At 64.7% G+C, this 56,983-nt stretch carries 48 protein-coding genes and 4 tRNA genes (1 of these 52 only partly in view); 17 read left to right on the top strand and 35 right to left on the bottom strand.

The genetic code is table 11. The features are described from left to right. Position 1: 1 nt before the first annotated feature. The 20 genes from ACIPG5_RS05910 to acs all read right to left on the bottom strand — a co-directional run bounded on the left by ACIPG5_RS05910 (position 2) and on the right by acs (position 20,085). Positions 2–75, bottom strand: a tRNA-Arg gene (locus tag ACIPG5_RS05910). 72 nt (positions 76–147) lie between these two features. After that, positions 148–224, bottom strand: a tRNA-Arg gene (locus ACIPG5_RS05915). A gap of 73 nt (positions 225–297) precedes the next feature. Then, a tRNA-Arg gene (locus ACIPG5_RS05920) sits at positions 298–374 on the bottom strand. Positions 375–481: 107 nt separating this feature from the next. Continuing rightward, a tRNA-Ser gene (locus tag ACIPG5_RS05925) sits at positions 482–572 on the bottom strand. A gap of 72 nt (positions 573–644) precedes the next feature. Next, positions 645–833 carry a carbon storage regulator CsrA gene (gene csrA / locus ACIPG5_RS05930; protein WP_003254503.1) on the bottom strand — a complete coding sequence of 63 codons (189 nt, stop codon included), beginning with the start codon at positions 831–833 and terminating at the stop codon, positions 645–647. Between the two features lie 167 nt (positions 834–1,000). Beyond that, positions 1,001–2,236, bottom strand: a complete 1,236-nt coding sequence (locus ACIPG5_RS05935; protein ID WP_176515771.1) for an aspartate kinase — start codon at positions 2,234–2,236, stop codon at positions 1,001–1,003. 83 nt (positions 2,237–2,319) lie between these two features. Then, positions 2,320–4,944 carry an alanine--tRNA ligase gene (alaS, locus tag ACIPG5_RS05940; protein ID WP_314619735.1) on the bottom strand — a complete coding sequence of 875 codons (2,625 nt, stop codon included), beginning with the start codon at positions 4,942–4,944 and terminating at the stop codon, positions 2,320–2,322. A 412-nt stretch (positions 4,945–5,356) separates the two neighbouring features. Beyond that, on the bottom strand, positions 5,357–6,364 hold the full coding sequence (gene astE / locus ACIPG5_RS05945; protein ID WP_176515767.1) for a succinylglutamate desuccinylase: 1,008 nt from the start codon (positions 6,362–6,364) through the stop codon (positions 5,357–5,359). Between the two features lie 10 nt (positions 6,365–6,374). Beyond that, positions 6,375–6,665 carry a topoisomerase II gene (locus ACIPG5_RS05950; protein WP_176515765.1) on the bottom strand — a complete coding sequence of 97 codons (291 nt, stop codon included), beginning with the start codon at positions 6,663–6,665 and terminating at the stop codon, positions 6,375–6,377. Between the two features lie 14 nt (positions 6,666–6,679). After that, positions 6,680–8,029, bottom strand: a complete 1,350-nt coding sequence (gene astB, locus ACIPG5_RS05955) for an N-succinylarginine dihydrolase (RefSeq protein WP_236236393.1) — start codon at positions 8,027–8,029, stop codon at positions 6,680–6,682. 23 nt (positions 8,030–8,052) lie between these two features. Beyond that, positions 8,053–9,516 carry a succinylglutamate-semialdehyde dehydrogenase gene (astD, locus tag ACIPG5_RS05960; RefSeq protein ID WP_401373785.1) on the bottom strand — a complete coding sequence of 488 codons (1,464 nt, stop codon included), beginning with the start codon at positions 9,514–9,516 and terminating at the stop codon, positions 8,053–8,055. Further along, complete coding sequence (astA, locus tag ACIPG5_RS05965) at positions 9,517–10,545, bottom strand: arginine N-succinyltransferase (protein ID WP_176515759.1); 1,029 nt, start codon at positions 10,543–10,545, stop codon at positions 9,517–9,519. Between the two features lie 52 nt (positions 10,546–10,597). Then, positions 10,598–11,617: an arginine/ornithine succinyltransferase subunit alpha gene (aruF, locus tag ACIPG5_RS05970; protein WP_176515758.1), complete on the bottom strand. Its 1,020-nt coding sequence runs from the start codon at positions 11,615–11,617 to the stop codon at positions 10,598–10,600. 133 nt (positions 11,618–11,750) lie between these two features. Then, positions 11,751–12,971 carry an aspartate aminotransferase family protein gene (locus tag ACIPG5_RS05975; protein ID WP_236236396.1) on the bottom strand — a complete coding sequence of 407 codons (1,221 nt, stop codon included), beginning with the start codon at positions 12,969–12,971 and terminating at the stop codon, positions 11,751–11,753. 520 nt (positions 12,972–13,491) lie between these two features. Next, positions 13,492–14,472, bottom strand: a complete 981-nt coding sequence (gene argR, locus ACIPG5_RS05980) for a transcriptional regulator ArgR (RefSeq protein WP_176518122.1) — start codon at positions 14,470–14,472, stop codon at positions 13,492–13,494. Positions 14,473–14,572: 100 nt separating this feature from the next. Further along, positions 14,573–15,337: an ABC transporter ATP-binding protein gene (locus ACIPG5_RS05985; RefSeq protein WP_008096710.1), complete on the bottom strand. Its 765-nt coding sequence runs from the start codon at positions 15,335–15,337 to the stop codon at positions 14,573–14,575. A gap of 22 nt (positions 15,338–15,359) precedes the next feature. Further along, entirely contained in the window at positions 15,360–16,058 is a 699-nt protein-coding gene (locus tag ACIPG5_RS05990; protein ID WP_176518121.1) for an ABC transporter permease, read from the bottom strand. Next, the gene (locus ACIPG5_RS05995) at positions 16,055–16,744 is read right to left on the bottom strand and encodes an ABC transporter permease (RefSeq protein ID WP_176518120.1); all 690 of its coding nucleotides are present in this window, start codon (positions 16,742–16,744) and stop codon (positions 16,055–16,057) included. Before ACIPG5_RS05995 ends, ACIPG5_RS05990 begins: the two co-directional genes overlap by 4 nt. A gap of 88 nt (positions 16,745–16,832) precedes the next feature. Further along, a complete protein-coding gene (locus ACIPG5_RS06000; RefSeq protein ID WP_401373789.1) occupies positions 16,833–17,621 on the bottom strand; it encodes an ABC transporter substrate-binding protein in 789 nt (262 codons plus the stop codon). A gap of 502 nt (positions 17,622–18,123) precedes the next feature. After that, a complete protein-coding gene (gene acs / locus ACIPG5_RS06005) occupies positions 18,124–20,085 on the bottom strand; it encodes an acetate--CoA ligase (protein ID WP_401373791.1) in 1,962 nt (653 codons plus the stop codon). Between the two features lie 420 nt (positions 20,086–20,505). Here acs and ACIPG5_RS06010 point away from each other — a divergent pair, with 420 nt between their 5' ends. Next, positions 20,506–20,760, top strand: coding sequence for a DUF2790 domain-containing protein (locus tag ACIPG5_RS06010; RefSeq protein WP_176511307.1), 255 nt, complete (start codon positions 20,506–20,508; stop codon positions 20,758–20,760). A 42-nt stretch (positions 20,761–20,802) separates the two neighbouring features. Here the strand turns inward: ACIPG5_RS06010 and ACIPG5_RS06015 are convergent, their stop codons facing one another. Further along, positions 20,803–22,362: a sigma-54-dependent transcriptional regulator gene (locus tag ACIPG5_RS06015; RefSeq protein ID WP_176511308.1), complete on the bottom strand. Its 1,560-nt coding sequence runs from the start codon at positions 22,360–22,362 to the stop codon at positions 20,803–20,805. A 254-nt stretch (positions 22,363–22,616) separates the two neighbouring features. On the opposite strand from ACIPG5_RS06015, the gene phhA reads away from it, so the two are divergent. From phhA to ACIPG5_RS06035, 4 genes are all read left to right on the top strand, one after another. Beyond that, positions 22,617–23,405 carry a phenylalanine 4-monooxygenase gene (phhA, locus tag ACIPG5_RS06020; protein WP_176511309.1) on the top strand — a complete coding sequence of 263 codons (789 nt, stop codon included), beginning with the start codon at positions 22,617–22,619 and terminating at the stop codon, positions 23,403–23,405. A 36-nt stretch (positions 23,406–23,441) separates the two neighbouring features. After that, on the top strand, positions 23,442–23,798 hold the full coding sequence (locus ACIPG5_RS06025) for a 4a-hydroxytetrahydrobiopterin dehydratase (protein WP_176511310.1): 357 nt from the start codon (positions 23,442–23,444) through the stop codon (positions 23,796–23,798). A gap of 478 nt (positions 23,799–24,276) precedes the next feature. Then, positions 24,277–28,479, top strand: a complete 4,203-nt coding sequence (locus tag ACIPG5_RS06030; protein ID WP_401373794.1) for a deaminase domain-containing protein — start codon at positions 24,277–24,279, stop codon at positions 28,477–28,479. A 96-nt stretch (positions 28,480–28,575) separates the two neighbouring features. Next, positions 28,576–29,778: an MFS transporter gene (locus ACIPG5_RS06035; protein WP_401373796.1), complete on the top strand. Its 1,203-nt coding sequence runs from the start codon at positions 28,576–28,578 to the stop codon at positions 29,776–29,778. A gap of 122 nt (positions 29,779–29,900) precedes the next feature. Here ACIPG5_RS06035 and ACIPG5_RS06040 read toward each other — a convergent pair whose 3' ends face one another. Beyond that, positions 29,901–32,921 (bottom strand): FAD-binding and (Fe-S)-binding domain-containing protein, encoded by a 3,021-nt coding sequence (locus tag ACIPG5_RS06040; RefSeq protein ID WP_401373798.1) that lies wholly within the window; start codon positions 32,919–32,921, stop codon positions 29,901–29,903. 152 nt (positions 32,922–33,073) lie between these two features. Between ACIPG5_RS06040 and ACIPG5_RS06045 the strand changes: the two genes are divergently transcribed. Then, positions 33,074–33,958, top strand: coding sequence for a LysR substrate-binding domain-containing protein (locus tag ACIPG5_RS06045; RefSeq protein ID WP_176511314.1), 885 nt, complete (start codon positions 33,074–33,076; stop codon positions 33,956–33,958). 92 nt (positions 33,959–34,050) lie between these two features. On the opposite strand, the gene ACIPG5_RS06050 is transcribed toward ACIPG5_RS06045, so the two are convergent. The 7 genes from ACIPG5_RS06050 to ACIPG5_RS06080 form a co-directional block, all read right to left on the bottom strand. Then, entirely contained in the window at positions 34,051–34,422 is a 372-nt protein-coding gene (locus ACIPG5_RS06050) for a hypothetical protein (RefSeq protein WP_401373800.1), read from the bottom strand. A 27-nt stretch (positions 34,423–34,449) separates the two neighbouring features. Then, positions 34,450–35,868 (bottom strand): amino acid permease, encoded by a 1,419-nt coding sequence (locus ACIPG5_RS06055; RefSeq protein WP_176511315.1) that lies wholly within the window; start codon positions 35,866–35,868, stop codon positions 34,450–34,452. Between the two features lie 649 nt (positions 35,869–36,517). After that, positions 36,518–37,585 carry a 23S rRNA pseudouridine(2605) synthase RluB gene (gene rluB / locus ACIPG5_RS06060; RefSeq protein ID WP_236238406.1) on the bottom strand — a complete coding sequence of 356 codons (1,068 nt, stop codon included), beginning with the start codon at positions 37,583–37,585 and terminating at the stop codon, positions 36,518–36,520. Between the two features lie 203 nt (positions 37,586–37,788). Then, a complete protein-coding gene (gene scpB / locus ACIPG5_RS06065) occupies positions 37,789–38,535 on the bottom strand; it encodes an SMC-Scp complex subunit ScpB (RefSeq protein WP_176511317.1) in 747 nt (248 codons plus the stop codon). After that, a complete protein-coding gene (locus ACIPG5_RS06070) occupies positions 38,522–39,247 on the bottom strand; it encodes a ScpA family protein (protein ID WP_176511337.1) in 726 nt (241 codons plus the stop codon). Before ACIPG5_RS06070 ends, scpB begins: the two co-directional genes overlap by 14 nt. Positions 39,248–39,372: 125 nt before the next feature. After that, complete coding sequence (locus ACIPG5_RS06075) at positions 39,373–40,002, bottom strand: L-threonylcarbamoyladenylate synthase (protein WP_236238404.1); 630 nt, start codon at positions 40,000–40,002, stop codon at positions 39,373–39,375. Between the two features lie 13 nt (positions 40,003–40,015). Next, positions 40,016–40,876, bottom strand: a complete 861-nt coding sequence (locus ACIPG5_RS06080; RefSeq protein WP_176511319.1) for a PHP domain-containing protein — start codon at positions 40,874–40,876, stop codon at positions 40,016–40,018. Between the two features lie 67 nt (positions 40,877–40,943). On the opposite strand from ACIPG5_RS06080, the gene ACIPG5_RS06085 reads away from it, so the two are divergent. From ACIPG5_RS06085 to ACIPG5_RS06105, 5 genes are all read left to right on the top strand, one after another. After that, on the top strand, positions 40,944–41,537 hold the full coding sequence (locus ACIPG5_RS06085) for a septation protein A (RefSeq protein ID WP_219824845.1): 594 nt from the start codon (positions 40,944–40,946) through the stop codon (positions 41,535–41,537). 1 nt (position 41,538) lies between these two features. Then, positions 41,539–41,838 carry a YciI family protein gene (locus tag ACIPG5_RS06090; protein WP_008091826.1) on the top strand — a complete coding sequence of 100 codons (300 nt, stop codon included), beginning with the start codon at positions 41,539–41,541 and terminating at the stop codon, positions 41,836–41,838. Positions 41,839–41,917: 79 nt separating this feature from the next. After that, the gene (locus ACIPG5_RS06095; RefSeq protein WP_176511321.1) at positions 41,918–42,595 is read left to right on the top strand and encodes a response regulator transcription factor; all 678 of its coding nucleotides are present in this window, start codon (positions 41,918–41,920) and stop codon (positions 42,593–42,595) included. Positions 42,596–42,710: 115 nt separating this feature from the next. Beyond that, entirely contained in the window at positions 42,711–43,127 is a 417-nt protein-coding gene (locus tag ACIPG5_RS06100; protein ID WP_176511322.1) for a Spy/CpxP family protein refolding chaperone, read from the top strand. Between the two features lie 63 nt (positions 43,128–43,190). Then, positions 43,191–44,528, top strand: a complete 1,338-nt coding sequence (locus ACIPG5_RS06105) for an ATP-binding protein (protein ID WP_401373805.1) — start codon at positions 43,191–43,193, stop codon at positions 44,526–44,528. Between the two features lie 114 nt (positions 44,529–44,642). Here the strand turns inward: ACIPG5_RS06105 and ACIPG5_RS06110 are convergent, their stop codons facing one another. Continuing rightward, complete coding sequence (locus ACIPG5_RS06110; RefSeq protein WP_401373807.1) at positions 44,643–45,200, bottom strand: NAD(P)H nitroreductase; 558 nt, start codon at positions 45,198–45,200, stop codon at positions 44,643–44,645. A 102-nt stretch (positions 45,201–45,302) separates the two neighbouring features. Between ACIPG5_RS06110 and ACIPG5_RS06115 the strand changes: the two genes are divergently transcribed. Next, positions 45,303–46,757, top strand: coding sequence for a TrkH family potassium uptake protein (locus ACIPG5_RS06115; protein WP_176511325.1), 1,455 nt, complete (start codon positions 45,303–45,305; stop codon positions 46,755–46,757). On the opposite strand, the gene ACIPG5_RS06120 is transcribed toward ACIPG5_RS06115, so the two are convergent. Next, on the bottom strand, positions 46,714–47,778 hold the full coding sequence (locus tag ACIPG5_RS06120) for an AraC family transcriptional regulator (protein WP_401373809.1): 1,065 nt from the start codon (positions 47,776–47,778) through the stop codon (positions 46,714–46,716). The genes ACIPG5_RS06115 and ACIPG5_RS06120 overlap by 44 nt on opposite strands. 155 nt (positions 47,779–47,933) lie before the next feature. Between ACIPG5_RS06120 and ACIPG5_RS06125 the strand changes: the two genes are divergently transcribed. Beyond that, positions 47,934–48,245 (top strand): DUF962 domain-containing protein, encoded by a 312-nt coding sequence (locus tag ACIPG5_RS06125; protein WP_176511327.1) that lies wholly within the window; start codon positions 47,934–47,936, stop codon positions 48,243–48,245. Between the two features lie 6 nt (positions 48,246–48,251). Here ACIPG5_RS06125 and ACIPG5_RS06130 read toward each other — a convergent pair whose 3' ends face one another. Further along, entirely contained in the window at positions 48,252–49,064 is an 813-nt protein-coding gene (locus ACIPG5_RS06130) for a UDP-2,3-diacylglucosamine diphosphatase (protein WP_314614534.1), read from the bottom strand. 126 nt (positions 49,065–49,190) lie between these two features. Here ACIPG5_RS06130 and ACIPG5_RS06135 point away from each other — a divergent pair, with 126 nt between their 5' ends. Then, positions 49,191–49,964, top strand: a complete 774-nt coding sequence (locus tag ACIPG5_RS06135; RefSeq protein WP_401373812.1) for a helix-turn-helix domain-containing protein — start codon at positions 49,191–49,193, stop codon at positions 49,962–49,964. Positions 49,965–50,123: 159 nt separating this feature from the next. Beyond that, a complete protein-coding gene (locus ACIPG5_RS06140) occupies positions 50,124–51,014 on the top strand; it encodes a DMT family transporter (RefSeq protein ID WP_176511330.1) in 891 nt (296 codons plus the stop codon). Here the strand turns inward: ACIPG5_RS06140 and ACIPG5_RS06145 are convergent, their stop codons facing one another. Beyond that, complete coding sequence (locus ACIPG5_RS06145) at positions 51,015–51,296, bottom strand: SelT/SelW/SelH family protein (RefSeq protein ID WP_176511331.1); 282 nt, start codon at positions 51,294–51,296, stop codon at positions 51,015–51,017. A 67-nt stretch (positions 51,297–51,363) separates the two neighbouring features. Between ACIPG5_RS06145 and ACIPG5_RS06150 the strand changes: the two genes are divergently transcribed. Continuing rightward, positions 51,364–53,550: a patatin-like phospholipase family protein gene (locus ACIPG5_RS06150; RefSeq protein WP_401373814.1), complete on the top strand. Its 2,187-nt coding sequence runs from the start codon at positions 51,364–51,366 to the stop codon at positions 53,548–53,550. 67 nt (positions 53,551–53,617) lie between these two features. Here ACIPG5_RS06150 and ACIPG5_RS06155 read toward each other — a convergent pair whose 3' ends face one another. Then, positions 53,618–54,055, bottom strand: coding sequence for a MarR family transcriptional regulator (locus ACIPG5_RS06155; protein WP_176511333.1), 438 nt, complete (start codon positions 54,053–54,055; stop codon positions 53,618–53,620). 138 nt (positions 54,056–54,193) lie between these two features. Continuing rightward, entirely contained in the window at positions 54,194–56,338 is a 2,145-nt protein-coding gene (gene recQ / locus ACIPG5_RS06160) for a DNA helicase RecQ (protein WP_236238385.1), read from the bottom strand. A gap of 243 nt (positions 56,339–56,581) precedes the next feature. Here recQ and ACIPG5_RS06165 point away from each other — a divergent pair, with 243 nt between their 5' ends. Next, positions 56,582–56,983, top strand: the 5' portion of a protein-coding gene (locus ACIPG5_RS06165; protein ID WP_176511335.1) for a YecA family protein. It continues 186 nt past the right edge of the window; only the first 402 of its 588 coding nucleotides appear in the window; it begins with the start codon at positions 56,582–56,584; the stop codon falls past the right edge of the window.

Here is a 56,983-nt window from a genome sequence, read left to right on the forward strand (position 1 = left end):
GCGGACTCAGCAGGATTCGAACCTGCGACCGCTCGGTTCGTAGCCGAGTACTCTATCCAGCTGAGCTATGAGTCCGTGGTTGGTAGTTTTAGACCAGGTTACCACTGGTGGGTTGAAATGCCTTTGCAAGCAAAGCCACTTCAAAAGTGGCGGACTCAGCAGGATTCGAACCTGCGACCGCTCGGTTCGTAGCCGAGTACTCTATCCAGCTGAGCTATGAGTCCGTGGTTGGTAGTTTTAGACCAGGTTACCACTGGTTGGTTTGAAGCAGCCTTGCAAGCAAAACCACTTCAAAAATGGCGGACTCAGCAGGATTCGAACCTGCGACCGCTCGGTTCGTAGCCGAGTACTCTATCCAGCTGAGCTATGAGTCCGTGTCTTGCCGCGCATAATAGTTCGCTGAAACATTTTTGCAAGAACTTTTTTCGTTTAACTTCAACGACTTAGCGTTCTTACCGATTACAGCGCCCTAAGCGAATAATGGCGGTGAAGGGGGGATTCGAACCCCCGATACCCTTATGAGGTATACTCCCTTAGCAGGGGAGCGCCTTCGGCCACTCGGCCACCTCACCGCAACACGAGGCGAATATTAAACAGGCTCTTCCTCGTTTGCAACCCTTTTTTTGAAAAAAACTTCAAAAAAATTAAAGGCTTGGCTCTTCATCCTTCTCTTTCTTGATCCGCAGGTAGATTTCCTCGCGGTGAACGGCCACTTCCTTGGGCGCGCTGACGCCGATACGCACCTGGTTGCCTTTGACGCCAAGCACCGTCACGGTGATCTCGCCGTCTCCAATGATCAGGCTCTCGGCGCACCGACGAGTCAGAATCAACATAGCTTTCTCCTTACGCAAAACATTCAGGGATAACAGTCTTGGAATGACGGGCCACGGCTGCGGACGACAGCACCAGGCCCGGTTGGCCACCACGCCGGCAGGACAGGGCCTGCGCGGCAGCCAGAAACGCGAAGGGCGCGGCTTAGCCGCGCCCTTCTGGCAAGGCCTTACTCGCCCTGTCGGGCCGGAGCGTCAAGCTCGAACGCGGTGTGCAGCGCACGAACGGCCAGCTCCAGGTACTTCTCTTCGATCACGACCGAAACCTTGATCTCGGAGGTGGAGATCATCTGGATGTTGATGCTCTCCTTGGCCAGGGCTTCGAACATGCGGCTGGCAACACCCGCGTGGGAGCGCATGCCAACGCCGACGATCGACACCTTGGCGATGTTGATGTCGCCACTCACTTCACGGGCACCGATCTCGCGCGCGGTGTTTTCCAGCACGGCGTGGGCCTTCTCGTACTCGTTGCGGTGCACGGTGAAGGTGAAGTCGGTGGTGTTATCGTGCGAAACGTTCTGCACGATCATGTCCACTTCGATGTTCGACGCGCTGATCGGGCCGAGGATCTTGAAAGCAACGCCCGGGGTGTCCGGCACGCCACGAATGGTCAGCTTGGCTTCATCACGGTTGAAGGCGATACCGGAAATGATCGGCTGTTCCATGGATTCCTCTTCATCAATGGTAATGAGGGTACCCGGACCCTCCTTGAAGCTGTGCAGCACGCGCAGCGGAACGTTGTACTTGCCGGCGAACTCCACCGAACGGATCTGCAGCACCTTGGAGCCGAGGCTGGCCATTTCCAGCATCTCTTCAAAGGTGATCTTCTCCAGGCGGCGCGCCTGGGGCACGACACGCGGGTCGGTGGTGTAGACGCCATCGACGTCGGTGTAGATCTGGCACTCGTCAGCCTTGAGCGCGGCCGCCAGGGCCACGCCGGTGGTGTCGGAGCCACCTCGGCCGAGGGTGGTGATGCTGCCGTGCTCGTCGACGCCCTGGAAACCTGCCACCACCACCACGCGCCCGGCCTTGAGGTCGGCGCGAATCTTCTGGTCGTCGATCTGCAGGATGCGCGCCTTGTTGTGCGAGCTGTCGGTGAGAATGCGCACCTGGTTGCCGGTGTAGGACACCGCCGGCACGCCACGCTTGATCAGGGCCATGGCCAGCAGGGCAATGGTGACCTGCTCGCCGGTGGACACGATCACATCCAGCTCGCGCGGAACCGGCTGGTCGGTAATCTGCTTGGCCAGGTCGATCAGGCGGTTGGTTTCGCCGCTCATGGCCGACAGCACGACCACCAGGTCGTCGCCCGCCTCACGGTGTTTCTTGACCTTGTCGGCAACCTGCTCGATCCGCTCGATGGAACCGACAGAGGTGCCGCCAAATTTCTGTACGATCAACGCCATTTCAATGGTGCCTCAGCCCATACAGGGCCCCAAAAAAACCATCCAACATGACGGGGCGGCGACTAGACCGCCGCCCCGTCATCTCAAAGTCCCTGCTCTGCGAACGGCACGGCCAGCGCCAGGGCCTGGTCCAGCGCAGCGACGTCGACGCCACCACCCTGGGCCATGTCCGGACGGCCACCGCCCTTGCCACCCACTGTTGCTGCGGCTTGTTTCATCAGGTCGCCAGCCTTGAGTTGGCTGGAGAGGTCTTTGGTCACGCCGGCCACCAGCACGACCTTGCCCTCATGCTCGCTGCCCAGCAGGATCACTGCGTGGCCGAGCTTGTTCTTCAGCTGATCGACCAGCGCCAGCAGCGCCTTGCCATCCTGCCCGTCGAGGCGGGCGGCAAGCACCTTGGCACCTTTGACCTCAACGGCCGCGTTGGAGAGATCATCCCCGGCGGCGCTGGCGGCCTTGGCCTGCAGCTGTTCCAGCTGCTTCTCCAACTGACGGTTGCGCTCGAGCACCGCCGACAGCTTGTCGATCAGGTTGTCACGGTTGCCCTTGACCAGTTGCGCCGCTTCCTTGACCTGCTCTTCGGCAGCGTTCAGGTAGGCCAGCGCCGCTTCGCCGGTGACCGCTTCGATACGGCGCACGCCCGAGGCCACGCCGCCTTCGCTGATGATCTTGAACAGGCTGATATCGCCGGTGCGCTTGGCGTGGATACCGCCGCACAGCTCGACGGAGAAATCGCCGCCCATGCTCAGCACGCGCACGGTGTCACCGTACTTCTCGCCGAACAGGGCCATGGCGCCCTTGCGCTTGGCGGTTTCGATATCGGTGATTTCGGTTTCCACCGGGGTGTTCTTGCGCACTTCGCGGTTGACGATGTCTTCCAGCGCCTTGATCTGCTCCGGCTTCACCGCTTCGAAGTGGCTGAAGTCAAAACGCAGGCGCTGGCTGTCGACCAGCGAGCCCTTCTGCTGCACGTGGTCGCCCAATACCTGGCGCAGCGCTTCGTGCAGCAGGTGGGTGGCGGAGTGGTTCAGCGAGGTGGCGTGCTGCACCTGGGCATCGACCTTGGCTTCGACCGGCGAGCCGATGACCAGCGCACCGCTGGCCACCACGCCGTGGTGCAGGAAGGCGCCGCCAGTCTTGGTGGTGTCGCGCACGTCGAAGCGCGCAGCGCCGGCCTGCAGGTAGCCGCTGTCGCCGACCTGGCCACCGGATTCGGCGTAGAACGGCGTGCGGTCGAGCACCACGACGCCCTCTTCGCCTTCACCCAGCTGGTCGACCGACTGGCCATCCTTGTACAGGGCGATGATCTTGCCCTGGCCTTCGGTGGCCTCGTAGCCGAGGAAGTCGGTCGCGGTGTCGACCTTGACCAGGCTGTTGTAGTCCATGCCGAAGGCGCTGGCGGAACGTGCACGCTCACGCTGGGCGTCCATCTCGCGCTCGAAGCCGGCCTCGTCGATGGTCAGCTCGCGCTCGCGGGCGATGTCGGCGGTCAGGTCCATGGGGAAGCCATAGGTGTCGTACAGCTTGAACACCACGTCACCAGGTACCACGTTGCCCTTGAGCTGGGCCAGGTCCTGCTCGAGGATGCGCAGGCCCTGCTCGAGGGTCTTGGCGAACTGCTCTTCTTCAGCCTTGAGCACGCGCTCGATGTGCGCCTGCTGGCTCTTGAGCTCAGGGAAGGCCTCGCCCATCTCGGCCGCCAGGGCGGCGACGATCTGGTAGAAGAAGCTGCCCTTGGCGCCCAGCTTGTTGCCGTGGCGGCAGGCGCGACGAATGATGCGGCGCAGCACGTAGCCGCGGCCTTCGTTGGACGGCAGCACGCCGTCGGCAATCAGGAAGCCGCAGGAACGGATGTGGTCGGCGACCACTTTCAGCGAAGCCTGGCCGTCGTTGCTGCAGCCGATGGCCTTGGCAGCAGCGGACAGCAGGTTCTGGAACAGGTCGATTTCATAGTTCGAGTGCACGTGCTGCATGACCGCACTGATGCGCTCCAGGCCCATGCCGGTGTCCACCGACGGCGCTGGCAGCGGGTGCAGCACGCCATCGGCGGTGCGGTTGAACTGCATGAAGACGTTGTTCCAGATCTCGATGTAACGGTCGCCGTCTTCTTCCGGCGAGCCGGGTGGGCCGCCCCAGATGTCGGCGCCGTGGTCGTAGAAGATCTCGGTGCACGGGCCGCACGGGCCGGTGTCGCCCATGGTCCAGAAGTTGTCGGAGGCGTACGGGGCGCCTTTGTTGTCACCGATGCGCACCATGCGCTCGGCCGGCACGCCGACTTCCTTGGTCCAGATGTCGTAGGCTTCGTCGTCGCTGGCGTAGACGGTGACCCAGAGCTTTTCCTTCGGCAGGTTCAGCCACTTGTCGGAGGTCAGGAAGGTCCAGGCGAAGGTGATCGCGTCGCGCTTGAAATAGTCACCGAAGCTGAAGTTGCCCAGCATCTCGAAGAAGGTGTGATGACGCGCGGTGTAGCCGACGTTTTCCAGGTCGTTGTGCTTGCCGCCGGCACGCACGCACTTCTGGCTGCTCACGGCACGGGTGTAGGCACGCTTCTCCGCGCCGAGGAAGCAGTCCTTGAACTGGTTCATGCCGGCATTGGTGAACAGCAGGGTCGGGTCGTTGTTCGGGATCAGCGAACTGGAGGCGACTCGGGTATGTCCCTGCTCTTCGAAGAAGCGAAGGAAGGCTTCACGGATTTCTGCGCTTTTCATAGGTTCTTCCACGGAAACGGCGGCCCTGTTGGGCAAACACGTCGACGAAACGACGGCAAAGGGCCGCATTATATCGGTCCTGCAATCTCGGTGCAGTGTGTTTATGCGATAGAAAGCGTCGATTGGACGGCTTTTCAGCTCAAGCAAACGAAAAAGACATGACCGGATGCTAAATGCAGGCTTTTGCCGCTGGCAAGCCAATTACCGCCCAAGGGAAGGGAAAATGGAACAGGCGGTGAAGTAAAAGGTTTTCATGGGGAGCATGAAGCGACGACCGGCCGGCTGTAGGAGCGGCCTTGTGTCGCGAAAGGGCTGCGCAGCAGCCCCGGTAAAGTTGCAGCAATGCAGAAATCTGGGGCTGCTGCGCAGCCCTTTCGCGACACAAGGCCGCTCCTACAAAGAGGGCGCAACCTCACCCCAGCCGCTGCCCCGAGTCGGGGACGATGAGAATCCCGGCACGCAGCCCATTCCTGACCTTGGGGTTGGGGAAGATGATCCGCGCGCCCTCCTCCTCGACCACCCAGCGCATCTCCGCCAGGTCCTCGGCCAAGAGGTAGCCCTTGCTCAATTCGGAGAAGTTTTCGATATCCGCCGGCAGGTGCAGGTGGAAGCTGTCACTGTGCTTGATGATCTCGCGGGCGACGCTGAACAGCTTCAACCCGTCCAGCGAGCCATCGTTCTCAGGCTCAGTGCCCTCGATGATGCGAATCAGCCGCTCTTCGAGCCGGTCAAGGTTGACCTGCTCGTTCTGCCCGAACGGCCGCGCCTTGCCCAGCTCCAGGGTGAATGCCTCGGCATCGAGCTGCTCGTAGGTGAAGGCACTGAAGGTGATCGACGACTTGCTCTGCAACAGCACCGCCTCCATGCCGGCCGCCGCCAGGCGGGCCAGCTCGCGGCGCGAATGCTTGCGCCCCTCTTTATAAGGGTACAAGGCGAACTGCTCGATCTTCGAGCCGCGGATGGCGGTATGCAGGTCGTAATGCAGGCGGGTGCGCTCGGGCTTGCTGAAGAACACCCGGGCAAATTGTTCGAGCTCCGCGGCACGCAGTGCCTCGAAGCCACTGGAAAGTTCGTGGCGGCCATTGAACAGGCGGTTGATGTCCTGCTCGATGAAGCGCTCGCCCTTGCGGATCGCCACCGGGTTGCCGAACAGGAACAGCACCCGCGCACGGGGCTTGATCTTGCCGTTGGCCACGCCATGCAGCAGCCGCTCGAGCAGCTCGATCGGCGCCGTCTCGTTGCCGTGGATGCCGGCCGAGAGCAGCAGGTCCAGCCCGCAGTCCTCGGTTTCCGGCGGGCGCACCTCCAGTGCGCCCTCGCCCAGCCAGCGCAACCGCACGCCCTTGGGTGTCACTTGGGTCTTCTCGGCCGGCTCGTGATCGGTCAGGGTCAGCTCAAGCAGTTTGCCAAGGGCGAGCATAGGCGCTTCCTTAGTGGTGGTGGCCGCAGTCGGGGCCATGGACGTGATCGTCGCCTTCGCCGGCATCGGCCGGCTCCATCTCCAGCTGCAGGCTGACCAGGTTGGTGGCCATCGGGCGCAGCAGCAGGTTGGCGTACTCGGTGTCGTTTTCATCGACATCCACGCCGATCAGCAGCTGGCCGCGGCCATCTTGCTGAATCCACACTTCCTTGCCTTGCCAGACCACGGCAAAGCGCGTGCAGGAGGTTTCCAGCTGGGTGCCGTCGGAATCTTCGAGGATCAGGCGCATGGCGTCGGTCATTACAGGTTCTCTCTTCAAGGTTGGCGTTGGAACGGATAGACCGAACCCAACTTCAGGATCTGGGTCAATTCATCCAGCGCGGTACGGCATTCCACCAGCAACTGCGGGTCGGCAAGGTCCGCTTCGCCAAGGCGGTCGCGGTAGTGCTTGTCGACCCACTGCAGCAGCGTGTCGTACAACGGGGCGGTCATGATAACGCCTGGATTGACCGCCGCCAGTTCCGTTTCCTTCAACGCCACGCGCAAGCGCAGGCACGCGGGGCCACCGCCGTTCTGCATGCTCTGCTTGAGGTCGAACACCTTGACCTCGCGCACCGCGCCGCCCTGGGCGGTCAACTGGTTCAGGTACGCCCAGACCCGCTCGTTGTTGCGGCACTCTTCCGGCACCACCAGCAGCATCGAACCATCTTCGCGGCTCAACAGCTGGCTGTTGAACAGGTACGAACGCACTGCGTCCTCTACCGTCACGGCCGCGCGTGGCACCTGGATGGCCTGGAAATGGCCACCCTTGCTGGCCAGTTTAGCCTGTAGTTGGCCAAGCACCGCGTCGGTCTCGAGGAAGGCGTCCTCGTGGTAGAACAGCACCTCGCCGTTGCCCACCGCGATCACATCGTTGTGGAACACGCCCTGGTCGATCACCGCCGGGTTCTGTTGAGCGTAGACCACCCCGTCTTCGCTCAGGCCGTGCAGCCGGGCCACGGCCTGGGAGGCCTCAAGCGTCTGGCGCGCGGGGTATTTCTGCGGTGCCGGGTAGCGGCTGTCGAAGGCGCTGCGGCCGTAGACGAAGAACTCGACGCCCGCCTCGCCATAGCGGCGGCAGAAGCGCGTGTGGTTGGCCGCGCCTTCGTCACCGAACTGCGCAACCGCAGGCAGCGCCGGGTGATGGGCAAAGTGCCTGTCGTCGTTGAACATGGCCGCCAGCACGCGGCTGGTGGTCGGGTGCTCGATGCTGCGGTGGTACTTGCAGTTGAGGTTGGCGGCGGTGAAATGCACGCGGCCATCGGCGGTGTCGGCGCTGGGGCTGACAGTGGCGGCATTGGCCACCCACATGCTCGACGCCGAGCAACTGGCGACCAGCAGCGGCATGGCCTCCTTGGCGGCACGCTGGATCACCTCGGCATCGCTGCCGGCAAAGCCCAGGCGGCGCAGCGCCGCCACGTCCGGGCGCTCCTGCGGCGCCAGCACGCCCTGCTGGAAGCCCATGTCGGCCAGCGCCTTCATCTTCGCCAGGCCCTGGCGCGCCGCTTCACGCGGGTTGGACGCCTGCTGGCTGTTGCTCTGCGAAGCCACGTTGCCGTAGGACAGGCCGCCATAGTTGTGGGTAGGCCCCACCAGGCCATCAAAATTCACTTCATAGGATTTCATCGGCTAGGCTCCGAGACCTGTTGTTATAGGGTGACGCCCGGCGTCAGCGACGCCGGCAAGGCAAGGCTGGCGGTCTCCAGCGAAGCCACCGGGTAGGCGCAGTAATCGGCCGCGTAATAGGCACTGGCGCGGTGGTTGCCGCTGGCCCCTACCCCACCGAACGGCGCACTGCTGGCGGCGCCGGTCAGTTGCTTGTTCCAGTTGACGATGCCGGCGCGGCTGCGCAGCCAGAAGTACTGGTAGCGCGCCCGGGAATCGGACAGCAGGCCGGCGGCCAGGCCGTACTGGGTGTTGTTGGCCTCGTCGATTGCGGCATCGAAGTCGGCGTAGCGGATCACCTGCAACAGCGGGCCGAAGAACTCTTCATCCGGGCGCTCGGCCACTGCGGTCACATCGACGATGCCCGGCGTCAGCAGCGCAGCGTTGGCCTGTGGCTGGGTCAGGGGCAGCAAGGCCACTGCGCCCTTGGCGAGCAGTTCAGCCTGGGCCGCCACCAGGGCCTGCGCCGCCTGCAGCGAGATCACCGCCCCCATGAAGGGTGCTGGCTGCTGGTCGAAGGCACCCACGGTAATGCGCTTGCTCACCTCGACCAGGCGCGCGATCAGCGAATCGCCCCAGGCCCCTGCCGGCACCAGCAGGCGACGGGCGCAGGTGCAGCGCTGGCCGGCGGAGATGAAGGCCGACTGGATGATGGTGTACACCGCGGCGTCGAGGTCTTTGACCTGATCGACCAGCAACGGGTTGTTGCCGCCCATTTCCAGGGCCAGGATCTTGTCCGGGCGCCCGGCAAACTGCTGGTGCAAGAGGTTGCCGGTGCGGCTGGAGCCGGTGAAGAACAGCCCATCGATCCCCGGGTTGGCAGCCAGGGCCACGCCAGTTTCGCGGGCGCCCTGGACCAGGTTCAGCACGCCCGCCGGCAGGCCGGCGGCAATCCAGCAATTGACCGTGAGCTCGGCAACCTTGGGCGTCAGCTCGCTGGGCTTGAACACCACGCAGTTACCCGCCAGCAGCGCCGGCACGATATGCCCGTTGGGCAGGTGGCCGGGGAAGTTGTAGGGGCCGAACACCGCCACCACGCCATGCGGCTTGTGCCGCAGCACCGCCGTGGCATCGGCCAGCGGCCCGCTCTTTTCACCGGTGCGCTCGCGATAGCTCTGCACCGAGATCGCCACCTTGTTGACCATGCTGGTGACTTCGGTGGCCGATTCCCACAACGGCTTGCCGGTTTCCTCGCCAATGCAGTGGGCCAGGGCTTCGGCATGCTGCTTGAGCTGCTCGGCGAATTTTTCCAGCACGTCGATGCGCGCTTCCAGGCTCAACTGGGCCCAGGCCGGGAAGGCCTGGCGAGCGGCTTGCACGGCAGCCTCGACCTGGCCGGCAGCGGCGCCCTGGCCTTGCCAGATGACCACCTGGGTCACCGGGTTGAGCGACTGCAGGGCATCGCCCTGGCCGGCCTGCCAGGTGCCGGCAATGTAATGCGTGGTCATTTACTGGGCCTCCCGGCTTGCCGACAGCGGCACGGCGCGCACGTTGTCGCCTGCACCCATGCGCAGGCGCTTGGCGGTCAAGGGGTCGACCACCAGGGTGCCGGCGGCCAGGCGCGCGGGCGCAGCGGTGATGCGGCAGTCATCGCGCTTGCGGTTGTGGATGATGTATGGCGTGGCGTCGTCGCCTGGGGTGCCGACGGCCAGCACCAGGTTCTGGCTTTCGCGCACCGCGCGGATCTTCGAGGTTTCGCACTCGATGGCGGGGCCGGCGTCGAAGATGTCGACGTAGCCCTGGTAGCTGAAGCCTTCCTGCTTGAGCATGGCCAGCGCAGGCTCGGTGTCGGTGTGCACGCGGCCGATCACATTGCGCGCCGCCTCCGACAGGAAGCAGGTGTACAGCGGGAACTTGGGCATCAGCTCGGCGATGAACGACTTGTTGCCCACGCCGGTGAGGTAGTCGGCCTGGCTGAACTCCATCTTGAAAAAATGCCGGCCCAGGCTTTCCCAGAACGGCGAGCGCCCCTGCTCATCGGACATGCCGCGCATTTCGGCGATGATCTTGTTGCCGAACAGCTCGGGGAACTCGGCGATGAACAGCATGCGTGCGCGCGACAGCAAGCGGCCATTGAGCCCGGAACGGTAGTCACTGCGCAGGAACAACGAGCACAGCTCGGAATTGCCGGTCAGGTCGTTGGCCAGGAACAGGGTCGGGATTTCGCGGTAGATGTTCAGCTCCTGCGAGGCGCTGACGGTCAGGCCGACCCGGTAGTTGTACCAGGGCTCGCGCAGGCCGACGGCACCGGCGATGGCGCTGATGCCCACCACCATGCCTTCATCGTTTTCCAGCACGAACAGGTAGTCGGTGTCGCCACGCTCCGCTTCGCCACGGAAGCTCTTCTCGGCCCAGCCGACGCGGTGGCCGAGGCGCTCTTCGTTGGCCGGCAAGGTGGTCAGGCCGGTGGTACCGGTGCTGCGAGCCAATTCGATCAGCGCGGGTAAATCGCTGCTGCGTACAGGACGAACGATCATGCTATCTCCTTGTGCGGCAGCGAGCGCCACCGCAAAACTCTGTTCCCAGGCTTCAGACCGCGACCAGGCGCACGCTGGCGCCCTCGCCCACACCCAGCGCTTCGGCCGCTTCGGCGCTCAGGCCGACCGGTTTGCCCGGCACCCAGTCCAGCTCCAGCAGCACGGCGCGGTAGTCCTGCAGCTGGCCGTTGCACACCAGGTACTGGCGCCCGCCCTTGGCCGGCGCCTCTTCCAGCTTCACCGGCACCACGCGGCTCTGGGCGATCGAGCGGATGCCCGAAGCCCGTGCGTGCAGGGTCGGCCCGCCGTCGAAGATGTCGATGTAGTGCTCGGTCTCGAAGCCTTCGCGCATGAGGATGTCGAAGGTGATCTGCGCACGCGGGTGCACCTGGCCCATGGCCTCTTGCGCAGCGTCGGGCAGCAGTGGCACGTAGATCGGGTAGTGCGGCATCAGCTCGGCGAGGAAGGTGCGGCTCTTCAGGCCGCACAGGCGCTCGGCGTGGGCGTAGTTGAGGTCGAAGAAGTTGCGCCCGATGGCGTCCCAGAACGGCGACTCGCCCTGCTCGTCGCTGTAGCCAACGATTTCGGTAACCACCGACTCGGCGAAGCGCTCCGGGTGCGAGGCCATGAACAGCAGGCGGCCGCGCGAGTTGAGTTCGGCCCAGCCGCTGTCGACCAGCTCGGGCAGCACGTAGAAACTGGTCAGCAGGCTGTTGCCGGTGAGGTCGTGGCACAGCGACAGGACGTGGATCTTGTTGTGGATCTTCAGCTCGCGCGAGGCGTGCACGAAGGTCTCGTTACGAAAGCTGTAGAACGGCTCGGAATAGCCGGCCGAGGCGACGATGGCCGAGCAACCGGCAAGCTTGCCGGTGGCGCTGTCCTCGAGCACGAAGAAGTAGCTCTCCTCGCCGTTGAAGCTGACTTCGGCGGCGAACGAGGTTTCCGAGGCGGCGATCTTGTCGCCCAGGCGGGCAGCATCGTCCGGCAGCGAGGTGACACCAACGGGGCTGTCCGCAGCCATGCGCTGCACTTCGTTCAGATCAGCCATTTGCGCGGGGCGCATCACCAGCATGGTGTCACTCCTTTGGAAAAACGGGCCGTGCACGACGGCGCGAGAAAACGGCGGGTGCCTGCATGCACGCACCCGCTGTGAAAATCAGGGTTCGCCGGCGCGGGTGGGCGCCGGCGAGCGGATCGCAGGCGAATCAGCCCTTGATCAGGTTGGCCACGGCACGCTCGAAGCGCTCCAGACCTTCATCGATGTCGGCGTCCTCGACCACCAGGCTCGGCGCGAAGCGCACCACGTCGGGGCCGGCCTGCAGCACCATCACGCCTTCCTTCTCGGCGGCGTTGAGGATGTCCTTGGCCTTGCCCTTCCAGGCATCGCTCAGCACGCAGCCGATCAGCAGGCCGACGCCGCGCACCTGGGTGAACAGGCCAGTCTGTTGGCCGATCTTCTCCAGGCGGGCCTTGAAGCGTTCGTGCTTGGCCTTGATGCCAGCCAGGGTCTCTGGGGTGTTGATCACGTCCAGCACCGCGCAGGCCACGGCGCAGCCCAGCGGGTTGCCGCCATAGGTGGTGCCGTGGGTGCCGACCGCCAGGTGCTTGGCGATGTCGCTGGTGGTGAGCATGGCGCCGATCGGGAAACCACCGCCCAGGCTCTTGGCGCTGGTGAGGATGTCCGGGGTCACGCCATAGTGCTGGTAGGCATACAGCGAGCCGGTGCGGCCGACGCCGGTCTGCACTTCATCGAAGATCAGCAGCGCGTTGTGCTCGTCGCACAGCTTGCGGGCGCCTTCCAGGTAGGCCTTGTCGGCCGGCACCACGCCGCTCTCGCCCTGGATCGGCTCGATCACCACGGCGCAGGTCTTGTCGGAAATCTGTGCCTTCAGCGCTTCCAGGTCGTTGTAGGGCACATGGCTGATGCCGGTGATCTTCGGGCCGAAGCCGTCGGAGTACTTCGGCTGGCCGCCGACGCTGACGGTGAACAGCGTGCGCCCGTGAAAGCTGTTCACGGTGGCGATGATTTCGTGCTTGTCCGGGCCGAAGCGGTCGTGGGCCACGCGACGGGCCAGCTTGAAGGCGGCCTCGTTGGATTCGGCGCCGGAGTTGCAGAAGAAGGCACGCTCGGCAAAGGTGGCGTCGACCAGCTTGTGCGCCAGGCGCAGGGCCGGCTCGTTGGTGAAGACGTTGGAGACGTGCCAGAGGGTGTTGGCCTGATCGGTCAGGGCCTTGACCAGCGCCGGGTGGCAATGGCCCAGGGCGTTCACCGCGATGCCGCCGGCAAAGTCGATGAGCTCACGGCCCGACTGGTCCCACACGCGGGAACCCTCGCCTCGCACAGGAATGAAGGCCGCCGGAGAATAGTTGGGAACCATGACCTGGTCGAAATCGGCACGTTGCACCGGGGCTTGCTCAACGGACATCTGAGTCTCCTGAAGAGGAACGCTGGCCTGGAAGTGGCGAGCGATGGGGGGATTGTAAGGACTGATCCGCGCCTGTCCTTGCGGCCAAGCGACAACTTGTTACAGCGCAAAACCCTGTTTTAGCCAGGCTTTCGGCAATGCGACAAACACTGTCGCAATCGCGCAGTGTAACGGCAGCGGGGGGCTGGGTGAACGGGTGTTCACATTCAATTGGAGGGGGCTGCGGGGTGTAGGGCGTTGATTTTGTGGCGCCGCATAAATCGAGCGCCGCCCGCGCGGCGCATCGCGGATAAATCCGCTCCCACATTTGTTGCAACGTGCCGCGGTCTGTCAGGCCATGGTTGCCCGCCTTTGGCTCCCGCCGAGACACTGCGTCGTACTCACGAGGCTGACAACCATGGCCTATCAGGCATAGGTACGTTGCAACAAATGTGGGAGCGGATTTATCCGCGATGCGCCGCGCGGGCGGCGCTCGATCTCATGGTCGCCATAAAACTCAAGGCATGCACCCCAAGGCACATCAGCCCTTTTCGGCAGGCGCCGAGCTCAACTCGAACGGGCTGCTGCTACGGCGCTGATTGCGGTCTTCGCGCGGCGTCGCACCAAAGAAGTTGCGGTAGGCACTGGAGAAATGCGGCCCCGAGGAGAACCCGCAGGACAAGCCGATCTGGATGATCGACTTGCTGGTCTGCATCAGCATCTGCCGCGCCTTGTTCAGGCGCAGCTCCAGGTAATACTGGCTGGGCACGCGATTGAGGTACTGCTTGAAGATGCGCTCCAACTGCCGGCGCGACACGCACACGTGCTGGGCGATTTCGTCGGTGGTCAGCGGCTCTTCGATATTGGCCTCCATCAGCAGCACCGCCTGGGTCAGCTTCGGGTGGCTGGAGCCCAGGCGATTCTGCAGCGGAATACGCTGGCGCTCGCCCCCTTCGCGGATGCGCTCGACCACCAGCTCTTCGGACACCGCCCCCGCCAGCTCCGCGCCATGGTCACGCGCCAGCACCGCCAGCAATAGGTCGGTCACCGCCATGCCGCCGCAGGCCGTGAGGCGATCACGATCCCAGTCAAACAGGTGGCTGGTGGCAATGACCTTGGGGAAGCGCTCGGCAAAATCGTCCTGCCAGCGCCAGTGCACCGCCGCGCGGTAGCCATCGAGCAGGCCGAGCATGGCCAGCGGGTACACACCAGCGGACAACCCGCCAATCATGCAACCACTGCGCGCCACCTGCTTGAGCGCCGCCGACAGGGCCGAGCCGATCGCCTGGGGCAAGTCGTCCGCCAGCAAGAACAGCTTGTGACAGCCTTCCAGGCGGCCGTTCCAGGGCTCGCCCGGCAGGCGCCAGGCGCCCTCCTCGGCAGGCTCGGCCTGGAGGAAGGCCAGCTCGTAGACCACGTCCGGATGCACCCGCTGGGCCACCTGCAACACCTCCTCCGCCAGCGCCAGGGTCAGAGGCTTGGTGCTGGGCCAGATGAGAAAACCGATTCGCTGGGTGGTCATAGGGTAAGGTCCGAAACCTGAGGTCGTTCGCGTCTGCGGCGCCGTGGGCAGGCTGTGCTCGCTGCGCAGCATGCCCTATTCTGGTGCAAAGATGCAGCCTTTACTTGAGGCTGCCCGAGAGAAACTGCTTGAGCCGCTCGGATTGCGGGTTGGCCAGCACTTCGCGCGGGCAGCCGGTTTCTTCGACCAGGCCCTTGTGCAGGAACACCAGCTGGTTGGACACCTCGCGGGCAAAGCCCATCTCGTGGGTCACCACCACCATGGTGCGGCCTTCCTGGGCCAGCGCCTGCATCACCTTGAGCACATCGCCCACCAGCTCCGGGTCGAGCGCCGAGGTCGGCTCGTCGAACAGCATCACCTCAGGCTCCATGGCCAGGGCCCGGGCGATTGCCACGCGCTGCTGCTCACCGCCGGACATGTGCCCGGGGAAGGCGTCCTTGCGGTGCGCCACGCCCACCTTGGCCAGGTAGTGCTCGGCCTTTTCCAGGGCTTCCTTCTTGCTCACGCCGAGCACGTGCACCGGCGCTTCGATGATGTTCTCCAGCGCCGTCATGTGCGACCACAGGTTGAAATGCTGGAACACCATCGACAGGCGCGAACGCATGCGCTGCAGCTGGCGCGGGTCGGCCGCCTTGAGCGCGCCGTCCTTGCCGGCGACCATCTTCAGCTCTTCGTTGTTGAGCAGGATCTTGCCCGCGTGCGGCTGCTCGAGCAGGTTGATGCAGCGCAGGAAGGTCGACTTGCCCGAACCGCTGGAGCCGATGATGCTGATCACATCGCCTGCCTTGGCCGCCAGGGACACGCCCTTGAGCACTTCATGGCTGCCGTAGCGCTTGTGCAGGTCTTGGACTTCGAGTTTGTACATGCTGTCGGTTCTCACAGAGCGTTCAGTGCTTGCGCGGCGCCAGGTAGCCGAGCCAACGGCGTTCGGCCAGCTTGAACAGGCGCACCAGGATGAAGGTCAGGCACAGGTAGAACACGCCCGCCGTGATGTAGGCCTCGAAAGGCAGGTAGTACTGGGCATTGACCGTGCGCGCGGCACCGGTGATGTCGATCAGGGTCACGATCGACGCCAGGCTGGTGGTCTGCAGCATCATGATCACTTCGTTGCTGTACTGCGGCAGCGCCCGACGCAAGGCCGAAGGCAGCAGGATGCGGCGGTACATCTTCATGCGCGACATGCCCATGGCCTTGGCCGCCTCGATCTCGCCATGGGGCGTGGCCTTGAGGCTGCCGGCGATGATTTCGGCGGTGTAGGCGCTGGTGTTGACGGCAAACGCCAGGCAGGCGCAGAAGGTCGCGCTGGACAGCCACGGCCAGAAGATGCTCTCGCGCACCGCCTCGAACTGGGCCAGGCCGTAGTAGATCAGGAACAGCTGCACCAGCATCGGCGTGCCGCGGATCACGTAGGTGTAGAGCCAGGCGCTCATGTTCACCAGCGGCTGCTTGGACACCCGCATCAGCCCCAGCGGCACCGCCGCCAGCAAGCCGAACAGCAGCGACAGCGCCAGCAGCTTGAGGGTGGTCAACAGGCCGCCCAGGTACAGCGGCATGGCTTCCCAGATGACGTTGTAGTCGAAAATCATAGCTCAGCCACCTTGACGCCCACCGAGTAGCGCTTCTCGAGATACTTCAGGGCCAGCAGCGAGACGCTGGTGATCACCAGGTACAACGCCGCCACCGCCAGGAAGAAGGTGAAGGGTTCGCGGGTGGCGTCTGCCGCCTGCTTGGCCTTGAACATCATGTCCTGCAGGCCGACCACCGAAATCAGCGCGGTGGCCTTGGTCAGCACCAGCCAGTTGTTGGTGAAGCCCGGGATCGCCAGGCGGATCATCTGCGGCACCAGGATGCGGAAGAACACCTGGCGATTGCTCATGCCATAGGCCACGCCGGCTTCGGCCTGGCCCTTGGGAATACCGAGGAAGGCGCCGCGGAAGGTTTCCGACAGGTAGGCGCCAAAGATGAAGCCCAACGTACCGATACCCGCCACCAGCGGGTTCAGGTCGATGTAATCGTCATAGCCGACCAGCGGCGCCACACGGTTGATGATGTCCTGCCCGCCGTAGAAGATCAGCAGGATCAGCACCAGGTCCGGAATACCACGGATCACCGTGGCGTACATATCGCCCAACCAGGCCAGCCAGCGCACCGGCGACAAGCGCAGCGCCACGCCAATCAGGCCGAGCACGATGGCCAGGGCCATCGACGACAGGGCGAGCTGCAGCGTCAGCCACGCCCCGTCGAGGATGACTGCCCCGTAGCCTTTCAACATGATGAGGTCCTCGACCTAGAGAATGAAAAATGGTGCAAACCTCAGAGCCTCTGCTGTTTGCACCATTGCACAGGTGAAACTCGACGACTTAGTTCGAGTCTGGACCGTAGATGTCGAAATTGAAGTACTTGGCTTCGATCTGCTTGTACTTGCCGTTGGCACGAATCGCGTCGATCGCCTGGTTGATGCGCTCGCGGTTGGCGTCGTCGCCCTTGCGCACGGCGATGCCGATGCCGTCACCGAAGTACTTCGCATCCGTGAACGCTGGGCCGACGAATGCGAAGCCCTTGCCGGCGTCGGTTTTCAGGAAGCCATCTTCGAGCAGGGTGGCATCGGCCACGGTGCCATCGAGGCGGCCGGCGGCGACGTCGAGGTAGATTTCGTTCTGGGTGCCGTATGGCACGACGGTAGCGCCCTTGGGAGCCAGCACTTCCTTGGCGAAGCGGTCGTGGATCGAGCCGCGCTGCACGCCGATCTTCTTGCCGCTGAGCTCGCTCAGGCTGTCGCTGACGGTGGTGCCTTGCTTCATGACCAGGCGCGCCGGGGTCAGGTAGTAGCGCTTGGTGAAGTCGACCGACTTCTTGCGATCGTCGGTGATCGACATGGACGACAGGATGGCGTCGATCTTGCGCACTTTCAGCGCCGGGATCAGGCCGTCGAACTCCTGCTCGACCCAGGTGCACTTGGCTTTCATCTCTTCACACAGGGCGTTGCCGATGTCGTAGTCGAAACCGGCGATGCTGCCGTCTGGCTGCTTGAAGGCGAAGGGTGGGTAGGCGGCTTCGATACCGATCTTCAACGGTTTTACATCATCGGCCTGCGACACCAGGGAAAACACGGAAAGCGCCAGGGCGCCAAGCAGTGCGAGCTTCTTCATCAGGTAACTCCATCGGTACGGGGCAATACAAGGCAGGGGAAACAACTGCCCGTTATGCGAATGGGTACAACGCGAGCCGCGCAGGGTTCGACCAAGGTCGCAGACCACGAGCGAGTGAGTGGCATTTTAACGACAGCCCGGTAGTCGATATTTCTTCAAAGCGACAACTACTTACAGAAGCGCCTGAAACCGCAGCGGGCGATGTTGACAGCCTTTGCAGAATATGCAAGACCGCAAGAAATAGAACCCATAGGACTAGCAATTACTGGGCCTATTATTGGCAAAGCCTTGTGTTACGGCAAGTGCAGCGTGCCGCGTTGCAAAAAATGGCTATGGCAGCGCACCGAATCGGGTCGTAAATGTTCCCGGGCGCCTCGTTTTTGTGCGAAAGCGGTGACAGAAGAGTTACCGATGAATGTCGGGTAACACTTAAGCAAAAACCCCGCCGGTTGCCCGAGCGGGGTTTTTGCTTAAGCCGGGCCGCTTTGCGGCCCCAAGTACCTCAGGCAGTCGCCAGGCTCATCGCCTTGTGGGTGTCGATCAAATGCTGCACCACCCCCGGGTCAGCCAGGGTCGAGATATCCCCCAGCGCATCGTATTCCCCCGTGGCGATCTTGCGCAGGATGCGCCGCATGATCTTGCCCGAGCGGGTCTTGGGCAGCCCCGGCGCCCACTGGATCACGTCCGGCGAGGCGATCGGGCCGATTTCCTTGCGCACCCAGTTCTTCAGCTCCAGGCGCAACTGCTCGTTCGACTCCTCGCCGGCATTGAGGGTCACGTACACATAGATGCCCTGGCCCTTGATGTCGTGCGGCACGCCCACCACCGCCGCCTCGGCGACCTTGGGGTGGGCGACCATGGCGCTCTCGATCTCGGCGGTGCCCATGCGGTGCCCGGAGACGTTGAGCACGTCATCCACCCGGCCGGTGATCCAGTAGTAGCCATCTTCGTCGCGGCGCGCGCCGTCACCGGTGAAGTACATGCCGCGGAAGGTCTTGAAGTAGGTGTCGACGAAGCGGTCGTGGTCGCCGTACAGCGAACGCGACTGGCCCGGCCAGGAGTCGAGGATCACCAGGTTGCCCTCGGCGGCGCCCTCGATCAGGTTGCCCAGGTTGTCCACCAGCGCCGGCACCACGCCGAAGAACGGGCGGGTCGCTGAGCCTGGCTTGAGCGCGGTGGCACCTGGCAGCGGGCTGATCAGCACGCCGCCGGTCTCGGTCTGCCACCAGGTGTCGACGATCGGGCAACGCTCCTTGCCGACGGTCTTGTAGTACCAGTTCCACGCCTCGGGGTTGATCGGCTCGCCCACCGAGCCCAGCAGGCGCAGGCTGGAGCCGTCGGCACCGGCCACGGCGGCCTCGCCCTCGGCCATCATCGCGCGGATGGCGGTGGGCGCGGTGTAGAGGATGTTGACCTTGTGCTTGTCGACGATCTTCGACACGCGGGTGATGTCCGGGTAGTTCGGCACGCCTTCGAACAACAGCGTGGTCGCGCCGTTGGCCAGCGGGCCGTAGACGATGTAGCTGTGGCCGGTGACCCAGCCGACGTCGGCGGTGCACCAGTAGACTTCGCCCGGGCGGTAGTCGAACACCCGCTCGTGGGTCAGCGCGGCGTACACCAGGTAGCCGCCGGTGGTGTGCAGCACGCCCTTGGGCTTGCCGGTGGAGCCGGAGGTATAAAGGATGAACAGCGGCTCCTCGGCGCCCATCTCTTTTGGCGCGCAGTGGCTGGAGGCGACCTTCATCAGGTCTTCGTACCAGATGTCGCGGTGCTGGTGCCAGGCGATGTCGCCACCGGTGCGCTTGCACACGATGATCTTCTGCACGCTGCTGGTTTCAGGGTTGGTCAGCGCCAGGTCGACGTTGGCCTTGAGTGGCGTGCGGCGGCCGCCGCGCAGGCCTTCGTCGGCGGTGATGACGACCTTGGAACGGCAGTCGATGATGCGCCCGGCCAGGGCTTCGGGCGAGAAGCCGCCGAACACCACCGAGTGGATCGCGCCGATGCGTGCACAGGCCAGCATCGCCACCACGGCTTCCGGGATCATTGGCATATAAATGGTGACGACATCGCCGCGGTGCACGTCCTGGCCGCGCAGGGCGTTGGCGAACTTGCAGACCTGCTCGTGCAGTTCGCGGTAGGTGATGTTGCGGTGTTCGGAAGGGTCGTCGCCTTCCCAGATGATGGCCAGTTGGTCGCCGCGTTCTTCGAGGTGGCGGTCCAGGCAGTTGGAGGACACGTTGAGCGTGCCGTCGGCGAACCACTTGATGTCGACATGGTGGTCGTCGAAGGAGGTCTGCTTGACCTTGCTGAACGGCTTGATCCAGTCCAGACGCTGGGCCTGCTCACGCCAGAAGCCGTCCGGGTTGATCACCGATTGCTGGTACATGGCCTTGTAGGTGGCCTCGTCGGTCAGGGTAGTGGCCGCAACCTCGGGACGAACGGGATACAGTGGAGCCGCACTCATCTGTGTTACCTCGGTGTAATAGTTGTTTTTGTATGGAATCGTTTGTAACTGTACCAGAGCGGCAAAAGCCATTCGACGATGGTAGTAGCGAGGGCGGGAAATTTTTCCGGGCTTCGAGGCGAGGGCTCTAGCCCGCGGCCGGCGGCCCGGCGAGGGGAAAATGAAGGCAAGCTTGCCAAGGGATTGTTACAGATTCTGTCAAAAGGCGAAAAAACTTTATCAAAACACTATCTGTTTCCCTTAGTTACCGAGGCATAAGATTCACCTCGCCAGCAACGGCAAGGCGATTAACTACTGGTAACAGCCCCCACGAAGGCAAACGTTAATCCCTCTCTAATCCCGATAGTTGAAAACTTGGCAGTACTCGCGGCGCCACAAGCGCCGCGTGCCCCCTCACGACCTTAGACAGGTAAATAGAAAATGAAAGCTTTACTGGCATTGGTACTTGGCGGTCTTTGCAGCGCGGCGATCGCCGGCGAGGCAAACGATGTCGAGCAGATTCCGGTTGAACAGTACAGTTACTCGCAGCACCTGGACATCGCTCGGGTCATCTCCATGAGCGAAGTGCCAAACGTCTGCGAAGTCGTGCCCGCCCGCATGACCTATGAAGACTCCAATGGGCAGAAGCACATTCTTGAATACCGCGTGATGGGCAACGGCTGCTCCAACGGCTGAGTTCTGTTGATCAAGGGGCCTGCGGGCCCCTTCGCTGTTAGTTCATTCGCCCGACTTGCCCAGGGAATAATCCCGCAACTTATTGGCAATGGTCGTGTGTGAAACACCCAATCTTTTTCCCAATGCCCGGCTACTTGGGTATTCCCCCATCAAACTTTCCAACACCGCCTTCTCGAAACGCCCGACAATTTGCGAAAGATCCCCATCCAGGGAAAACTCGCCCAACGGTTGGCGCACGCCATAATCCGGCAAGCGGATATGTTCGCTCTTCACCACCCCGCCCTCGCATAGCGATACGGCCTGGAACAATACGTTTTCCAGTTGCCGCACATTGCCTGGCCAATGGTAATGCGCCAGCTTGTCCATCGCCGCCGGCGCCAGGCGCGGCATGGCGCAGCCGATCTGGCGGCTGGCCTGGTCGAGAAAGTGCTGCACCAACCCCTCGAGCCCGTCCATGCACTCGCGCAGCGGCGGGATATGCAGCGACAGCACATTGAGCCGGTGATACAGGTCCTGGCGAAACTCGCCGCGGGCGCACAGCTCCGAGAGGTCGACCTGGGTGGCGCAGATCACCCGCACATCGAGGTACACCTCTTCATCGCTGCCTACACGGCGAAAGCACCCATCCTGCAGAAAACGCAGCAGCTTCACCTGCAGGCGCGGGCTCATTTCCCCTACCCCATCAAGGAACAAGGTACCGCCCGCCGTCAGCTCAAGCAGCCCCAGCTTGCCCTCGGCGCGCGCGCCCTCGAATGCCCCGGGGCCATAACCGAACAGTTCGGTCTCGGCCATCGACTCCGGCAGGCCGGCGCAGTTGAGCGCCATCAGCGGGGCCTGCCCGCGCGGGCTGGCCAGGTGGCAGGCGCGGGCCAGCAACTCCTTGCCGGTACCGGTTTCGCCCTCGATCAGCAGGGGTGCATCCAGTGGCGCCATGCGCCGCGCCTCGCGCACCACCGCCGCCATGACCCGCGAACTCTGGAAGATGCTGTCGAAGCCGCGCAGCTCCTGCTTGCGCACGTTGTAGATGCGCTCACCGATGCGGTCGGCGCGGTGCAGGGTGAGCACCGCGCCGGCCAGGGCCTCGCTGTCGTCGTGCTCGGACTGCAGCGGCGCGATATCGGCCAGGAACACATCGCCCTTGACCTTGATGCGCAGGCCGTTGATCCGCGACTTGTTGGCCCGCACCAGCTCCGGCAGGTCGAAATCCTCCACGTAGCGCGCCAAGGGCATGCCCGGCACTTCATCCACCCGCACGCCCAGCAACTGCGCCGCCGTGCGGTTGGCGGCGACGATGCTGCCGCCCATGTCCACCGACAGCACCGGGAAATCCAACGCCCCCAGCAACGCATTGAGCTCCATGTGCCGCCGCTCGCTGGGCATCAGCCCGACACGCTTGACCCCGAACACCCCGGCGATGGACTCGAACTTCGGCCGCAGCGCCTGGAACTGCAGGTTGATGAGGTTCGGGCAGTGCAGGTAGATGGCATTGCCGTGGTCACCCCCCACCTCGCCGCGCAGCACGTTGATGCCGTACTCCACCAACAGGTTGAGGATGTCGCGAAGGATGCCGATGCGGTTCTGGCAGTGCACTTTGATACGCATGAACGCTCTCGAAACGGCGAAGTTTTTCAACCCCGCACGAAAAATCCGTAAAGATAAGCTGACAAAAACGCTGCCTTCACCAGCTTCATGTGCCGAATTTTCCGACATACCGGCACTTTTGTAAAATTATCGTTACGAACCAGGGCGCAGCGGCCAGCCGGCAACCCCGCCCACCCCGTGCAATTGATCGGATTGCGGGATATTCCTGATGCATGTCGTGGACATAACAAGAATGCCCTCACCAGGAGAGCCACATGAAACAGACGCAATACGTGGCACGCGAGCCCGATGCGCACGGTTTTATCGACTACCCGCAGCAAGAGCATGCGGTGTGGAACACGCTGATCACCCGCCAGCTCAAAGTCATCGAGGGCCGCGCCTGCCAGGAGTACCTGGACGGCATCGACCAGCTCAAGCTGCCCCATGACCGCATCCCGCAACTGGGCGAGGTCAACAAGGTGCTGGGCGCCACCACCGGCTGGCAGGTTGCCCGGGTTCCGGCACTGATCCCCTTCCAGACCTTCTTCGAATTGCTGGCCAGCAAACGCTTCCCGGTCGCCACCTTCATCCGCACCCCGGAAGAACTGGACTACCTGCAGGAACCGGACATCTTCCACGAGATCTTCGGCCACTGCCCGCTGCTGACCAACCCCTGGTTCGCCGAATTCACCCACACCTACGGCAAGCTCGGCCTGGCTGCGACCAAGGAGCAGCGCGTGTACCTGGCGCGGCTGTACTGGATGACCATCGAGTTCGGCCTGATGGAAACCCCGCAAGGTCGCAAGATCTACGGCGGCGGCATCCTCTCCTCGCCCAAGGAGACCGTCTACAGTCTGTCTGGCGAACCGGAGCACCAGGCCTTCGACCCAATCGAAGCCATGCGCACGCCCTATCGCATCGACATCCTGCAGCCGCTGTACTTCGTGCTGCCGAACCTCAAGCGCCTGTTCGACCTGGCCCACGAAGACATCATGGGCATGGTCCAGCAAGCCATGCAGCTGGGGCTGCACGCGCCGAAGTTTCCACCCAAGCAGGCTGCCTGAGCCCACTTCATAACAACTCGAACCGGATAAGTACCCATGAATGCCTTGAACCAAGCCCATTGCGAAGCCTGCCGCGCCGATGCACCGAAAGTCACCGACGACGAGCTGGCCGAACTGATCCGCGAGATCCCGGACTGGAACATCGAAGTACGCGACGGCCACATGGAGCTGGAGCGCGTGTTCAAGTTCAAGAACTTCAAGCATGCCCTGGACTTCACCAATGCCGTGGGCGAAATCGCTGAAGCCGAAGGCCACCACCCGGGCCTGCTGACCGAGTGGGGCAAGGTCACCGTGACCTGGTGGAGCCACTCGATCAAGGGCCTGCACCGCAACGATTTCATCATGTGCGCGCGCACCGACAAGGTTGCCGAGAAGGCCGAAGGCCGCAAGTAACCCGCAGCAAAGTCGCAAGAGGGGCCGTACATCGGCCCCTTTTCATTGGGGAAATGGCCGGTATCCGCCCGCAAAACCGACAAGCGACCGGGAAAAAATACAAACTGTCATCCAGACTTGTGTATCCTGCCCCAGCTTTTTGAAGCTCGAACCGCGCCTGGCGCAGACTTTTCACTCACACTTGCGAGGAACGACGAGATGCATGAAATCCCGAATCTTCCCTTCCCAAGCCTGAACCCCGAAGAGCCAACCGTTGCCGCTCACTCCGAACCGACGCCCGCCGTCGAGGATGGCGACGATCAATCCAGCGCTGACCAGGAATAACCGCGCAATCCCGTCGGCTGTGTGAAAACGGCTGACCCGCGGGCAACCGCCGTCATCACGTTTTCACACCGTCTTGCCCTGTCCCTACCCCGCTAACACCTCGCGCTCGCCTCCGGTACGCACATTGACGGCCCCTTCAACAGGAGCCAACGCCATGTCACCGGAAACCCCGAACGATGACCTGCCTGCGCTGATCGATGCGCTCGACACCCAAAGCCTGGTGCTGCACAGCGAGCTCTCAGGCCCGCACGACCTCAAGACCTCCCTCAACCTGCACCTGGAGCGGGCTTTCGATTTCCCCGCGCTGTACCCCTCCGATCTCGATGACCAGGCCATTCGCGCCTCTTTCGCCCTCGCCTTCGCAAGCCCTGGCCCCAAGGCCTATGTCAATGCCGCCTTGCAGCGCTCGGCGCAGGCGCCGGTGAGCGATAGCCAATGCGCCCGCTTCTACGCGACCCTGGCCGAAAAACTGCTGACTGCTGCCAATCCACTTGCTCGCTGGGCGCCGACGGCAGCGCCTTACAGCATCAGCAGCCTCGCCCAATCGCTGTGGGCAGACGAGCAATGCCTGGTACGTCGCGATGCGTTCATCGTTGCCGCATTGCTCGCCCACGCAGAGCTGCCCACCCACCCAACACCCCCCAGGCCCGCTTCGCCGGCCTTGCAACTGGAGGGTTACCTGGACCTGCCCGCCATTGCGCAGCACCTCCTCTCGCCCGCCCCTGGCACGAGCCTGGCGCGCAAACTGTTCGCTACGCTGCAGACCGACGTCCACGCCAACAGCCGGCGATACCGAGCGCCAACCCAAAAGGAACGCAAGGCCGGCCACTTGCCCAACGAGTACGGCAAGGCTTGGCTGCCAGGGCCGTCGCTGCAGGGTTCACCCGCGCAAGTGCTCGATGCGCTGCTTCACTCCAGCGCCTTCGATGACTGGGCCCTGAACCTGGGGGCAACCCTGCAGTGGCCCGCCCACGGCACGCCCGAACCACGCCACCTGGCCCTGGCCGAGCAGGCACTGCTGGAGGTGATCTACCCGCCACAGACGCGACGGCCGGGCTATCTCCTGGATTTCGACCTGTTCAGCCAGGACAACGCCTCCACGCCCACCGCCGACATCCGCCACGACCTGGTCAACAGCGTCCAGGCGAGCCTCGCCTGCACCACTGCTGACGCACAGCTTGCCAGCGAGCTGCTGATGCGCCGGCTCGCACCCGAGCTGCTGCTCGACGACTGGCCAGCCGATTACCGCCATGAACCCGACCTGCTGTGGACCCAATTGCGCCAGGGCGCCTGGGTGGTGCTGGCGAGCGGTGATCCGCTGACCTTCAGCCACGCGCTGGCCGCCTGCACGCGCCCAAGCGCGGCGGATGACCCGCTCACCAACGAAGCCCTGCACGACACCTTGGTCGAGTGGGCGCAGGTCAAGCAGCACATCGATCACCCCGCGCCCTGGTCCGCCGCGCAATGGCGCCGCATCCACGATCACTACCTGACGGCCTGGGACCTCGATGCGCTGCGCACCCTCCCCGACCGCGTCGCCCAGGCGCGCTGGCAACTGGAGCAGGCCGGCCTTGACCCCGACGGGCGCAACAGCGACCAGCAACTGCACCTGGAAGCCTACCTGGACCATGGCGAGAATTACGCCCAACGCACCCTGCCAGACATGAACGCCTGGTACGAAAACGCGTTCGACGCCTGGCAGAAAAAGGCCACCGCAGCCTACGAAAAAACCTTCCAGTGTTGCCTCGGCCAACTCGAGAATGAGCTGATGCAGCGCCTGCACGATGAACCCTGGGCCTGCCATGCCGTGGCCTGGCCCCGATACTGCGGCCCCGTGCAAGGGGGGATACCCGGCTACGGCGACAGCGCAGAAACCGAATGGCGCTTCGAAGTTGCCACGAAGGGGCTGCTCATCCTGCTTCCCGGCCCCGTGAACGACACGCTGCTCACACTGTTCCCAGAGCAACTGCGGTGGACCACACGCGAAGTCGACATCCGCTATCGCCACCGGCTGACCGACACCCTCGAGCTGAACTACAGCCAGTTCCATGACACGCCACTGCCCTGGGATGTCGCCAACTTCCCGCGGCTGCAATCGCCCCTGCAAGCCCCGGCCGAACAGCGGGTAGCGGCGCTTGCCAGGCACTATGCCGAGGCCGTCGCGCTCAGCAACCGGCAAGCCCTGCACACGGTGGGCAAAGGCGCCACGCGCCTGGAGCTGCACCAGGCCAGGCAACAGCAGGAAAGCCTGGGGCGCTACCTGTGGAAGCTACTCAAGAACAACGTGCCCGGGCTTGGCTGCTTCGATGTGCGCAGTGGCCAGCAAGCGCTGGCCTGCGGCCTGGACGCGCTGTTCCTGCTGGGCAGCGCGATCAGGGTGGGCGGCCGGCTACTGCGCCCGCTGGTGGCGCTGCACGGCGCTGAGCAACAAGCCGCCAACGCCAGCCGTGAGGGCATCGTGAATATCGCCAGGCGCTGGTCTGGCTCTTTGCCCGAGGCACTGCTGGAGCGGGCGCCTGGGCCGCGCAGATGGCACAGTGCGCCGCAGCTGCCGAGTTCCCGACGCTGGTTCGACGAAATGGCCATCCACGAACAGATCGTACCCGGGCAGACACCGCCCACCATCAGCGTCAGCTCCGCCAGCGATGACGGCAACCGCCTGGTCTGGGCGGGCATCGAAGACCCGATGACCCTCCACCGAAGCGCCGATGAGATCGATGCATTGATCAATGGTTGCGTGTACCGACTGCACCCGATGTCGCAACCCGGCGTGGCCAACCGCCTATCCCACGCCAGCCTGGTCAACGCCCCAGCACCTGCGATAGACACGGTCAGCCCGAACAGGCACAGGTTCCTTTTCACCCCGCCCACCAACGAATCGAACACCCCCGTGTTCGGCCAGCAGGTGAGTCGCGCTTTCCTCGCCCGGCGCATCGAGCCCTTCACCGCGCGCGTGCGCAGCAAGGACAACCGTAGCTACATCTGGTCCCACCTGATGGTGCGTGACGGCAAGATCCTGCATTGGAGCAAGGGTAAATCGCTCAAGCCGGTGTCCGCCGATGAAGCCGCCATCAACTACCTGCTTGCAGACCGCCAGCCGTCCTACCACAGACGCATCATGGTCGAACCCAGTGGCGAATTCTGGTTCGGCCTGCCGGACGATATGCCACTGAATGAGGTAACACTCATTACCCGCCACTGCCCACCCATACGGCTCGGCGGCCTCGCCCGCGGCATCGCCGATCGGCGCACGCTCAGGGGGGCTGTGATCGAGTGGCGCGGCGAACAATGGTTGATGGTCGAGGCCGACACCCTGGCAATCTACGGCGCGCCCTACCAGCCCTGGAAATGGCAGAGCAGCCAACTGAAGGCCATGGCCGAAGGAAGCCCGCGCGCGGACCTTGCGACAGCGCCTCACTCCGAACGCAGGCGGCTTCAGCGGATCACCGACCAAGACGCGATCGAAAGCTACCTGGAGGTCAGCGAGCCTTACCGAATCGTCGCCACCCACGCCAACTTCCAGCAGGACATCGACAACGTGGCGCAACTGCTGCGGGACTGGATTCGCTACAGCAATACCCTTGAGCCGATCAACAGATCCCCCTACATCAAGCTGCTCGAAGACCTGCAGGAGCAGTCGCTGACCGAATATGCCCAGAACATCCTCACTCGGTTGCAGCCGCAACGCGCGCTCACCGGCCTCACCGGCCTGCAGCGCTCAGGCGTGGTCGGGCTGAACAAGCACATCATCCCGCACTGGCGGCAACTGGCCGAGGCGGATGAGGTACTGGGCCAGCACATCGTCGGTGTGCTCAATCGCCTGCTGCCTGCCCAAGGCGGCAAAACAGCCTTCACTTCGACAACCCTGGCCGAACTGCTCACAGAACAGGGGGCCACGACGTTGCGTGAGCACCTGGGTGGCGCAAACCTGGCCTTCGCCATGGTGAAGATGCGCGACGGCACCCGCAGGGTTTACTTCTCACTCTCAGGCGGCAAAAGGCATCAACTGACGATTCCTCTGCCGATCCCTGATGAGCAGCCTCCCATCACCTTCATCGATGCGCGCGCCTATATGAAAAACCAGGCGCCAGACCTGCGCTTCAGCCAACTGCCGGTGTTGCGCCGCAGCGATCAACTGGCTGAGCACACCCACCCTCGCATGCTGGATTCGGAACGCTTGATTGCCTCTACCCTCAACGCCCAACTGCTGACACGGAGCGAGCAAGTCGAGTACATCCATGTGTTCACCCTGTTCGACACCTGCCGCTCCTGTGGCGGCTATGTACTGCCGCGCTTGCGTCTGGACTACCCCAGCGCCGATTTCGGCGTGACCTGGCTGCTGCCTTACGCCGATTGACTACCCGGGCTGGGCGGGCCGTGAAAGCTTCATCCCATGGCCCGACCATGCCCGCTATCATGTCGGGCATCATGCGTCAGCGGTCATGGCCCCTCTATGCCACAGCAATCCCCCTCCTCACTTGCAACCACCTTGCAGGTCGTCTCCATCGTCCTGTTCACCTTCATCGGCTACCTGAACATCGGCATCCCCCTGGCCGTGCTGCCTGGCTATGTGCACAACGACCTGGGCTTCAGCACCGTGGTCGCAGGCCTGGTCATCAGCGTGCAGTACTTGGCGACCCTGCTCAGCCGCCCCACCGCCAGCCGCATCATCGACAACCTGGGAAGCAAGAAGGCCGTCATGTACGGCCTGTTCGGCTGCGGCCTGAGCGGCGTGTTCATGCTGGCCTGCGCCTTCCTCACCCACCTGCCCTGGGCAAGCCTGGCCTGCCTGCTGCTGGGCCGGCTGGTGCTGGGCAGTGCCGAGAGCCTGGTGGGTGCCGGCTCGATTGGCTGGGGTATCGGCCGGGTGGGTGCCGACAACACCGCCAAGGTCATTTCCTGGAACGGCATCGCCAGCTATGGCGCCCTGGCCGTCGGCGCGCCACTGGGCGTGCTGATGGTCAAGAGCCTGGGGCTGTGGAGCATGGGCGCGAGCATCATCGGGCTGGGGGTCATCGGCCTGCTGCTGGCCTGGCCGAAACGCGCCGCGCCGATCGTCAGCGGTGTGCGCCTGTCGTTCCTGCGGGTACTGGGCAAGGTCTTCCCGCATGGTTCGGGGCTGGCCCTGGGTTCGATCGGCTTCGGCACCATCGCCACCTTCATCACCCTGTACTACGCCAGCCGCGGCTGGAGCAACGCAGCCCTGACCCTGAGCCTGTTCGGCGCCAGCTTCATCAGTGCGCGGTTGCTGTTCGGCAACCTGATCAACCGCATTGGCGGCTTTCGCGTGGCAATCGCCTGCCTGTCGGTGGAAACCCTGGGGCTGCTGATGCTGTGGCTGGCACCCAGCGCGCACATGGCGCTGGCGGGGGCGGCGCTGAGCGGGTTCGGTTTCTCGCTGGTGTTCCCGGCGCTGGGCGTGGAGGCGGTGAACCAGGTGTCGGCAGCCAACCGCGGGGCGGCGGTGGGGGCCTATTCGCTGTTCGTCGATTTGTCGCTGGGGATCACCGGGCCGCTGGTGGGTGCGGTGGCGTCGGGGTTCGGCTTTGCTTCGATGTTCCTGTTTGCAGCGGCGGCGGCGTGTTGCGGGCTGGTGTTGAGCCTGTACCTGTACCGGCAGGCGCGGCGGGCCCGGGAGGGCCTGCACAAGGCTTGACCCTGTAGCGCCGCTACCGGCCTCTTCGCGGGGCAAGCCCGCTCCCACAGGTACTGCACCACGCTTGTGAACAATGGTGAACCTGTGGGAGCGGGCTTGCCCCGCGAAGGGCCCGTGCAGAGCTAACGCTGGGCGTACTGCAACACCACTTCCAGCGGATGGCGCATCTGCCGCTCGGTCATGCGCTTGACCTGGCTGCGGCACGAATAGCCGGTCGCCAGTGGCTCACCTTCCTTGTCCAGCTTGGTCGCCCACGACTGCTCGAAGATGGTCCGCGAGGTGCCCTGGTTGCACGCCTCGTGGCCATAGGTACCGGACATGCCGCAGCAGCCGGTGGCCTCGGTCACAAGCTTGAGCCCCAGGCGGGCGAACACCTGCTCCCACTGCTTGGTGCTGGCCGGCACGTTGGTCTTCTCGGTGCAGTGCGCCATCAGGCGGAAATTGCCGGGCGCGGTCGGCGCCTGCTCGGGCAGCACGTTCATCAACCATTCCTGCGGCAGCAGCACCGCCGGGCAGCCGTCCAGCCCCGGCACTTTCTGGTACTCCTGGCGATAGACCAGGGTCATCGCCGGGTCCAGGCCCACCAGCGGCACGCCGCAGTCGGCCAGGGCCTTGAGCTGGGTGGCGTTGCGGATGGCGGCCTTGGCGAAGGCGCCGAGGAAGCCCTGCACGTGCAGCGGCTTGCCATTGGCACTGTAGGGCGCCAGGAACACCCGGTGGCCCAGGCGGTGGGCCAGCTCGATGAATGCGGCCAGCAGCGGCGTCTCGAAGTAGCGGGTAAAGGCATCCTGCACCAGCACGATGCTGCGCTCGCGCTGGGCCGGCGTCAGTTCGCGCAGCGCCGGCTCGCTGGCCACGCCGACCCGGCAACGGGTCAGGGTGGACTGGAAGTTGAAGCGGCTGATCAGCGGGCTGTCGACCATGCCGACCTTGTCCGCCAGCAGCTTGCCCACCCATTTCGAGCCCATCACCGCGTTGTACAAGCCCGGAGCATGGGCCAGGTACGGGATGGTGAACTCCAGCGAGCCGATCAGGTAGTCACGCAGCGGGCGCTGGTAGCGGCCGTGGTACAGCTCGAGGAAGCGCGAGCGGAAGTCCGGCACGTTGACCTTGATCGGGCACTGCCCAGCGCACGACTTGCACGCCAGGCAGCCGGCCATGGCGTCGTACACCTCGTGGGAGAAGTCTTCCTGCCCCTGGTTGCGGGCGCGGTTGTTGCGCAGCCGTGCCGGCAGCCCCTTGAGCCACGACACCTTGTTGCGCGCCGCAGCCAGCACGTCGATGTTGGCCTCGCCCTGCAGGCGCAACCATTCGCGCATCAGCGAGGCGCGGCCCTTGGGCGAATGCTGGCGTTCACGGGTGGCCTTCCACGACGGGCACATGGCGTCGTTGGGGTCGTAGTTGTAGCAGGCGCCGTTGCCGTTGCAGTGCACGGCGCTGGGGAAGTCCTGCCACACGCGCTCGTCGATGGTGCGGTCGAGGTCGCCGCGCAGGGTCACGCCGTCGACCTTGGTCAGGCCTTCGGCACTGCCCGGCGGGGTGCAGATCTTGCCGGGGTTGAGCTGGTTGTGCGGGTCGAAGGCGCCTTTGAGGCGCTGCAGCGCGGGGTACAGCTCGCCGAAGTATTCCGGCACGTATTCCGAACGCAGGCCCTTGCCGTGCTCGCCCCACAGCAGCCCGCCGTAGCTTTTGGTCAGCGCCGCCACGGCGTCGGAGATCGGCTTGACCAGCGCGGCCTGGGCCGGGTCTTTCATGTCCAGCGCCGGGCGCACGTGCAGCACGCCGGCATCGACATGGCCGAACATGCCATAGGCCAGGCCATGGCTGTCGAGCAGCGCGCGGAAGTCGGCGATGTAGTCGGCCAGTTTCTCCGGCGGCACGGCAGTGTCTTCGACGAACGGCTGCGGGCGCACTTCGCCCTCGACGTTGCCGAGCAGGCCCACCGAGCGCTTGCGCATGGTATACACGCGGGTCACCGCCTCGGCGCCTTCTGCCAGGGTATGGCCCAGGCGTTCGACGCTGGCATCACGCTGCAGGTGCTCGACGAAGGCCTCGACCCGGGCATTGACCTCGGCCGGCTCGTCGCCACAGAACTCCACCAGGTTGATGCCCAGGGTCTGGCGCTCGGGGTCGGCCGGGAAATATTCGGCGACGCTGTGCCAGACGATGTCCTTCATCGCCAGCATCAGCACCTTGGAGTCCACCGTCTCGATCGACAGCGGCTTGTGCGCCATCAGCGCATTGGCATCGCGCAGGGCGTCCATGAAGCTTGCGTAGCGCACGTTCACCAGCACGGCGTACTTGGGAATCGGCAGCACATTGAGCTTGGCTTCCACCACGTAGCCCAGCGAGCCCTCGGCACCGCACAGCACGCTGTTGAGGTTGAAGCGGCCCTGCTCGTCGCGCAGGTGCGCCAGGTCATAGCCGGTCAGGCACCGGTTGAGCTTGGGGAAGGTGGTTTCGATAAGCTCGGCCTGGGTTTCCTGGATTTCCCGGGCCATGCGGTACACCTCGCCGACCCGACCGGCGTCGGCGCAGGCCTGGTCCAGCGCGGCGTCGTCGATCGCCAGGCTGTGCAGGCGCTCACCGCCCAGCAGCACGCTGTGCAGCTCGAGCACGTGGTCGCGGGTCTTGCCATAGGTGCAGCTGCCCTGGCCGCTGGCGTCGGTGTTGATCATGCCGCCGACGGTGGCGCGGTTGGAGGTGGAAAGCTCAGGGGCGAAGAACAGCCCGTGGGGCTTGAGCGCGGCGTTGAGCTGGTCCTTGACGGTACCGGCCTCGACCCGCACCCAGCGCTCCTCGACATTGATTTCGAGGATCTTGTTCATGTGCCGCGACAGGTCGACGACGATGCCGTCGGTCAGCGACTGGCCGTTGGTGCCGGTGCCGCCGCCACGCGGGGTCAGCTTGACCTCGCGAAAACGCGCTTCGCCCATCAGCGTGGCGACCCGCGCCACGTCGTCGGCGTCCAGCGGGAACACGGCGGCCTGGGGCAGGCGCTGGTAGATCGAGTTGTCGGTGGCCAACACCGTGCGGGTGCCGTAGTCGGCACTGATCTGGCCACGGAAGCCGCTGCTGCGCAGGGCTTCGAGGAATTCGGGGTAAGCGGCGGTCGGCGCAAGGGTCGGCAGCTGGGCGATCATCGAAGGATGGCCTCTTGATATGGGCTAATTCACGGGAATCCTGTCATTCCGGCATATGTCGATGCAGGCACGGATGACGTATAGGCCAATGTTCCTGTAGTTTTGCGCCAGGGGCAAACGGATAATCCTGCCGCTATCGATGACTTTTGTGAATGAATTACCGCCACCTGACCCCGTCCATGTCGTTGCTGCTGGCTTTCGAGGCCGCCGCCCGCCATGAAAGCTATACCCGCGCCGCCGCGGAATTGTCGCTGACCCAGAGCGCGGTCAGCCGCCAGGTGCAGGCGCTGGAGCAGCAACTGGGCCTGACCCTGTTCCGCCGCGAAGGCCGCCAGGTGCAACTGACCGATGTCGGCCGGCTGTACCAGCGCGAGCTCAGCGAAGCCCTGGGGCGCATCCGCAGCGCCACGCTGCAGGCCCTGGCCTACCAGTCCGGCGTCGGCACCCTGCGCCTGGCCACCTTGCCCACCTTCGGCTCCAAGTGGCTGCTGCCGCGCCTGCACGCGTTCTACAGTGCCCACCCGGGGATGCTGGTGCACATTCATTCACGCATCGAAGCCATCAACTTCGACACCAGCGAGATCGACGCCGCCATCGGCGTGGCCAGCCATGACCTGCCAGGGTTGATCTGCCATCGCCTGCATGCCGAGGAACTGGTGGTGATCCTGCCGCCCCAGGCCAGCCTCGACGCCCATGGCTGGGCGCCGGCACGGATCAGTGAAGAGGTGCTGCTCAACGTCGCCAACAACCCCCATGCCTGGGGCGAATGGTTCTCGCACCATGGCCTGGCGCACCGCTCGATGCGCCTGGGGCCGAGCTTCGAGCTCACCTCGCACCTGATCCAGGCGGTGCGCGCCGGCATCGGCATCGGGCTGGTGCCGCGCATCCTGGTGGAGGAAGAGCTGGCCAAGGGCGAGCTGTTCAGCCCCGGGGCGGCGTTCGCCAGCCAGCGCAGTTATTACCTGATCTATCCACCGAGGAACGAGGCGCTGCCTTCGCTGCGGGCGTTTCGCAGCTGGTTGCTGGAACAGATCTGACAGTTTTTGCCTGTACCGGCCTTATCGCCGGCAAGCCGGCTTGTATGGTGATACTCGAAGGGGTGGTGGGACGACAAAGCCGATTCTGACTGTTAGCCGCAGTACAGACCGTGGGAGACCTCGCCCCACCCCTTCACCAAAGCGCCGATAAAGAATGCATCGTTTGCAAGCGACGATAGAAGCAAGCCAGCGCCTCTTGGTGAAACCCCTTCGAGTTCGAAAACCATACCGTGGGAGTTCAGGCGATGGCAATGCGAGTGGAGAAGTTCATCATCGGCGTCGATGTCGCCAAGGTTGAGCTGGTTAGCTATTACGAAGAAACCGCACAGCAGCACTCGTTTAGAAATACCAAGCCAGAAATCCGAAAGTGGCTGGCTCTTCAGCCCGCCAATACTGCCATCTCCCACAGGGACTGCGCTGTCCCTGTGCGGGCAACAAAAAACCCGATGCCAGTCTCCTGACATCGGGTTTTCAATTACCCTGCGCAGCCCTTACTTGGCCACGCTACCGGCAGCCCCATTGCCCTGGGACTGGCGCTTGCTCTTGAGCATGTAGGCCAGCAGCATGGCCAGCAGCCACACCGGAATCGCATACACCGACACCTGGATACCCGGAATCATCAGCATGATGCCCAGGATCAGCACCACGAAGGCCAACACCAGGTAGTTGCCATACGGGTACCACAGCGCCTTGAACAGCGGCTTCTGGCCGGTGCGGTCGAGGTGCTGGCGGAACTTGAGGTGCGAGTAGCTGATCATCGCCCAGTTGATCACCAGGGTGGCGACCACCAGCGACATCAGCAGCTCCAGCGCATTCTGCGGCATCAGGTAGTTGAGCAGCACGGCGATCAGGGTCACCGCCGCCGACACCAGGATCGAACGCACCGGCACACCGCGCTTGTCGACCTTGGCCAGCGCCGCCGGAGCATCACCCTGCTCGGCCATGCCCAGCAGCATGCGCGCATTGCAGTAGGTGCCGCTGTTGTACACCGACAGCGCCGCGGTCAGGACCACGAAGTTCAGCAGGTTGGCCGCCACGTCGCTGCCCAGCAGCGAGAACACCTGGACGAACGGGCTGCTGCCATAGCTGCCGCCGGAGGCGTCGATGCTGGCGACCAGGCTGTCCCATGGGGTCAGCGACAGCAGCACCACCAGGGCGCCGACATAGAAGATCAGGATGCGGTAGATGACCTGGTTGATCGCCTTGGGGATCACGGTCTTCGGCTTGTCGGCCTCGGCGGCGGTGAAGCCGAGCATTTCCAGGCCACCGAAGGAGAACATGATGAAGGCCAAGGCCATCACCAGGCCGCTGACGCCATGCGGGAAGAAGCCGCCGTGGGCCCACAGGTTGGTGATCGAGGCTTCCGGGCCGCCGCTGCCGCTGGTCAGCAGGTAGGCACCCAGGCCGATCATGCCGACGATGGCGGCAACCTTGATGATGGCGAACCAGAACTCGGCCTCACCGAAGAACTTCACGTTCATCAGGTTGATGGCGTTGATCAGCAGGAAGAAGCCTGCCGCGGTGACCCAGGTGGGGATCTCCGGCCACCAGTAATGGACGTACTTGCCAACCGCCGAAAGCTCCGACATGCCCACCAGGATGTACAGCACCCAGCAGTTCCAGCCCGACAGGAAGCCGGCGAAACCGCCCCAGTACTTGTGGGCAAAGTGGCTGAACGAGCCGGCCACCGGCTCTTCGACGATCATCTCGCCGAGCTGGCGCATGATCATGAAGGCGATGAAGCCGCAGATGGCGTAGCCAAGGATCATCGACGGGCCGGCGGATTTCATCACGCCTGCCGAGCCGAGGAACAGGCCGGTACCAATCGCACCACCCAAGGCGATCAACTGGATGTGGCGGTTCTTCAGGCCCCGCTTGAGCTCGCCTGAATGCATGTTTTGTCCACTCATGAACGAAGTCACCTGCATTGTTTTTATCTGTGACGGAATCGGACCCACCGCGCTCGTGGCGCAGCGGAATGGGCAAGGTGGTTACCTTGGGTTTCTTGCCAGCGGCGCCGCCTGGGCGGATCAACCGGGGGTGAGCAAGAGTGCGCGGTACGCAAAAGGGTCACAGGTAAAACGCGGCGCACTGTATACCCCTGCGAGCGCGCAGGCGTCAACGCGTTGCGTCAATTCCCGGGGGAAAAACGCAGCGATCCTGTGGTGGGAGCCTGGAAAGGCGGAGTGATCGGCGTACATGGCGCCTCCATTTGTTGTTCTGTCTGCCCGGCTCTGTGGACGGGCTTTTGCACACGGCAATAGTGGCTATAACAGCCTGGGGACGAGGTTTGGGCAAGAGGGGAGCAGCTGTGGACGACACCCTTCGAGGGCGAGCGCGGCAAGTTCTGTTTACACAAAATCAGCCTGGCCAGAAAAATCTGGCGAATTCGTACAATTTTCTTTACAGGGCGGTTTGAAAACTTGCCAGTCGTCAGAAAATTCTTTTTTCTTCAATATCTTGGGCCGCGTTGCGGGCAATCGCCGGCAAGCCGGCTCCCACACGGCAGGCACAAAAAAGCCAGCCCGAAGGCTGGCTTTTCATCACTGCCAGAGCCGATCAGCCGCGCGGCTTGCCGCGACCGCGGCCGGCTGGCTTGTCACCCTCAGGCTTGGATGGGCGCTTGCGCATGTCGCTCGGGCGCTCGGCCACGGCGCTGCCACGGCTCTTGCGCGGCGCTTCTTCACGCGGCTGGCGTGCCGGGCGCTCGGCAGCGGCAGCACCGCCCTCGTGCGCCGGGCGCAGGTTGCGCACGCGCTCGCCACGGCCCATTGGCCGGCTCGACTTGCGCTGCAGGCGCTCCATCTTGTCCTTGGCCTTGAGGTTCATGGCAGGCAGCGCCACTGGCTGCAGGCCCACTTCGGCGGCGAGGATGTCGATTTCGCCCTGGCTCATTTCGCGCCAGCGGCCCATCGGCAGGTCGGAGTTGAGGAACACCGGGCCGAAGCGCACGCGCTTCAGGCGGCTGACCACCAGGCCCTGGGATTCCCACAGGCGACGCACTTCGCGGTTACGGCCTTCCATCACCACGCAGTGGTACCAGTGGTTGAACCCTTCGCCACCGGGCGCCTTCTGGATGTCGGTGAACTTGGCCGGGCCGTCTTCGAGCATCACGCCCGCCTTCAGGCGTTCGATCATCTCGTCGTCGACCTCGCCACGCACACGCACCGCGTACTCGCGGTCCATCTCGTAGGAAGGGTGCATCAGGCGGTTGGCCAGTTCACCGTCGGTGGTGAACAGCAGCAGGCCGGTGGTGTTGATGTCGAGGCGGCCGATGTTGATCCAGCGGCCCTCTTTCGGGCGCGGCAGGCGATCGAACACGGTCGGGCGGCCTTCCGGGTCGTCACGGGTGCAGATCTCGCCATCGGGCTTGTTGTACATGATCACCCGGCGGGTGGCCTCGGCGGCCTCCTCGCGCTTGATCAGCTTGCCGTCGACGGCGATGGCGTCATGCAGGTCGACGCGCTGGCCGAGGGTGGCCGCGACGCCGTTGACCTTGATGCGGCCCTGGCTGATCCAGGCTTCGACGTCACGGCGCGAGCCCACGCCGATGCGCGCCAGCACTTTCTGCAGCTTTTCGCCGGCTGGCGGGGTGATTTCGGTATTTTGCAGGTCTTGCTCACTCATCTGGGCACCTCCCGGTGTAGGAATGAAAAATCGGGTTTCTGGCGACGGATGCGCCAAAAGGCCGCGCATCATACGCGGTTCGGTGAGGGAACGCACTGCAGGGTAGTGGGTTTCGTGGGGGGTGGCGGTTATTTCTGCCCGGTGGTTGCGGTTGCCTGTACTGGCGCTATCGCCGGCAAGCCGGCGATAGCGCCAGTGCAAATTCAGGGCTGGGGATTGGGCTCATCTTCGCGCAAATCATCGAAGTCGGTCTTCAGCCCCTCTTCCATGGCATCCAGTTCCACCAGCAAACTGCGGAAGCTGGTCTCCTCCTTCGGCTCGCCAACCTCCTCCTCATCCGCCAGGCTGGCATCGGCCAACGCCTGCAGGTGCGCCGGCACCGGGGCATCATCGGGGTCGAGCAACGGCGCCGGTTCCATCTCCCGCAGTTCGGCCAGGGCCGGCAGTTCGTCCAGGCTCTTGAGGTTGAAGTGGTCGAGAAACGCCTTGGTGGTGGCGAACATCGCCGGCCGGCCCGGCACCTCGCGGTAGCCGACCACGCGGATCCACTCGCGCTCGATCAGGGTCTTGATGATGTTGCTGTTGACCGCCACCCCGCGCACATCCTCGATCTCGCCGCGGGTGATCGGCTGGCGGTAGGCGATCAAGGCCATGGTCTCCAGCAGCGCACGGGAATACCGCTGCGGGCGCTCCTCCCACAGGCGGCCCACCCAGGGGGCGTAGTCTTCGCGAATCTGCAGGCGGTAGCCGCTGGCCACCTCCTTGAGCTCGAAGGCACGGCCCGCGCAGGACTTGCCCAGCACTTCCAGGGCCTTTTTAAACACCTTCGGCTCAGGGCGCTCGGCCTCTTCGAGCAGCTCGTACAGGCGCTCCAGGGACTGCGGTTTGCCCGAGGCGAGCAGAAACGCCTCGATCAGCGACGCCAGGTCGCGGGGGTCATTCAGGTTCATCGGTTTCTTCGACAGACTCGGCGCGCAGCCGCACATGGATCGGCGCAAAAGGCTCATTCTGCACCAGTTCGATCAGCGACTCCTTGACCAGCTCGAGAATCGCCATGAAGGTCACCACCACGCCCAGCTTGCCTTCCTCGGCGCCGAACAGCTCGACGAAGGGCACGAAAGCGCCGCCTTTCAGGCGCTCCAGCACATCGCCCATGCGCTCGCGGGTCGACAGGGTCTCGCGGGTGATCTGGTGGCTTTCGAACAGGTCGTTGCGGCGCATGACCTCGGCCATGGACACCAGCAATTCCTCCAGGCTGACCTGCGGCAGCAGCTTGCGCACCTTGGCCTGGGGCGCCTCCAGGCGCGGCACGACGACATCCCGACCAACCCGCGGCAGCTCGTCGATGCCCTCGGCGGCCGCCTTGAACCGCTCGTATTCCTGCAGCCGGCGGATCAGCTCGGCGCGCGGGTCGCCCTCCTCCTCCTCGACCTCGGCCGAGCGCGGCAGCAGCATGCGCGACTTGATTTCGGCCAGCATCGCGGCCATCACCAGGTATTCGGCGGCCAACTCCAGGCGCACGCTCTTCATCAGCTCGACGTAGCCCATGTACTGGCGGGTGATTTCCGCCACGGGGATGTCGAGGATGTCGATGTTCTGCTTGCGGATCAGGTACAGCAGCAGGTCCAGCGGGCCTTCGAACGCTTCGAGGATGACTTCCAGGGCATCCGGCGGGATGTACAGGTCCACCGGCATTTCGGTCAGCGCTTCGCCGTAGACCAGCGCCAACTGCAACTGCTGCGGCGCTTCGACCTGCTCGGCCGGCGCCTCGGGCGCTGCCACCTGGTTCACGCGTTGACCAGGAAGGGCGTGGGGTCGCCGCAACCCTCACGGATCAGCTCGGGCTCGTCGCCGGACAGGTCGATGATGGTGGAGGCCTTGAGGTCGCCGAAGCCACCGTCGATGACCAGGTCCACATGGTGCTCCAGGCGCTCGCGAATCTCGTAGGGGTCGGTCATCGGTTCGTTGTCACCCGGCAGGATCAGGCTCACGCTCATCAGCGGCTCGCCAAGCTCGGCCAGCAGCGCCAGGGTGATGGCGTGGTCCGGCACGCGCAGGCCGATGGTGCGGCGCTTTTCGTGCAGCAACAGGCGCGGCACCTCGCGGGTGCCGTTGAGAATGAAGGTGTACGGGCCGGGCACATGGGCCTTGAGCAGGCGGAAGATGCCGGTGTCGACCTTGGCATACAGGCCCAGCTGCGACATGTCGCAGCACATGAGGGTGAAGTTGTGGGTCTTGTCCAGCCCGCGCAGGCGCCGCACCCGCTCGATGGCCGCCTTGTCACCGATCTGGCAACCCAGGGCGTAGGCCGAGTCGGTGGGGTACACCACCACACCGCCCTTGCGGATGATTTCCACCGCCTGGCGGATCAGCCGCTGCTGCGGGTTCTCCGGATGAATTTGGAAAAATTGGCTCACGTAGTCGTCCTGTTCATACCGCCAAAGGCTGTTCATGGCTGAATCGGCGCCACAGAGGTGGCAGGTCCTCGGGCAATGGCCGGTAGGCACCGATCTCGCCCCAGGTGCCGGGGCCGTGGAAATCGCTGCCAGCGCTTGCCAGCAGGCCGAACTCACGGGTGAGGATGGACATGGTGCCCACCTGCTCGGCCGGCATCATCCCGTTGACCACTTCAAGCGCCTGCCCGCCTGCCTGAATATAGTCGGCAATCAGCCGCCTGCGCTTGCTGCGCGTCAGTTCGTAGTGCATGGGATGGGCCAGGCTCACCCAGGCATTGGACTGGCGCAGGGTGGCAACGGTTTCTTCAAGGGTCGGCCAGTGCAGCTTGACGTCGCCGAGCTTGCCCGCCCCCAGCCACTTGCGAAAGGCTTCGCCGCGGTCCTTGACGTGCCCGGCACGCACCAGGTACTCGGCAAAATGCGGCCGCGCCGGGGCGTTGCCGCTGTCGCCCAGCTCCTGCTGCACGGCGCGCGCGCCTTCGAGGGTCGCCGGCATGCCCTTGGCAGCCAGCCGCCTGTCGATTTCTTCGGCGCGCAGCCAGCGGCCACGGTGCAAGGCCTCGATGGCCTCGGCCAGCGGCGCGGCGTCGAGCGGGAAGTCGTAGCCCAGCACATGGATGGTCGCCCCGCCCCAGGTGCACGACAGCTCCACCCCGCTGACCCAGCGCATGCCGCGCTCGGCACAGGCCTGGCGCGCCTCTGGCAGGCCTTCGAGGGTATCGTGGTCGGTCAGGGCCAAGGTCTGCACCCCGTGCTCATGGGCCCGGGCGACCAGGACCGTGGGCGACAGGGCGCCGTCGGAGGCCGTGCTGTGACAGTGCAGATCAACATTCATGGAGGAGCGCTTTCGCTGGAATCGATGTTTGTTATTATGCCGTCACATCCCGATTCTGGCTGCCATTGTGAAACAATTCATCGATTTCATCCCGCTGCTGCTGTTCTTCATCGTCTACAAGCTCGACCCACGGCCCCTCGACGTGGCCGGCCACAGCTTCGAGTTCGGCGGCATCTACAGCGCCACGGCGATGCTGATCATCAGCTCGCTGGTGGTGTACGGCGCGCTGTTCCTGCGCCAGCGCAAGCTGGAAAAGGGCCAGTGGCTGACGCTGGTCGCCTGCCTGGTGTTCGGCGGCCTGACCCTGACCTTCCACAGCGAAACCTTCCTCAAGTGGAAGGCGCCGGTGGTCAACTGGCTGTTCGCCCTGGGCTTTGCCGGCAGCCACTTCATCGGCGACCGGGTGCTGATCAAGCGCATCATGGGCCACGCCCTGACCCTGCCCGATGCGGTATGGACGCGCCTGAACCTGGCGTGGATCGTGTTCTTCATCTTCTGCGGCGCCGCCAACCTGTTCGTCGCCTTCACCTTCCAGGCCTTCTGGGTCGACTTCAAGGTGTTCGGCAGCCTGGGCATGACCGTGATCTTCCTGGTGGCGCAAGGCGTGTACCTGTCGCGCCACCTGCACGACGACCCCTCCACCTCCAAGACCAAGGATTGACATGCTCTACGCCATCATCGCCAGCGACGTCGCGAACTCCCTGGAAAAACGCCTGGCCGCGCGCCCGGCGCACATCGAGCGCCTGCAACAGCTCAAGGCCGAAGGCCGCGTGGTGCTGGCCGGCCCGCACCCGGCCATCGACAGCAACGACCCCGGCGAAGCCGGCTTCAGCGGCAGCCTGATCGTCGCCGAGTTCGATTCGCTCGCCGCCGCCCAGGCCTGGGCCGATGCCGACCCGTACATCGCCGCAGGCGTTTACGACAAGGTGATCGTCAAGCCTTTCAAGCAAGTCTTGCCGTAATCGATAAAATTTGCGGCGTCTGCTGTATCTTTGCCACTGGCGGACACGTCAGACGCCGTCGATTTGAATTGAGTGAGTCATGAGCGAGCTGTTACTGATTGATGATGACCAGGAACTCTGCGAGCTGCTCGGCAGCTGGCTGACCCAGGAAGGTTTTGCCGTTCGCGCCTGCCACGACGGCCAGAGCGCGCGCCAGGCGCTGGCCGAACATGCGCCGGCAGCCGTGGTACTGGACGTGATGCTGCCCGACGGCAGCGGCCTGGAATTGCTCAAGCAGCTGCGCAGCGAGCATGCCGAACTGCCGGTGCTGATGCTCTCCGCCCGCGGCGAGCCGCTGGACCGCATCCTCGGCCTGGAACTGGGCGCCGACGATTACCTGGCCAAGCCCTGCGACCCTCGTGAGCTCACCGCACGCCTGCGCGCCGTGCTGCGCCGCAGCCACCCGACCGCCACCACCACGCAAGTGGAGATCGGCGACCTGGCCTTCAGCCCGGTCCGTGGCGTGGTCAGCATCGATGGCCGCGAAATGAGCCTGACCCTGTCCGAGAGCCGTATCCTCGAAGCCCTGCTGCGCCAACCCGGCGAGCCGCTGGACAAGCAGGAACTGGCGCAGATCGGCCTGGGCCGCAAGCTGACCCTGTACGATCGCAGCCTGGACATGCACGTGAGCAACCTGCGCAAGAAGATCGGCCCGCATGCCGATGGCCGCCCACGCATCGTCGCCCTGCGCAGCCGTGGCTATTACTACAGCCTCTGATTGGCCCAGGCCGCCGATCTTTACCGAGCCTTTACCCTCCCCTGACTGCGCCTGACCTTGATCTCCCTAGACTGGGCTCATCCGGTAACCACCGGCCTTGGAAAGGAGAGACACCATGCGCAAGACCCTTATCGCCCTGATGTTCGCCGCCGCCCTGCCGACCGTGGCCATGGCCATGCCTGAAGGCGGCCCGCGCCACGACGGCCCGCATCACCGCGGTGATGCGCCTTTCGCCCAGCTGGACCTGAGCCGCGACCAGCGCCAGCAGATCGGCAAGCTGATGGGCGAGCAGATGAAAGACCGCCGCGACATCACCGAGCGCTACCTGGCCAAGTTGCCAGCCGCCGACCAGAAAGCCATGAAGGACGAGCTCAAGGCCAGCCACGACAAGACCGACACCCAGGTCCGCGCGCTGCTCAAGCCCGACCAGCAGAAGAAGTTCGACGAACTGCAGAAAGCGCGTGAAGCACGCAAGGCCGAATGGAAGGAATTCCAGGCCTGGAAAGCTGAAAAAGCCGGCAAGGCCCAGTAAGCTGTCCTTCCCCGATGCCCGGCCCGCCTACCCAGCGGGCCGGGCTTTTCCCGTTTACAGGAGGTGCTCTTGCGTTCTCTGTTCTGGCGCATCCTGGCGAGCTTCTGGCTGGCCATCACCCTGGTTGCCGGCCTGTCGATCCTGCTCGGCCACATGCTCAACCAGGACGCCTGGATCCTCAGCCGCCACCCGGGCCTCAATACCCTGGCCAGCCATTGGGCCAAGCACTACGAACAAGAGGGCGTGGAGGCGTCCCAGGCATTCCTGGAGCGGCGCAAGGAGCGCTACAAGATCGACGTGCAGGTGCTCGACGACGGCGGCGCCGCCATTGTGCCCGGCACCTTCCCGCGCCGCGCGGCAGCCTTCGAGGCGCGCCAGCACAATGACCAGCGCCGCCTGCCGTGGCGCCGCCTGACCGAGGAATACACCAGCCCCGAGAGCGGTGAAACCTACCTGCTGATCTACCGCATCCCCCACCCCGAACTGGACGCCTGGCACCGCGAAAGCCTGCTCTGGCCGCTGAGTGCGCTGGGTATCGCGCTGGTGGTCCTGACCCTGTTCAGCCTGCTGGTGACCTTGTCCATCACCCGCCCCCTGAGCCGCCTGCGCGGCGCCGTGCACGACCTGGGCCAGGCCACGTACCAGCAGAACAGCCTGGCGCGCCTGGCCGCCCGGCGTGACGAGTTCGGCGTGCTGGCCAAGGACTTCAACAAGATGGGCGCCCGCCTGCAGAGCCTGATCGGCAGCCAGCGCCAGTTGCTGCGCGACGTGTCCCACGAATTGCGCTCGCCCCTGGCCCGCCTGCGTATCGCCCTGGCCCTGGCCGAACGGGCCGAGGCCGAGCAACGCCAGGCGCTGTGGCCGCGCCTGACCCGTGAGTGCGACCGCCTGGAAGACCTGATCAGCGAAATCCTGACCCTGGCCCGCGTCGACGCCGAACAGGCCCATGCCGAACCTGTCGACCTCAACGCCTTGCTCGGCAGCGTGCGCAAGGATGCCCAGCTCAGCGCGCCGGAGCAGGAGGTGAAGCTCGAGGCCCAGCCGGGCTTGACCTTGCAGGGCTGGCCGACGCTGATCGAGCGCGCGCTGGACAACCTGCTGCGCAATGCCTTGCGCTTCAACCCTGCCGGGCAGCCGATCGAGATTCGCGCCGGGCGCGAGGAAGGCCGGATCGTGGTGAGCGTGCGTGACCATGGGCCGGGGGTGGCGGCGGAGCACCTGGCGCAGTTGGGTGAGCCGTTCTTCCGCGCGCCGGGGCAGGACGCGGCGGGGCATGGCCTGGGGTTGGCGATTGCGCGCAAGGCGGCGGAGCGCCATGGCGGTAGCCTGGTGCTGGCCAATCATCCACAGGGTGGGTTTGTCGCCCGGCTGGAGTTGCCTGTGACGGTTACGACCATTTGATGGCTATTGGCGGCTGCTGCGCAGCCCATCGCCGGCAAGCCGGCTCCCACAGGTACAACGCTGGCCATGTGGGAGCCGGCTTGCCGGCGATGGGCCGCGCAGCGGCCCCATGCATCACTCGCCCCAGGCGCTGACGAACTCTGCAGTTTCCAGCACCGGCGCGGTGCGCGGCTCGGCCATCGGCGTGCCGACATACAGATAACCGATCACTTCCTCGTTCTCGGCCATGCCCAGCCCCTTGTGCACAAAGGGATCGAAGGCCATGTCGCCGGTACGCCACACCGCGCCGATGCCCTGGGCATGGGCTGCGATGAGGATGCCATGCGCCGCGCAGCCCGCTGCCAGGCGCTGCTCCGACTTGGGCACCTTGAAGTGGTCCTGCAGCTTGGCGATCACCACGATCAGCAACGGCGCACGCAACGGCATCGCACGTGCCTTGTCCAACGCAGCCTGGCTGGCCTCGCCCTTGTCTTGCAGCGCCTGGGCGAACAGCTCCCCGAGTTGCTCGCGGCCCTGGCCTTCGATGGTCAGGAAGCGCCACGGCCGCAGCTGGCCATGGTCGGGCGCGCGCAGTGCGGCCTGGAACAGCGCCTCGCGCTGGGCGGCATTGGGCGCCGGTTCAGTCAGGCGTGGCACGGAAACACGGTTGAGCAATGCGTCGAGAGCCTCCATCGGCTACCCTCCTGGCAGGTAAATGTGCGGCCATTCTAGCGTTTACATCACCAGACCCATAGGTAGAATGGCGCCCTTCCGTTCAGAGTCAGAGCAGATCACATGGCGTTGCCGACCTTAAGGATCATTGGTTTCATCATCGGCATCTTCCTCATCACCCTGGCAGTGAGCATGGTCGTACCCATGGCGACCCTGGTGATCTTCGAGCGCACCGGCGACATGCCGTCGTTCCTCTGGTCGAGCCTGATCACCTTCATCGCCGGCCTGGCCATGGTCCTGCAGGGCCGCCCCGAGCATGTGCACCTGCGCCCGCGCGACATGTACCTGCTCACCGTCAGCAGCTGGCTGGTGGTGTGCGTGTTCGCCGCCCTGCCGTTCCTGTTGACGCAGCACATCAGCTACACCGACGCCTTCTTCGAAAGCATGTCCGGCATCACCGCCACCGGCGCCACCGTGCTCAGCGGGCTCGACAGCATGTCGCCGGGCATCCTCATGTGGCGCTCGATGCTGCACTGGCTCGGCGGCATCGGCTTCATCGCCATGGCGGTGGCGATCCTGCCGCTGCTGCGCATCGGTGGCATGCGCCTGTTCCAGACCGAATCGTCGGACCGCTCGGAAAAGGTCATGCCGCGTTCGCACATGGTCGCCAAGTCGATCGTCGGGGTGTACGTCGGTTTTTCGGTGCTCGGCGCCCTGGCCTTCTGGTGGGCCGGCATGAGCCCGTTCGATGCCATCAACCATGCCATGTCGGCGATCTCCACCGGCGGCTTCTCGACCTCGGACCAGTCCCTGGCCAAATGGGACATCCCGGCGGTGCACTGGGTGGCGGTGGTGGTCATGATCCTTGGCAGCCTGCCGTTCACCCTGTATGTGGCCACCCTGCGCGGCAACCGCAAGGCACTGATCCGCGACCAGCAGGTGCAAGGGCTGCTTGGCCTGCTGGTAGTCACCTGGCTGGTGCTGGGCACCTGGTACTGGGCAACCACCAACCTGCACTGGCTGGATGCCTTGCGCCACGTAGCGCTGAACGTGACCTCGGTGGTCACCACCACCGGCTTCGCCCTGGGCGACTACAGCCTGTGGGGCAACTTCTCGCTGATGCTGTTCTTCTACCTGGGCTTCGTCGGCGGCTGCTCCGGCTCCACCGCCGGCGGCATCAAGATCTTCCGCTTCCAGGTGGCCTACATCCTGCTCAAGGCCAGCTTGAACCAGTTGATCCACCCGCGCGCGGTGATCAAGCAGAAGTACAACGGCCACCGCCTCGACGAAGAGATCGTGCGCTCGATCCTGACCTTCTCGTTCTTCTTCGCCATCACCATCTGCGTCATGGCCTTGCTGCTGTCGCTGCTGGGCGTGGACTGGATGACCGCCCTGACCGGCGCCGCCGGCACCGTTTCGGGCGTGGGCCCGGGCCTGGGCGAGGTGATCGGCCCGTCCGGCAACTATGCCTCGCTGCCGGACGCGGCCAAGTGGATCCTGGCCAGCGGCATGCTGCTCGGGCGCCTGGAGATCATCACCGTGCTGGTGCTATGTATGCCGGCGTTCTGGCGTCATTGAGCACCACCGCTTCCGCCCCGCCCAGGCGGGCGCGGTACTCGCTCGGGGTCACGTCGAACCAGCGGCGGAAGGCCCGGTAGAAGTTGCTGGGGTCGGCAAAGCCCAGCAGGTAGGCGGTTTCCAGCAGGGTCATGCCCGGCTGGGCGAGGTATTGCTCGGCAAGCTCGCGGCGGGTGTCGTCCAGCAGCGCCTGGAAGCTCGTGCCCTCCTCCTGCAGGCGCCGCTGCAAGGTGCGCTGGGACAGGTGCAGGGACTGGGCCAGGGTTTCACGCTTGGGCTCGCCCTGGGGCAGGATGCGGCACAGCACCTGGCGCACGCGGTGGGTGACCCGGCTTTCGGAAAACCGCGCCAGGTACTCGCCGGCAAAGCGATCGTGCAGCACCGCCATGGCTTCGTTGGCCGTGGGCAGCGGGGCTTCCATGTCGGCCCGCTCGAAGATCAGCGCATCATGAACGGCGCCGAACACCAGAGGTGAATGGAACGCCACCTTGTAAGGCTCGATGTTTTTCGGTTGCGGGCCCTGGATCAGTACCCGCCGCGGCTGGATGGGGCGGCCGCTGAGCCACTTGCTCAGGGCCAGCGCACACGCCAGCGAGGCCTCCGAGCTGTGCCGGGTCGGCGGCAGGTGGTCGCCATGCACGGTAAGAATCAGCGAGTAGCCTTCAGGCCCCAGGCGAAAGCTCAGGTCGGAGCTTTCGGCAATGATGCGCTGGTAGCGCACCAGCCGCTCGAAGCCTTCGGCCAGGGTGCGGCTGGACATCAGCGCGTAGCCCACCACATGGAACGAGGCCGGCCGCACCACCCGCGCCATGTTCAGGCCGATGGCTTCATTGCCGGACAACTCCACCGCCAACTGCCACAGGCGGGTCATGGAGTCTTGCGGGAAGCGTGCGTCGGGGTCGTCGAGGGCGGCGAAGTCGAGCCCTAGCTGCTTGAACATGGCACGGCAATCGAGCCCTTCCAGCTCGAGTGCCTTGACGATCCCTGATGCCCAGCTGGCTGACGTGGTTCTCTCACTCATGACAGGCTTCTTATGCTCTGACCGCATCATGCGGTGAACCTAAGGATACTCATTTGGCGCCCATTGTCACTGGCCGGCTCCGCCAGTGACTCTAGACTCGATTCAGGCTCCACGCCGTGTATCCTGTCAAAAAGTGATAATCCCGGAGCATTGCGATGAACAGCACCGCGCAGTACCGCAGTTTTGCCGAGTTCTATCCCTATTACCTGGGCGAGCACAGCAACCCCACCTGCCGGCGCCTGCACTTCGTCGGCACCAGCCTGGTCATTGCCCTGCTGGCCTATACCATCGGCAGCGGCAAGTGGCTGCTGCTGCTCGCCGTGCCACTGTTCGGCTATGGATTTGCCTGGGTCGGGCACTTCTTCTTCGAGAAGAACCGGCCGGCCACCTTCAAGCATCCGCTGTACAGCCTGATCGGCGACTTCGCCATGTTCCGCGACATCCTGCTGGGCAGGATCAGCCTCTAGCGCGCCTCAGGCAGGTTCACGCAGCGCGGCGGCCTGCTCGGCCAGCCGCGCCTGCGCATCGGCCAGCCGATACAGCTCGATGCTGCCGTCCCAGTGCTCGATCAGCGCCGTGCACGACTCCACCCAATCGCCACAGTTGAGGTACTCCACCTCGCCGACCTTGCGGATTTCGGCATGGTGGATATGCCCGCACACAACCCCCTGAAAGCCGCGGCGGGTACATTCGTGGGCAATGGCATCCTCGAAATCGCTGATGAAGTTCACCGCACCCTTGACCTTGTGCTTGAGGTACGCCGACAGCGACCAGTAGCCATAGCCGTAGCGCGCGCGCCAATGGTTGAGCCAGCGGTTGAGCACCAGGGTGAATTCGTAGGCGCGGTCGCCGAGAAAGGCCAGCCAGCGGTGGTAGCGGGTGATGACATCGAACTGATCGCCATGGATCACCAGCAGCCGCCGGCCATCGGCCGTGAGGTGCTCGGCCTCGTCCACCAGCTGGATGTTGCCCAGAATCAGCTTGGAATAGCGGCGCAGGAATTCGTCATGGTTGCCGGTGACGTAGATCACCTCGGTGCCGCGCTTGCTCATGGTCAAAAGCCTGCGGATGACGTTGGTGTGCGCTTGCGGCCAGAAGATGCCGCCGCGCAGCTTCCAGCCGTCGATGATGTCGCCGACCAGGTAGATGCGGTCGGCCTGGTAGGCCTTGAGAAACTGCGACAGGTGCTCGGCCTGGCAATCGCGGGTGCCCAGGTGCACATCGGAAATCCACAACGTGCGCACGCGCTGCTTGCGCGAGGGGCGGGAGAGTTCGGCGTGGGTCATGGGCGGGCTCCGGCGCTGTTTGCTGGAGACTGGCAGGCGCAGATGACAGGTTGGTGGCAGCCATGTGACGGGTGATGGGGCGTGAGGATTGGGGCACAATGGTCGCCTGCCCCGCGAGGACGCCCCATGACCGCCGGCCCGATACTTTCCCTGCGCCACTACCGCCACGACCTGATCGCCCACAGCCACGAACACCCGCAACTGGTGTTCGGCCTGGGTGGCCGCCTGGACTTCGAAGTGCAGGGCCATGAGGCGCGGCTCGACCGCCAGCGCCTGATGGTGGTGCCTGCCGGCACCCATCACAGCTGCGGCAGCGAAACCGGCAGCCACTGCCTGGTGCTCGATGTGCCGGGCGAGCATTGGCTGCTCGAGCAACTGGGTGAACACGCCGATGCCAGCCGGCGCCTGCTCGACCGCCCTGCGGCCCTGGGCCTGGACAACCGCCAGCAGCAACTGGTGGATTGGCTGGCCAACAGCCCGGTCGACGACCCCTTGATTGCCCGGCAAGGCGCGGTGCTGCTGCTGGCCAGCCTCAGCCCCACGGCTTCGGCCATTGTGACGCCCAGCCAGCGCCTGCCCTATGCAGCGTTCGACCGTTACATCGAGCAGCAGGCGGCGTACCCCCTGCAGGTCGCTGACCTTGCGCGCATCGCCGGGCTGTCCACTGCCCGGCTGCATGCGCGGTTCAGCGCCGAATGCGGGGTAACGCCGATGGACTACATTCGCCAGCGGCGGCTGCTCAAGGCGCGGGAGCTGGTCATCCGCACGGCGCTGCCACTGGGCGAGATCGCCGCGCAGGTGGGGTACGGCTCGCAGAGCGCATTTTCAGCGGCGATGCTGCGCGCGTTCGGCTGCACGCCGCTGGCGTTGCGGCGAGAGTCTGGCGATAACGGGCGCTAGGTTGGCGACAGATGTTGTTTGCCTGAGCTTTTACACTGTGCCTGTACCGGCCCTATCGCCGGCAAGCCGGCTCCCACAGATGCTTAGCAGACTGTACCTGTGGGAGCCGGCTTGCCGGCGATAGGGCCCGCAACTCCAACGAAGATCGCAAGGACCACCATGAACCACCGCACCGCCCTCGGGGCCCTGCACATCGGCGCACTGTTCTTCGGCCTGACCGGCGTGTTCGGCAAGCTTGCCGCCAGCGCCAGCCCGGCCATCATCGTCTTCGGCCGCGCCGCCTTCGCCGTGCTTGCCCTGGCCCTGTTCGCCAGCCTCACCGGCCCCGGCTGGCAGCGCCTGAGCGGGCGCGACATGCGCCGCCTGTTGCTGGGCGGGGTGTTGCTGGCCGGCCACTGGGTCAGCTTCTTCATCGCCGTCAAGGTCGCCGGCGTGGCCATCGCCACCCTCGGCTTCGCCAGCTTCCCGGCGTTCACCGTGATTCTCGAAGGCGTGCTGTTTCGCGAACGCATCCGCCGCAACGAAGCCTTGCTGGTATTGCTGGTGAGCATTGGCCTGGTGCTGGTGACGCCCTCCTTCGACCTGGCCAGCCAGGCCACCGGCGGCCTGCTCTGGGCCCTGCTCTCGGGCTTGCTGTTCTCGCTGCTGTCACTGACCAACCGCGCCGGCTCCGGCCGCCTGCCCGCGGTGCAGGCGGCGCTGTGGCAAAACCTGGTGGTCGGCCTGTGCCTGCTGCCGGTGGCCGCGCCGGGCCTGGCGGCGGTGGCGCCCATGGACTGGCTGTGGATCGGCCTGCTCGGCATCTTCTGCACCGGGGTCGCCCACAGCCTGTTCGTCGCCAGCCTGGCCGTGATCAAGGCGCGCACCGCCGCCGTGGTGTTCGGCATGGAGCCGGTCTATGGCATCGCCGTGGCCTGGGTGGTGTTCGCCGAAACGCCCACCCTGCGCATGTTGGCGGGTGGGGCTTTGATCATCTTTGCCATCGTGCTGTCCAGCCGCCTGGCGGCCGAGCCGCCGAGCAAACCCCGGGCCCTGGCCGAAGGCGCCTGATCAGCGGTCGTTGTGGCCCAGGTCGCGCTGCGGGTCGATCTGGTCACGCACCCGCTGCTTGAGCACCTTGGCCTCGGGGAAGCCGCCGTCGGCCTTGCGCTCCCAGATCTGCACGCCTTGGCAGGTGATGCGAAACACACCGCCGGTGCCAGGCTCCAGGGCCACCCGGCCAAGGTCGTCGGCAAAGCTGCTCAGCAGTTCCTGGGCCAGCCAGGCCGCGCGCAGCAGCCACTGGCACTGGGTGCAATAGGTGATGACAATTTCTGGCTTGCTATCGGCCATGGCCAAGTCTCCTGAGGTATGGGGCCGCTTATACTAGCGGTCTTTGGCCCAGGGTTTGAGACTCACGATGCACCGCCTGCTGTTCTGCCTTTTGCTGACGCTCACCTCCATGACCGCGCTCGCCACCGAGCCGGCCCGCCCCAAGGTCGGGCTGGTGCTCTCCGGCGGCGCGGCGCGGGGCCTGGCCCATATTGGTGTGCTCAAGGCCCTGGAAGAACAGGGCGTGCGCATCGACGCCATCGCCGGCACCAGCATGGGTGCGGTGGTTGGCGGGCTGTATGCCTCCGGCTACAGCGTCGAGGAGCTGGAGAAGCTCGCCACCACCCTGGACTGGCAACAGGCGCTGTCCGACGCCCCGCCACGCAAGGATGTGCCGTTCCGGCGCAAGCAGGATGACCGCGACTTTCTGGTCAAGCAGAAGCTGAGCTTTCGCGATGACGGCAGCCTGGGCCTGCCGCTGGGCGTGATCCAGGGCCAGAACCTGGCGCTGCTGCTGGAAAGCAAGCTGGCCCACACCGCCGACACCCGCGACTTCGACAAGCTGCCGATCCCCTTTCGCGCCGTGGCCACCGACATCGCCAGTGGCGAAAAGGTGGTGTTCAGCCGCGGCCACCTGCCCCAGGTGATCCGCGCCAGCATGTCGATCCCCGCGGTGTTCGCCCCGGTCGAGCTGGACGGCCGGCTGCTGGTGGACGGCGGCATGGTCGACAACATCCCGGTGGACGTGGCCCGCGAGATGGGCGTCGACCTGGCCATCGTGGTCGATATCGGCACCCCGCTGCGCGATCGCAAGCAACTGGCCACGGTGGTCGATGTGCTCAACCAGTCGATCATCCTGATGACCCGGCGCAACTCCGAGGAACAACTGGCCAGCCTGCACCGCGACGATATCCTGATCCAACCGCAGCTGGCGGCCTTTGGCGTCACCGATTTCGGCCGCGCCCAGGACATGATCGACGCCGGCTACCGCGCAGCGCGCCTGCTCGCGCCGCGTCTGGCTGCGCTGCGCCAACCCGAGGGTGATGCCGAGCTGGCGGTGGCCCGTTCACCGCGCCAGCGCACCCCGGTGATTACCGCGATCCGGGTGGAGAACGACTCCAAGGTCAGCGACGATGTGATCCGCTACTACATTCGCCAGCCGATCGGCGAGCCGCTGGAGCTCGACCGCCTGCAGACCGACATGGGCACCCTGTATGGCCTGGACTACTTCGACCGGGTGCAGTACCGCGTGGTGCACAAGGGCGAGGACAACACCCTGGTGATCAACGCCCGCGGCAAGCGTGGCGGCACCGACTACCTGCGCCTGGGCCTGAACCTGTCGGATGACCTGCGCGGCGACAGCGCCTTCAACCTCGGCGCCAGCTACCGGGTCAACGGCATCAACCGGCTCGGCGCCGAGTGGCTCACGCGCGCGCAGATCGGTGACCAGCAGGAGCTGTACAGCGAGTTCTACCAGCCGCTGGACGTGGGCTCGCGCTATTTCATCGCGCCCTACCTGGACTTCAGCTCGCAGAACATCGAAGCGACCCTGGACAACGACCCGGTCGCCGAATACCGGCTGGAGCGCTATGGCTTTGGCCTCAACCTGGGCCGGCAGATCGGCACCTACGGCGAAGTGCGCCTGGGCGCGGGCAAGGCCTGGGGGGAAGCCGAGGTGCGCATCGGCGACCAGGACCTGCCGAAAGTCAGCTTCAACGAGGGCTTCTACGAGCTCAAGTATTCGTTCGACACCCTCGACAACGTGTACTTCCCGCACAGCGGCGAAGACATCGGCCTGACCTTGCGCAAGTACGACAAGTCGCTGGACTCCGACGACAACTACCGCCAGTGGCTGCTCAACCTGGACAAGGCGTTCAGCTACGGGCCGAACACCTGGGTGCTGGGCGGGCGCTACGGGCGCACGCTGGATGCCACCGAAGTGGTCACTTCGAGCTTCGTGATTGGCGGCGCGCGGGAGCTGTCGGGGTTCAGGCAGGACTCGGTGTCAGGGCAGAACGTGAGCCTGCTGCGCATGGTCTACTACCGGCGCCTGACGCCACGGGCCTACCTGCCGCTGGACTTCCCGCTGTACATCGGCGGGTCGCTGGAGCGCGGGCGGGCGTGGAACAACGACAATGAGTTCGACAGTGGGTATATCAATGCGGCCAGCGTCTTCCTGGGGCTGGAGACGCCGTTGGGGCCGCTGAACCTGAGTTATGGCGCCAACAGTGCGCATGAGCAGGCGGTGTACCTGAACCTGGGGCATACCTTCTAGGCGGCAATCGCCGGCAAGCCGGCTCCCACAGGGTTTTGCTGCAAACCTTGTGGGCGCCCTCGGTAATTCAGGATTTTTCCAGGTTGGCCAGAATCTTCGCATGCACGCGCATGCACACTTCGAGGTCCGCCTCATCCACCCCGGTAAACAGCTCCAGGCGCAAGGCGTTGGCGATGGTCTCGATCTGCTCGATCAACGGCTTGGCCGGCGGGCACAGGAGGATCTTCTTGGCCCGGCGGTCTTCCATCACCGCCTGGCGGCGTACCAGGCCCTGGTTCTCCAGGCTGTCGAGCAGGCGCGCCAGGGTCGGGCCTTCGACGCCGACGCTCTGGGCCAGCTCACGCTGGGTCGGCGCCTCTTCGAAACGGGCAAGATGCAACAACACCAGCCAGCGCGCCTGGGACAGGTTGAGCCCGGCCAGGCGGCGGTCCAGCTCGGCGCGCCAGCCCCGGGACATCTGGGCCAGCTGCATGCCGAAGCGGTGTTGGTTGTCGGTCAGGGGCATAAGCAACTCATGAACTAGAACTAATTATTAGTCAGCTAACCATGTCCCGTGGCATCAAGCAAGGCTGCCCGCCGCGCAAACGATCCCTATTCGTCAAAAAGGATGACAAAGGTCAGCAGATGTCCGAAATGTCTTCAATTACAGCTCGAACTCCGCTGCCAATGCTGCGCGAATGCAGTACAGCACGCCTTCTGGAACCCGCGCGCCGAACAACGGGGCAATCGCCGATACCGGCGGCAGCTCCCCTTCGCCGTCGAGGAAGGCGTCCTGCACCTCCATCATCAGGTCTTCCGGCAGGTCCAGTGCCTGGTCCAGGCTCAGCTCCTGGCGGCCGATGGCTTCGGCCAGCAGGCTGTAGACGTTCTTCTCGCTGCAGTTGAGCTGGCCGGCGATCTGCGCCGGGGTCATGCCGGCTCGGGCCAGGCTGACCAGTTCGTGGCGCAGGTCGAGCACCACTTTCGGCGCCTCCTCGGTGCCACCGGCGCCATTGAGCACTTCGAGGAAGGCCTGGCCGTAGCGCTCCAGCTTGCGCGCACCCACGCCACTGACCTGGGCCATGTCGCTGAGGCTGGTCGGCTGGCTGCGCAGCATCTCCAGCAAGGTGGAGTCGGGGAAGATGACGTAGGGCGGCACGCTGTGCTCCTCGGCCAGCTTGCGGCGCAAGGTGCGCAGGGCTTCCCAGAGTTCGCGTTCCTCGGCGCGCACCAGCTGGCTGGCCGGGCTGCCGCCGCTGGAAGAGGTCTTGGCCACGGTCTGCGGCTTGAGGTCGCGACGCAGTTGCAGGGCCACCTCGCCACGCAGCAGCGGCCGGCAGCTGTCGGCCAGGCGCAGGCCGCCGTAGCCTTCCAGGTCGATGTCCACCAGGCCGCGCGCCACCAGCTGGCGGAACAGCGAACGCCATTCGGCCTCGGCCAGCGACTTGCCCACGCCGAACACCGAAAGCTTCTCGTGGCCGAAGTTGCGCACCTTTTCGGTGTCCTTGCCCAGCAGCACATCGACCAGGTGGCCCACGCCATAGCGCTGGCCGGTGCGGAACACCGCCGACAGGGCCTGGCGCGCAGGCTCGGTGGCGTCCCAGGTCTGGACCTGGTCGACGCAGTTGTCGCAATGCCCGCAGGGTTGCTCGAGCACTTCGTCGAAATAGGCCAGCAGCGACTGGCGCCGGCAACGCGTCTCCTCGCACAGTGCCAGCATGGCATCGAGCTTGTGCTGCTCGACACGCTTGTGGCGCTCGTCGCCCTCGGAGTTCTGCAACATCTGCTTGAGCATCACCATGTCCTGCAGGCCGTAGGCCATCCAGGCGTCGGACGGCAGGCCATCACGGCCGGCGCGGCCGGTTTCCTGGTAATAGGCTTCCAGCGACTTGGGCAGGTCGAGGTGGGCGACGAAGCGCACGTTGGGCTTGTCGATGCCCATGCCGAAGGCAATGGTCGCGACCATGATCAGCCCTTCCTCGTTGAGGAAGCGGTGCTGGTTGGCGGCCCGCGTTTCGGCGGCCAGGCCGGCGTGATACGGCAGCGCGGGGAAACCCTGCTCGCAAAGGAAGGCTGCGGTCTCGTCGACCTTCTTGCGCGACAGGCAATAGACGATGCCGGCGTTGCCACGGCGCTCGCCGAGGAAGGCCATCAACTGCTTGCGCGGCGCTTCCTTGGGCACGATGCGGTAGAAGATGTTCGGCCGGTCGAAGCTCGACAGGAAACGCTCGGCGCCCTGCAGGTGCAGGCGCTGGACGATTTCTTCGCGGGTACGCATGTCGGCGGTGGCGGTCAGGGCGATGCGCGGCACATGCGGGAACAGCTCGGCCAGTTGACCGAGCTGCAGGTATTCAGGGCGGAAGTCGTGGCCCCATTGCGACACGCAGTGGGCCTCGTCGATGGCGAACAGGGCGATGTCCAGCCCGCGCAGGAACTCCAGCATGCGCGGCTGCACCAGGCGCTCCGGCGCCAGGTACAGCATCTTCACCTCGCCACGGCGCAGGCGTGCGGCCAGGTCGCGCTGCTGTTCGGCGCTCAGGGTGGAGTTCAGCGCCGCGGCGGCAACGCCCAGCTCGTCGAGGGTGGCGACCTGGTCGTCCATCAGCGCGATCAGCGGCGAAACCACCACGGTCAGCCCCGGGCGCAGCAACCCCGGCACCTGGAAGCACAGCGACTTGCCGCCACCGGTAGGCATCAGCACCAGGGCGTCGCCGCCGCTGGCCACGCATTCGATGATCGCTGCCTGGCGCCCACGGAAACTGTCGTAGCCGAAGATATCCTTGAGAACGCGCTGAGCCTGTTCGAGCATGTGCAACTCCAAATCGCCGTACCATCCTGGACACAGGCTGGACGAAAAAACCGCTCCGCACACGCCAAATGCGTAAGCGGCTTTTGCCAGATGGCCGGGAAACCCTGCCCCTGCATGAAAATCGCGGAGTATACCGCAGAGCCGCTTGGCGCAGGATCCCCGGGTGACAGACGTTCCCTTTGCACCGCCGTCGCCGCAAGGTGCTAGAATTCACTATCGTTTATTCCCCAAGGTAGCCCTGTAATGTCCTTCGCCGAGCAACTGACCCGCCTGCAAGCCTTCCTCGACGCCGATGAGCTGCACGAAGAAGCGCTGGACTACGTCGCCGCCCACGGCTACCTGACCGCGCTGTCGATCTGCTCGGAAGACGTCCCCGAGCGTGAATGGATCGACGCGCTGTTCGCCGAAGAGCCCCATTACGCCAGCGATGCCCAGCGCACCGAGATCGAAGCGACCCTGGTAGCGCTCAAGGGCCACATCGCCCGCCAGCTCGCCAGCGACGAAGAATTCGACCTGCCCTGCGAACTGGACCTGACCGAAGAGCCGGACGATTCCGACCTGCGCGGCTGGTGCATCGGTTTCATGGAAGGCGTGTTCCTGCGCGAGGAAGCCTGGTTCGAGAACGCCGAAGAGGAAGTCAGCGAG

This window comes from Pseudomonas sp. NPDC087029, from assembly GCF_044745345.1.
GTDB lineage: Bacteria > Pseudomonadota > Gammaproteobacteria > Pseudomonadales > Pseudomonadaceae > Aquipseudomonas > Aquipseudomonas faucium.

Coding starts and splice junctions, on each gene's coding strand:
- csrA (WP_003254503.1), bottom strand. CDS start 833: ATGTTGATTCTGACTCGTCGGTGCGCCGAGAGCCTGATCATTGGAGAC.
- ACIPG5_RS05935 (WP_176515771.1), bottom strand. CDS start 2,236: ATGGCGTTGATCGTACAGAAATTTGGCGGCACCTCTGTCGGTTCCATC.
- alaS (WP_314619735.1), bottom strand. CDS start 4,944: ATGAAAAGCGCAGAAATCCGTGAAGCCTTCCTTCGCTTCTTCGAAGAG.
- astE (WP_176515767.1), bottom strand. CDS start 6,364: ATGCTCGCCCTTGGCAAACTGCTTGAGCTGACCCTGACCGATCACGAG.
- ACIPG5_RS05950 (WP_176515765.1), bottom strand. CDS start 6,665: ATGACCGACGCCATGCGCCTGATCCTCGAAGATTCCGACGGCACCCAG.
- astB (WP_236236393.1), bottom strand. CDS start 8,029: ATGAAATCCTATGAAGTGAATTTTGATGGCCTGGTGGGGCCTACCCAC.
- astD (WP_401373785.1), bottom strand. CDS start 9,516: ATGACCACGCATTACATTGCCGGCACCTGGCAGGCCGGCCAGGGCGAT.
- astA (WP_176515759.1), bottom strand. CDS start 10,545: ATGATCGTTCGTCCTGTACGCAGCAGCGATTTACCCGCGCTGATCGAA.
- aruF (WP_176515758.1), bottom strand. CDS start 11,617: ATGCTGGTGATGCGCCCCGCGCAAATGGCTGATCTGAACGAAGTGCAG.
- ACIPG5_RS05975 (WP_236236396.1), bottom strand. CDS start 12,971: ATGTCCGTTGAGCAAGCCCCGGTGCAACGTGCCGATTTCGACCAGGTC.
- argR (WP_176518122.1), bottom strand. CDS start 14,472: ATGACCACCCAGCGAATCGGTTTTCTCATCTGGCCCAGCACCAAGCCT.
- ACIPG5_RS05985 (WP_008096710.1), bottom strand. CDS start 15,337: ATGTACAAACTCGAAGTCCAAGACCTGCACAAGCGCTACGGCAGCCAT.
- ACIPG5_RS05990 (WP_176518121.1), bottom strand. CDS start 16,058: ATGATTTTCGACTACAACGTCATCTGGGAAGCCATGCCGCTGTACCTG.
- ACIPG5_RS05995 (WP_176518120.1), bottom strand. CDS start 16,744: ATGTTGAAAGGCTACGGGGCAGTCATCCTCGACGGGGCGTGGCTGACG.
- ACIPG5_RS06000 (WP_401373789.1), bottom strand. CDS start 17,621: ATGAAGAAGCTCGCACTGCTTGGCGCCCTGGCGCTTTCCGTGTTTTCC.
- acs (WP_401373791.1), bottom strand. CDS start 20,085: ATGAGTGCGGCTCCACTGTATCCCGTTCGTCCCGAGGTTGCGGCCACT.
- ACIPG5_RS06010 (WP_176511307.1), top strand. CDS start 20,506: ATGAAAGCTTTACTGGCATTGGTACTTGGCGGTCTTTGCAGCGCGGCG.
- ACIPG5_RS06015 (WP_176511308.1), bottom strand. CDS start 22,362: ATGCGTATCAAAGTGCACTGCCAGAACCGCATCGGCATCCTTCGCGAC.
- phhA (WP_176511309.1), top strand. CDS start 22,617: ATGAAACAGACGCAATACGTGGCACGCGAGCCCGATGCGCACGGTTTT.
- ACIPG5_RS06025 (WP_176511310.1), top strand. CDS start 23,442: ATGAATGCCTTGAACCAAGCCCATTGCGAAGCCTGCCGCGCCGATGCA.
- ACIPG5_RS06030 (WP_401373794.1), top strand. CDS start 24,277: ATGTCACCGGAAACCCCGAACGATGACCTGCCTGCGCTGATCGATGCG.
- ACIPG5_RS06035 (WP_401373796.1), top strand. CDS start 28,576: ATGCCACAGCAATCCCCCTCCTCACTTGCAACCACCTTGCAGGTCGTC.
- ACIPG5_RS06040 (WP_401373798.1), bottom strand. CDS start 32,921: ATGATCGCCCAGCTGCCGACCCTTGCGCCGACCGCCGCTTACCCCGAA.
- ACIPG5_RS06045 (WP_176511314.1), top strand. CDS start 33,074: ATGAATTACCGCCACCTGACCCCGTCCATGTCGTTGCTGCTGGCTTTC.
- ACIPG5_RS06050 (WP_401373800.1), bottom strand. CDS start 34,422: ATGTCAGGAGACTGGCATCGGGTTTTTTGTTGCCCGCACAGGGACAGC.
- ACIPG5_RS06055 (WP_176511315.1), bottom strand. CDS start 35,868: ATGAGTGGACAAAACATGCATTCAGGCGAGCTCAAGCGGGGCCTGAAG.
- rluB (WP_236238406.1), bottom strand. CDS start 37,585: ATGAGTGAGCAAGACCTGCAAAATACCGAAATCACCCCGCCAGCCGGC.
- scpB (WP_176511317.1), bottom strand. CDS start 38,535: ATGAACCTGAATGACCCCCGCGACCTGGCGTCGCTGATCGAGGCGTTT.
- ACIPG5_RS06080 (WP_176511319.1), bottom strand. CDS start 40,876: ATGAATGTTGATCTGCACTGTCACAGCACGGCCTCCGACGGCGCCCTG.
- ACIPG5_RS06090 (WP_008091826.1), top strand. CDS start 41,539: ATGCTCTACGCCATCATCGCCAGCGACGTCGCGAACTCCCTGGAAAAA.
- ACIPG5_RS06095 (WP_176511321.1), top strand. CDS start 41,918: ATGAGCGAGCTGTTACTGATTGATGATGACCAGGAACTCTGCGAGCTG.
- ACIPG5_RS06100 (WP_176511322.1), top strand. CDS start 42,711: ATGCGCAAGACCCTTATCGCCCTGATGTTCGCCGCCGCCCTGCCGACC.
- ACIPG5_RS06110 (WP_401373807.1), bottom strand. CDS start 45,200: ATGGAGGCTCTCGACGCATTGCTCAACCGTGTTTCCGTGCCACGCCTG.
- ACIPG5_RS06115 (WP_176511325.1), top strand. CDS start 45,303: ATGGCGTTGCCGACCTTAAGGATCATTGGTTTCATCATCGGCATCTTC.
- ACIPG5_RS06120 (WP_401373809.1), bottom strand. CDS start 47,778: ATGAGTGAGAGAACCACGTCAGCCAGCTGGGCATCAGGGATCGTCAAG.
- ACIPG5_RS06125 (WP_176511327.1), top strand. CDS start 47,934: ATGAACAGCACCGCGCAGTACCGCAGTTTTGCCGAGTTCTATCCCTAT.
- ACIPG5_RS06130 (WP_314614534.1), bottom strand. CDS start 49,064: ATGACCCACGCCGAACTCTCCCGCCCCTCGCGCAAGCAGCGCGTGCGC.
- ACIPG5_RS06135 (WP_401373812.1), top strand. CDS start 49,191: ATGACCGCCGGCCCGATACTTTCCCTGCGCCACTACCGCCACGACCTG.
- ACIPG5_RS06140 (WP_176511330.1), top strand. CDS start 50,124: ATGAACCACCGCACCGCCCTCGGGGCCCTGCACATCGGCGCACTGTTC.
- ACIPG5_RS06145 (WP_176511331.1), bottom strand. CDS start 51,296: ATGGCCGATAGCAAGCCAGAAATTGTCATCACCTATTGCACCCAGTGC.
- ACIPG5_RS06150 (WP_401373814.1), top strand. CDS start 51,364: ATGCACCGCCTGCTGTTCTGCCTTTTGCTGACGCTCACCTCCATGACC.
- ACIPG5_RS06155 (WP_176511333.1), bottom strand. CDS start 54,055: ATGCCCCTGACCGACAACCAACACCGCTTCGGCATGCAGCTGGCCCAG.
- recQ (WP_236238385.1), bottom strand. CDS start 56,338: ATGCTCGAACAGGCTCAGCGCGTTCTCAAGGATATCTTCGGCTACGAC.